Here is a 55,798-nt window from a genome sequence, read left to right as displayed (position 1 = left end):
ACACAATCTCGGCGGCATGAGGCGTCGGCACAACCCAGTTTAACAACTACATTGCAATTAATGACTCAGGACACTAGCGGCGATTGACGAACGCGACCACCGCGTCGCTGAACGCGTCGTTGTCGTCGCCGGCCGCGGTGTGCCCGGCGTTGGACAGCTCGACGAACTCGGCGCGCGGCACGGTGGCCAGGAAATGCCGAACGCCCTCTGGGCTCACCACATCGGACAGCTTGCCGCGGATCAGCAGGACGGGGATCGTCAGGCTCTTGGCGGCCTGCTCGAAGCTCTCGGTGCGCAGTTCGGGATCGTCACCGGGCTTGGTCATGAACGCGGGGTCCCAGTGCCAATACCAGCGGCCGTCGCGCAGGCGCAGGTTCTTCTTCAGCCCCTCGGGGCTGCGCGGCTTGCTTCGGTAGGGCAGGTAGGCGGCGACGGCGTCGGCGGCCTGTTCGAGCGAGTCGAAGCCGTCGAGGCCGCTGAACATGAAGTCGCGGATTCGCGCGCTGCCGCCCTTTTCGAATCGGGGGACCACGTCGACGAGCACCAACCGGGTCACCTTAGCGGGACCGGCCCGGTGCGCGGCGAGGATGCCGGTCAGCCCGCCCATGCTGGCGCCGATGATCGTCACGGGCCGGCCGATGGCTTCGAGCACCCGCAGGACGTCGCCCGTCAGCGTCTCGATCTCGTAGTCGGCGTCGGGGGAGCGTGCGCTGTCTCCGTGTCCCCGCGAATCCAGTGCCACCACATGCAGACCCTCATCGGCCAGCGTCTGACCGGTGTTCTTCCAGGAAAACCGGTTCTGGCCGCCGCCGTGCAGCATCAGGATGCTCGGGCGCCCGGCACCGTCAGAGGCGCGGTTCCACTCGTCGGCGACCAGGGTGATCCCGTCGACGCCGGCAAACTCAACCGTCTCGGGGGTGCTGCTGACGGTGCTCATGCGATCTGACGTTACATAGGCCGGTTAAGCACTGTCCCGCGGGTGGACGCAGCGGTGAGTTTTCGTCCGTCGAGGGGTCAGTCAAGGGCAGAGACCAACAAGCCACCAAGGAGGCACCGGACATGCCATCGATCACCCCGTCGTTGTGGTTCGACGACAACCTGGCGGACGCCGCGAAGTTCTACACCTCGGTGTTTCCCAACTCCCACATCGAGGGCCTGAACCAGACCACCGACGCCGGACCGGGCGAACCCGGTACGGTCCTGTCCGGCAGCTTCGTGCTCGACGGCGCCCGGTTCATCGGGATCAATGGCGGACCTCACTTCCACTTCACCGAAGCGGTGTCCTTCACGATCCACTGCAAGGACCAGGACGAGGTCGACTACTACTGGGACCGGCTGGCCGACGGCGGCGAGGAATCGCAATGCGGCTGGCTCAAAGATCGTTTCGGGTTGAGCTGGCAAATCGTCCCGGACCGGCTGTACGAACTGATCGGCGATCCCGATCGCTCGCGGGCCGCGGCGGCGACCAACGCGATGTATGGCATGCGCAAGATCATCATCGCCGATCTGGAACGAGCCGCCACGGCAGCGAAGTGAAAACCCCTGGTGCAGTGACGGTTTGACCCTATATCCACCAGGGTCGGTGCGTCGCGGGGCGCCACGGGCTAGGTTGATCACATGGCTGAACCGGGCTGGATCGATGCGACCGGCTCTGCGGGGGACCTCAAGGCCCTCACCTGGGGGCCGGACGGCGGTCCCATCGCGCTCTGCCTCCACGGTTTTCCCGACACGCCGTACGGCTGGCGCAAGATCGCTCCCCGGCTCGCCGAGGCGGGGTGGCGGGTGGTCGCGCCGTTCATGCGCGGATACGCGCCGTCGTCGATCCCGGTCGACGGCGGCTATCAGGTGGGCGCGTTGATGGACGACGCCCTGCGCGTGCGTTCGGCCGCGGGCGGCACCGAGCACGACGTGATCATCGGCCACGACTGGGGCGCGATCGCCGGCACCGGCCTGGCCGCCATGCCGGACAGTCCCTTCACCAAGGCGGTCATCATGTCGGTGCCGCCGTCGGCGGCGTTTCGGCCGCGCGGCGGCGCCGTGGCCGATCGAGGCAGGCTGGCCGCCCATCTCGCGCGACAGATGTTTCGCAGCTGGTACATCATGTACTTCCAATTGCCTTGGCTACCTGAGCGTTCCGCGTCCTGGGTATTGCCGCTGCTGTGGCGGCGGTGGTCGCCCGGCTATCGCGCCGACGAGGACTTGCGACATGTCGACGCCGCGATCGGGGCGCCGGCGAGCTGGCGCGCGGCGCTCGGACCGTACCGTGCCACCGTCCGCAACACCCGGCCGTCGCCGCGGTATGCCGAGCTGAACCAGTTCTGGACCGAAGCGCCCCTGCTGCCGTCGCTGTACCTGCACGGTCGCGACGACGGTTGCATGACACCGGCTTTCGCGCGCTGGGCCGAAAGGGTGCTGCCCGCGGGCAGCGAGGTCGGCATCGTCGAGCACGCCGGCCACTTCCTGCAACTCGAGCAGCCCGACAAGGTCGCCGACCTGGTGCTCGGATTCATCGGCTCACCCGGCTGACATGGCGGCGGGGCGGATGGCCGCCGTCGACGCGCAGTTCTACTGGATGTCGGCGAAGATCCCCAACGACGAGTTCCTGCTGTACGCGTTCGAGGGCGAGCCGGCCGATTACCCGCGTGCCGTCGAGCAACTCTGCGCGCGGGCCAACGCCGAGCCCGCACTGACGATGCGGGTGTGCGATCGCAGCCGGGTGCGCTACCCGCGCTGGGTGCCGGTGGCCGTCACCCGCGATCAGGTGGCCCGCCACGACCTCGCCGACCAGAGCTGGGACGGTGTGCTGGCGGCAGTCGCCGGCCTGGCGGACGACCAACTGGACATTCGCCGGATGGCCTGGCGGCTGCACGTCTTCACCCCGGTGCGCGGCATCCCCGGCGCCACCGCTCCCGGCGCCGTCGCCGTCCTGCAGGTCGCGCACGCACTGGCCGACGGCGCCCGCTCCGCGGCGATGGCGGCCTGGCTGTTCGGCCGGCCCGAGCCGGTGCCCGCGGTGCGCGCCCCACGGGCCGGCTTTCTGCCCTGGCAAGCCGCGCAGGCGGCCCGCGCTCATCGCCGGCTGGAGCGCGACATCCGCGGCGGCGTGCTGGCGCCCGGCGCGGGGTCGCGCCCGCTGTTGCCGACGAATGCGCGTCCCGAGGGCGCCCGCGCGGTGCGGACGCTGGTGCGGCACCGCTCCGAATTGCCGGGTCCGACGGTTACCGTGAGTGTGCTCAGCGCTGTATCCCGGGCGCTGTCCAATCTGCTCGGTGGACAATGTGATTCGCTGGGAGCCGAGGTGCCGATGGCAAAGATCGGCACTCCGCGGGCACACAACCACTTCGGCAACATCGTGGTGGGGCTATACCCCAACTTGGAGCCGCACGCGCGCGCCGCGCGCATCGCCGCCGACCTTGCCAACGGCCGGCGCCGGTTCGGCCACCCGGCGACTCGGGCCGCCGACCGCGCTTTCGCGGCGGTGCCGGCCGTGCTGTTGCGTTGGGGCATAGCACAATTCGATGCACAGGAGCGAGGGACGCAGGTATCCGGCAACACCGTGGTGTCCAGCGTCAACCGAGGGGCGGCCGATCTGAGCTTCGGCGGCGCCCGGGTGGTGCTCACGTCGGGGTACCCTGCGCTGTCACCGATGATGGGCCTGACGCATGGGGTGCACGGCATCGGAGACACCATCGCCATCAGCGTGCACGCGGCGGCCTCGGCCCTGCCCGATGTGGACGCCTACCTGGAACTGCTCGGCGCGGCCCTCTGACTACTGCCCATCGCCGGACCTGGCCGCTTCCTCGCGGGTCAGCCCGACGGCGACGATCAGCTCTTCGTGCAGCTCGAACCACACCGTGTGGTAGGAGTCGATCAACGGCCGGGTCAGCCAGGTGGTGTCGGCCGCCTTCACTTTGTCCAGTGCCGCAGCCAGTTTCGCCGCGTAGGCGCTCAGCCGTGGCAGATGCGCCGCGGCCGCCTCGATGATCGGTATCACGCGGGCGTGCACACCGTCGAGGCGCGCTAACACCGCGGCGTCGTAGTCGGCGTCGTCGTGGGCGTTCGGGACGCCGTCCGGTCCGCCCTTGAGCTGCCAATCCGTCACCAGGTGTTTGAAATCGGCGTTGACGACGCTGAAGTCGTCGTAGGCGGCGGCCATCGCGGCCGAATCGATGCCCTCGCGCTCTTCGGTGAGCATCACCGCGAGCCTGCCGGCGCCGCTGCCGGTGATCCGCAGTGTCGCGCTTCCGCTCAGCATTCCCTCCGCGGTCAACCGCTCGATGATGGGGACGACGTCGCCGAGGTCCGCACCCAGCGTCGCGGCGAGATCGGCCGGGCTCACCCGGCCTTTGAGCCGAACCGCTTGCAGCACCGCCAATTCGGTCATGGTTCGCGTTCCCCGGCCAGGCGCAGGGCGGTCAGCATCACGGCCAACGGCGTCTCCGAGACGACGTCGGCGTGCCCGCTGTCCAGCATCGTGCGCACGGCGGCCTCGGAGCCGTCGTCCAAGCGGGGGTGCTCGCCCGCAGCGTGTGCGCGCAGCGGGCTGATCCGCCGTGCGATGTCGGCGAGCTCGCGCAGTTCCGGCGTATCGTCTTCGGACCACGCGGACAGGCTCAAATCGCCCTCGCGCACTTCGCCTTCGGCACCGTCGACGGTGATGTGCCTACCGGCCAGGACCGCCGCAACCCCGGGACCGCAGCCCACCACGGCCACCCTGCCCAGTTCGCGGCTGACCACCGCCGCATGGCTGGTGGCGCCGCCGACCTCGGTGACGATGCCCTGCGCGGCCAGCATGCCCGACACGTCCTCCGGGCGGGTGTGATCGCGGACCAGGATCACCCGTTCACCCCGATCGGCGGCGCGCAGCGCCTCGTCGACATCGGTGTACGCCTTGCCCGTTGCCACGCCCGGGCACGCCGGCAGTCCCTTGGCTAAAAGCGGTGCCGTCAAACGCGTTTCGGGCTGCAGCGCGGGTTGCAGGAGGGTCTGGACGTGTGCGGGCGTCACCCGTCGTAACGTCTCCGCGTCATCGATGAGTCCTTCGTGTCGCAGCTGCAGGGCCGAGCGCACCGCCGCCTGCGCCGATCGTTCCGCCGCCCGCGTCTGCAATAGCCACAGCCGGCCGTTCTCCACGGTGAACTCGATCTCCTGGATGTCGGAGTCGAGCCGTTCCAGGCTGCGGGCGGCATCGATCAGTTGGTCGTAGACGGCCGGCTGTTCGTCACGCAGCGCGGCGATGGGTTCGACGTCGACCGATCCCGACACCACGTCGTCGCCCTGACCGCCGGGTAGCCATTCACCGAACGGCTCGTTGTCGCCGGTGATCGGATTGCGGGAAAAGAACGCCCCGGCACCGGAATTGGCGCCGTGGTTGCCGAATGCCATCGCCTGCACGATCACGGCGGTGCCGTGCTTGTCGTCCAACCCGTAGTGCGCGCGGTAGGCGATGGCGCGCGGTGAGTTCCACGAAGCGAACACCGCCTCGATGCCGGCCCGCAATTGGGCGTACGGGTCCAACGGAATCGAGTCTTGTTCGCGAACCCCGACGATGCGCCGGTACATGTCCGAGAACCGCCGCCTGGTGTCACGGGCGAACGCGTGGCCGACGGCCGCCGCCAGCGCCTCCTCGACGTCGTCGTCGATTCCGAGGTCCAGGATGGTGTCCATCATGCCGGGCATCGACTGGGTGGCCCCGGAGCGTACGCTGACCAGCAGGGGATGCGGCCCCCGCCCGAACGTGCGCGAAGTCTGTGCCTCCAGCCAGCCGATCCGGTCGAGTACGTCGTCCCAGACGGCGTCCAAGGCGGCCACGGGATCGGCCAGATACCGCACGCCCACCGCGGTGGTGATGCAGAACGCGGGCGGAACCGGCAGGTTGTGCCTGCGCATCACCTCGATGCCGTGACCCTTGTTGCCCAGCAGTTCGCGCGGGTGACTCGATGTGCCGTCCAGCAACACCACGGAGTGCTCGGAAGGCGCAGACCCAAGGCCGCTTGACGCATAGCGGTGGGCGCCGCTACCTCGTGCGGTGCCAGCCGTGGTGCACCCCCTTTGCGCTGTGATAGCTGATCGGGCCGACGTCGGAACGCCCGTAATATTCCCACACGGACCAGCGGAAAAGACGACGTAGCTGCTCGGTGGCTCTTGTGGTGCCACCCGGCCCATGATCTAGGTTTACAGTCATGACTTCATATGACACGTTCCATGACGTTGGAGTGCTGATCCTGCGGCTGGTATTGGGCGTGACGCTGGCCGCGCACGGCTACAACAAGTTCTTCGGCGGCGGCCGCATCCCGGGCACCGCGCGCTGGTTCGAGAGCATCGGCATGAAGCCCGGCAAATTTCACGCCACCGTGGCGGCGAGCACGGAACTTGCCGCCGGTCTGGGCCTGGCCGCGGGGTTGCTCACCCCGATCCCGGCGGCAGGCTTCGTCTCGCTGATGCTGGTCGCGGCGTGGACGGTGCACCGCGCCAACGGCTTCTTCATCGTCAAGGAGGGTTGGGAATACAACCTGGTGCTGGCGGTCAGCGCCGTGGCCGTGGCGACACTGGGCGCGGGCAAGTTCAGCCTCGATTACCTTGTCTTCGGGAAGAACTGGATGGACGGCTGGCACGGGCTGGTGATCTCGGTGGTGCTCGGCCTGGCCGGGGCCATCGGTCAGCTGGCGATCTTCTACCGCCCGCCGGCCAAGCAAGCCGGGTAACTACGCGACCGCCGCGGTCTCGGCTGCGGCCACCTCTGCCGCGGCGCGTTCGCCCGAGCGGATCGCGCCGTCGACCCACCCGCACATGACGGTCGAGCTTTCGGTACCGGCCCAATGGATGCGCCCACAGGGTTCGCGCAGGGTGTAGCCGAATTCGGTCAGCACGCCGGTGGGGGCGTGGCCGATCATTCCGCCGCCGGAATAGCGGTCCAGCGTCCAGTTCTGTTCGTGGAATTCCAGTGGCGCTTTGGCTTTGGCGCCGAACCGGTCGACAAGTTCGCCGATGATTACCGCCTTGCGCTCGGCCTCGTCGAGGCTCGTCAGCCGCCGCGCCGCGGGGCCCTCGGTGATGACGCACATGATGCCCGGGTTCCCGGTGTCCGTGCAGGCGTCGATGGTCAGCGTGGCCGGGGAGTTCGGCGCGGCGGACTGGCCGGACAGTCCGTCGGCGCGCCAGAACGGCTCGTCGTAAATGATCGAGGTCTTGATGACCGCACCGCTTGGCATGCGCTGGTGCAGCAAGGCTCGGTCCACGGGCAGCATCGGTTCGTAATGGATCGAGGTGGCGATCGCCAACGGGATTGCGACAATGACTCGGCGCGCCCGCACGGTCAGGTCGGCCGCGTCGATTGTCACACCGTCGGTATCCTGAGTGATCTGCCGGACCGGCTGCGAAAGGTGCAGCGCCGCACCCAATTCGGCCACAATCGGGCGGTGCAGCGCCGCCATCCCGCCGACCGGGCGGGCATCCTGAGAGCCGCCCTTGCCCGAAATCGCGAAGGTGAGTCCGCCCGCGGAGGCGGTCTGAAGCAGCCCCCAGAGCAACGAGGTTTCCGACCCCGCCGAGGTATAGAGGCCGGCGAAGGCCATCTCCAGCATCTCGGCCGCCGCTCTGGACATGGTTTTCTTGCGGATCCACTCTCCGATGCTGATTCGGTCCCACACCTGGGCTTTCTTTGCGTCCCAAGGGGCTTCGCGCGGAATCTCTTTGCACATCTTCTCGATGGCGGCCAAACCGAGCCCAAGGTTGGCGACCGCCCACGGACTCACCGTCCACGGGATGGTGCCCCCATAGCGGTGTTTTCTGCCACCGAGGATCATCATGGCGTCGCCGTCGTTGTGCTGCTTGTATTCCGGCACGCCGAACTCGTTCATCAGCGCGTGAATTCGATCCTGGCCCGGACCGATCCACGCGCCGCCGCGATCGATCCACGTCCCGTCGGCGTGGGTCTCGGTGAAGGTGCGGCCGCCGACCCGATCACGCGCCTCCAGCAAGCCGACCGAATGGCCGGCTCGTTTGAGTCGCAAAGCGGCTGTCAGGCCGGCGAATCCAGCTCCGACCACGCAATAATCAACCTCGGACACTGCTGGCTCCTCGACCTCGTCGACCCCCCAGCAGCAAAGTACACCGACGGGGGTGTCGGCGGTGGCCGGTTAACGCGGATTTCCGCCCCGCTTGTGTGCCCGGCCAGCCTGTGGTTGGTAGCGCAGGCGTGCAATACATTGGTGCACAACCTGACCCGCCAACCACCGCTATGCGGGCCCGCCGTGCTGCCACACCAGAGTATGCGGCCCAGTGGTGGTGGGATTGCACCACATCGGTCTGTCGTTGACGTCGCGCGCGATCGCATGCAACACGGTGCACTCGTCACCGGGCGTGGGTGAATCGGCGCGGCCTTCGACGGCCGATGCGATCGCGACCGCGGCGGCAGCCACCGCCAATACCAGCGACCGAGACCTACTCATGATCAGCAACGGTATCGACGTGAAAGACGCCGGCAAAGGTTTATTTGCCCACGGTTGTAGTACGCACCCCGAGAACGGGTTCTAGTCTTTTACACCATGGGATTTCTGAAGCCTGAGCTGCCGCAGCTCGACATGGCCGAATGGAACAAAGGCACCCGTAGCGACAAGATCCGGCCAATGGCCAGGCACTGGGCCGAGGTGGGCTTCGGCACGCCGGTCGTGCTCCATCTGTTCTATGTCGTCAAGATCCTGCTCTACATTCTGGGCGCGTGGCTGTTCGCGTCCGCCACCGACGGCCTCGGCGGGTTCACGCGCGTCGCATCGTGGTGGTCGGAGCCGATCGTGTTCGAGAAGGTCGTGCTCTACACGATGCTCTTCGAGGTGATCGGGCTCGGTTGTGGCTTCGGGCCGTTGAACAACCGGTTCTTCCCGCCCATGGGCTCGATCCTGTACTGGATGCGCTTCGGCACCATCCGTCTGCCACCGTGGCCGGATCGGGTCCCGCTGACCAAGGGCACCAAGCGCAAACCGGTCGACGTCGCGCTGTACGGGCTCTTCCTTCTGATGACGCTGGCGACGCTGTTCTCCGACGGCACCGGACCGATAGCCGAATTGGGCACCACGGTCGGGCTGATACCCGCCTGGAAGATCGTGTTGATCCTGGGGCTGCTGGCGGTGGTCGCGCTGCGCGACAAGGTGATCTTCCTGGCCGCGCGTGGTGAGGTGTACGCGACCATGACGGTGACGTTCCTTTTCGCCGGGCCGGACATGATCGTCGGGTCCAAGGTGGTGTTCTTGGTGATCTGGATGGGCGCCGCGACGTCAAAGCTGAACAAGCACTTCCCGTTCGTGATCTCCACGATGATGTCCAACAACCCGCTGGTGCGGCCCCGCTGGCTGAAACGGCGCTTCTTCGAGCACTTCCCGGACGACCTGCGGCCCGGACGGCCGGCGCGGTGGCTGGCGCACCTGAGCACCGCCATCGAAATGTTGGTGCCGCTACCGCTGTTCTTCTGTCACGGCGGATGGCCCGTCACGATCGCGGCCATCGCGATGGTCTGTTTCCACCTGGGGATCCTGGTCTCGATTCCGATGGGCGTCCCGCTGGAATGGAACGTCTTCATGATCTTCGGTGTGCTGTCGTTGTTCGTCGCGCACACCCACATCGGGCTGCGCGACGTCAGGCACCCCGTGGTGGTCGCGGTCCTCTTCGTCGTCGTCGCGGGAATCGTCGTGCTGGGCAACGTGTTTCCGCGCAAGATCTCGTTCCTGCCGGGAATGCGTTACTACGCCGGGAACTGGGACACCACATTGTGGTGCATCAAGCCCTCGGCCAACGACAAGATCAGCAGGGGCATCGTGGCGATCGCCAGCATGCCGCAGGCCCAGCTGGAGCGGTTCTACGGCAGCCCGGAGGCGGCCCAAATTCCGGTCTACATGGGATATGCGTTCCGCGGCTTCAACACTCACGGGCGGGCGCTGTTCACGCTGGCACACCGCGCCATGGCCGGGCAGAACGAGGACGACTACGTCATCACCGACGGCGAGCGGATCTGCAGCACCGCCATCGGCTGGAACTTCGGCGACGGCCACATGCACAACGAGCAACTGATCGCCGCCCTGCAGCAGCGCTGCCACTTCCAACCGGGCGAGGTCCGCGTGGTTCTGCTCGACGCGCAACCTATTCACAAGCAGACGCAGGCATACCGGTTGGTCGACGCGGCGACGGGCGAATTCGAACGCGGTATCGTGCGCGTCGCCGACATGGTCGTCCGCCAACCGTGGGCCGACGACGTCCCCGTTGAGGTGCTGTCGCAAGAAGGGGCCACGCCAGCGTGACGCTCGGCGCCGAGCGCCACGCTGGCGTGACGTTCGCGGCTAGACCCCGGCGCGGACCTCCTGCGCGGCGGCAACCATGTTCTGCAGCGACGCGGTCACCTCGTCGGTCTTGCGCGTCTTCAGACCGCAGTCGGGGTTGACCCACAACCGCTCGGCGGGAACCGCCCGTAGCGCGTCGCGCAGCGAGGCGGCCATCTCGTCGGCGCTGGGCACCCGCGGTGAGTGGATGTCGTAGACGCCCGGTCCGACGCTGTTGGAGAAGCCGATCGAGTTGAGGTCGTCCAGCACCTCCATGTGCGAGCGGGCCGCCTCGATCGACGTGACATCGGCGTCCAGGTCCGCGATCGCGCCGATCACCTCACCGAACTCCGAGTAGCACAGGTGAGTGTGGATCTGGGTCGAGTCCGCGACACCGGAGGTGGCCAACCGGAACGCGCCGACCGCCCACTGCAGGTACTCGTCCTGATCGGCACGGCGCAGCGGCAGCAGCTCGCGCAGCGCGGGCTCGTCGACCTGGATGATCGAGATCCCGGCATCCTGCAGGTCCACGGTCTCATCGCGAATGGCCAGCGCCACCTGGTTGGCGGTGTCGGCCAGCGGCTGATCGTCGCGGACGAACGACCATGCCAGGATCGTCACCGGGCCGGTCAGCATGCCCTTCACCGGCTTGTCGGTCAGCGACTGCGCGTACTTGGCCCACTCCACCGTCATTGGGTGCTGGCGAATCACGTCACCGTAGAGCACCGGCGGTCGCACGCAGCGGCTGCCGTAGGACTGCACCCAGCCGTTCTTGGTGGCGAAGAAGCCGTCCAGCTGCTCGGCGAAGTACTGCACCATGTCGTTGCGCTCCGGCTCGCCGTGCACCAGCACGTCGATGCCGAGGTTTTCCTGCAACGTGATGACGTCGGCGATTTCCTGTTTCATCCGACGGTCGTACTCGGCCTCGTCAATCTCGCCGGCGACCAGCGCGGCGCGGGCCTTGCGGATCTCGACGGTCTGCGGGAAAGAGCCGATCGTGGTGGTCGGCAGCGGCGGCAGGTGCAGCCGCTCGTCCTGGCTCGCGCGGCGCCGGCCCGGGTCACCGCGGCGCGAACCCGACTTGACGATCTCGGCAATCCGGGCGCGGACCTCGTCGTTGTGCAGCCGCGGATCCTTCTTGCGGGAGGCGACGGCAGCGTTGGATGCCTCGATCTCTTTGGCGACGGTTTCGCGGCCCTCGTTGAGTGCCCGGGCGAGCGTCACCACCTCGGCAACCTTCTCCTGGCCGAACGCCAGCCAACTGCGCAGCGCGTCGTCGAGGTCGGTCTCCGGTTCCAGCGAGTACGGCACGTGCAGCGTGGAGCACGAGGTCGAGACCGCGACGTTGGCGGCCGAACCCAGCAGGCTCGCCAGCTTGCTCAGCGCCGCCTGCAGGTCGGTGCGCCAGATGTTGCGTCCGTCGACGACGCCGGCGACCAGCGTCTTGCCGGCCAGCTCGGGCACTGCCGCGATGGCGGTGCCGGCGCCGTAGACCAGGTCGACGCCGATCGCCTCGACGGGCGTGCGGGCCAGCCCGGCCAGCGATGCGCCCGGGTCACCAAAATAGGTGGCGACATAGATGGCCGGCCGATTGCTGACCGAGCCCAGCTTGTTGTAGACCGCCTCGGCCAGCGCCGGCGCGTCGGGAGAGATGTCGGTGACCAACGCCGGCTCGTCGATCTGCACCCACTGCGCGCCTCCAACGGACGGGTCGGCGAGCAGCGACAGCAGCTCGGTGTAGATGGGGACCAGTTCCTCGAGCCGCCCGATCGGCGCGCCGCCCCCGTCGACACCCTTGGAGAGCAACAGGAACGTGACCGGACCGATGATCACCGGGCGGGCCGGAACACCCTGTCCAAGTGCCTCTTTCAGCTCGGATAGCACCTTGTCCGGGTTCAGCGAGAACGTGGTCGAGGGCCCGATCTCGGGGACGATGTAGTGGTAGTTGGTGTCAAACCACTTGGTCATCTCCAGCGGCGCGACGTCGGCGTTGCCGCGCGCGGCGGCGAAGTAGCGGTCCAGGTCGTCGGCGACCTGCGCCGCCCGCGCCGGAAGGGCGCCGAGCATGACCGCGGTGTCGAGCACCTGGTCGTAGTAGGAGAAGGTGTTCACCGGCACCGAGTCCAGCCCGGCGTCGGCCAGGCCCTTCCAGGTGTCCCGGCGCAACGTGGCGGCGACGTTTTCCAGATCGGCACGGCTGGTGCGCCCGGCCCAATAGCCCTCGGTGGCGCGTTTGAGTTCGCGACGCGGGCCGATCCGGGGCGAGCCGGTAACGGTTGCGGTGAATGGTTGAGCGGTCACTTGCGGTCCTTCAATCGAGTGTGTAGTCACCACCCGCGGACGCGCAGCCGATCCCGTCGCGGCGGCAACATGCGAAATGCATTAACCGCAACGGCTCCGGCCAAACGCCCATTCCACGAGGCGATGAGCCGCCGGACGCGGCGCGCCCGGCACAACTGGCAGGTCTTCGGACTCGCAGGCGCGCACCCCGAGGTGCTCCTAGTGGCCGTCGCTTCCCGGCCCCGAAAGGTCAGTGCTGTGTGACGGCGGTCGTTCCTGCATACCGCTGCGGGACAGTCCCGGATTCTCACCGGGTTCCCTCTTCGCGAGGCTGGTGGCCTCGCTCGACGCCGGCGCCACGGTTGCGGCGACGGCAGACCAGCTGCGAAGCGCAGCTTACCCCCGACCCGGACTGCCCTGGTGGTCGTGGACCGCACCGACTGCAGGATTGGCGCGCCCGGCGACCAATTCAGGGCCGCTCCGTCAATCTCTGATGAAGCGCCTTGAGAACTCGAAGGGTCGCGTCCACGTCGCAAGACGGTATGCCGGCGAAGCCTTCGGCCTGGGATCGGTCGATGAGGGTCTTGGCCTTGGCCAGCAGGTGGCTGCCCGCCGTGGTGAGGGTTAGTCGGTTCTGGCGGCGGGAGTGCGCCGACACGTCGACCTGAACCCAGCCCTTTCGGCGGGCGATGTCGACGTGTCGGCTGACCGCGCTCTTGGCGATGCCGAGCCGGTCGGCGATTGCCTGCTGAGAGGCCATCTCGTCACCCATCTCGATCAGTCGCAACAACAGGAATTGGCGCAGGCTGATGCCCAGCTCTCGTCGGAACATCGCGTCGCCGCCCTTGTCCAACAGCGCCGCGACCCGGTGGACGTAGTAGCCGAACTCGCTGTGGGGTTCGGTCGTCTGCGGCATTCCCGCAGCATAACGGAAAGTTCGCTAAAGAACTGTTCAAATGTGAACTATGCGCGTAGGCTGCGGAATGGCTTCATATACGAGAGGACATCGCCGTGATCGGTCAGACCTGCCGTACCGCCCGCAACGGTGACGTGACGTTGGCGTATGAGGTGTTCGGACCGGGTGGCGGTGCGCCGCTGCTCCTGCTGATGGGTGTCGGCATGCAGATGCTGCTGTGGCACGACGACTTCTGCCGGGAGTTGGTGGCCCGCGGATTCCAGGTGGCGCGGATGGACAACCGTGACGTCGGGCTCTCCACCCACCTGACGGACCTCGGGGAGCCGAGCCTGTTCCACATGATCGCGCGGCCGCGCGCCGCGGCCCGCTATTCACTGGGCGACATGGCCCGTGACGCGGTCGCGGTCGTCGACGATCTCGGCTGGTCGTCGGTCAATGTCGTGGGCGGGTCCCTGGGCGGCATGATCGCCCAGACCATGGCCATCGAGCATCGCGGCCGGGTCCGCTCACTCACTTCGCTGGCGTCCGCCCCGTCCGCGCGGATCGGGCGGGCCCGCATCGGGTTGAGCATCAAGGTCGCCCGGTTGCTGCAGCGCCCCGTGCACTCGGCCGCTGAGGCGGGGCAACAGCTGATCGACCTGTACGACGTGATCGGCACCGCGCCCGGGAACTACCCGACGGACACCGCATGGCTCGCCGAGGTGGGCGCGGAGAGCTTTCGACGCGCCTACGATCCCGCCGGCAAGCTTCGGCAGCAGGCAGCCATGCTCGCCGCCGACGATCGAACCGCGGCCTTGGCGACCCTGCGGCTGCCGTCGCTGATCATCCACGGCACCGCGGATCCCATGATCCGTCCCGCGGGCGGTCGGGCAACCGCGAAGGCCATTCCCGGCGCGAGGCTGCTGCTGCTCGACGGGGTAGGGCACGGGGCATTCCCACGAGCCGTGTGGCCCAACATGATCGACGGGATTCGCGCTGTCGCGCGTTGATCCAATTACCCGGTTGCCAAGGCTTCGGCGATCGGAGTGTCGCCGTTGTTGAAGTCGATGGTCCGCCGGATGGTCGAGCTGTCGGCCAGCGCGGCCGCGGCGACGAGCGCGACGTCCGCGCGCGAGACTTCACCCTTTGCCCGGCCGATCGCAATGCGCCCCGTCCCAGGCTCCAGCGTCAGCCGACCCGGCCCCAGCACCGTCCAGTCCAGGTCGCTGCCGCGCAGGTGGGCGTCCGCGGCGGACTTGGCCTGCGCGTAGGGAAAGAACGAATCATCTTGCGGCACCCCGTGATCAGGACCGGCTCCGAAATAGGACACCATCACGAAACGGTGCACGCCCGCCTGCGCGGCCGCGTCGATCACCCGGATCGCCGCGTCCCGGTCGACGGCGTACGTGCGCGCGGGGTCGCCGCCGCCCGCCCCGGCGGAGAAGACGACCGCGTCGTGCCCGGCCAGCAGAGCGGCCAGCGCGTCGGTGTCGAGCCGCTCGACGTCGGCCACCAGCGGCTTGGCCCCAGTGGCGGCGACGTCGTCGGCATGGTCGGGATTGCGGAAGACCGAACTCACCTGGTCACCGCGCTCGGTCAGAATTCGGGCCAGCTGCAGGGCGACCTTGCCGTGCCCGCCGATGACGATGACTCGTGCCATGCCCCCGACGGTAGCGCGGCGCGAGCGAATGGCGGCGACCCGCCGCGCCCGGCTACGCCCTTGGCGGCCACCCGCTGCTTGAGATCGCCACTACAACTTGATCTTGCCCATGATCAGATCGATGATCGGCTTGCCCGGCGCGTAGGCGCCGGTCATCGAGGCCATGGTGTGGCCTGAGTCCACCAGCAGAGTGATCCCGCTGACGCCGCAGGCGGCCTCGCTGTTGAGGAACGCCATCACGTCGCCCATCTGCTCCGGGGTGTGCACCTTGGAGCCGGTCTCGTCGCGGTAGTCCTGGGCGAAGCTGAGCCAGAGGTCCGCGTTGGCCTGGGCCAGCGGGGTGTCGGTCGGGCCGGGGCAGATCGCGTTGATGCGAATCCCCTTCTTCGCCAGCGGGTAGCCCTGGTTGGCCACGTAGGTGTTGATCACCTTCTTGCTGGTGCCGTAGTGGTTGATGCCTTCCGCCTCGTGCGCCTGGCACCATGCCTCGGCGGCGGCGAAGTCCGGCGTGGCCAGGAACTCGTTCATCGTTTCGAGGTCGTTCTCCCAGCCCATGCCGGCGACCGACGAGATGAAGCAGATAGCCGAACCGTTGGGCAGCTGGTTCTTCTCCAGCAGCCGGTCGATCAGGTGGCGGTGGCCGATGAAGTTGATCTTCATCAGCTCGATCGTGCCGTCGGCGACCCCGGCGGCGGAAAACACGGCGTGGATGGGGCCCTTGACCTGCTCGAGCGCGGCGTCGATGGATGCGGGGTCGCGCAGGTCGACCTGTACGGATTGAGCCGCGCCGTAGTCCACCGGCGCGTAGTCCAGCACGATGACTTCGGCGCCGAGTTCGGCCGCCGACTTGGCCGCCGCGGCGCCCATACCGGTCGCGCCACCGACAACGAGCGCGCGCTTGCCGTCGTAGCGCAGACGATCCACAATGGTCATGGAAATCCCCTTCTCGGATAATGCCAACGCGGTTCTAATTGCTCAACTGTATGGGTAACAGTTATTTGGTTCAATACCGGGGCGGGTCAGCCGGTCGATCGCGACCTACTTGGCGCGGACGGCGACGCCCCGCAGCACGGTGTCGCGGGCGTGGACCAGGGCCGCACGGGTGCCGATGTCTTGCAGGATGTTCTCCGGTATCCACTGCAGGCCGACGACACAGCGGGACAACATCGCGGTGGACGGTGCGTGCACACCGATTTCTCCCGACCGAATGCCTTTGGAGAGAAGCGTTTTCATCTGTCGCAGCCGTGTGGCGAAGAGCCAGCCGGGGTTGGGCGTGTCCGGGGGCGATTGGCGCATCCAGGCCAGCTGGATCCTGAACTCGTCGGAAAACCGGTCGAGCGCATTGACGTTGACCCAGCTCAACGCGTCCAGCTTTTCGATTGTGGTGGCATCCGAGCGCAGGACGCTCACCCAGCCCGCCTCGACCTTCCTGCCGAAGGATTCCATGATCGATGCCAGGAGTTCGTCCTTGGACCCGATGACGCGATACACCGTACCGGTGCCGAGACCGGCCGCAGCGGCGATGTCCCTGATCGTGGTCACTTCGTATCCCTTGCGGCCGAATTCGGCTCGCGCCACCGCACGAACCGCCGCAACCTTGTCGCTCGGGTCCGCGTCGCTGTCGTCGGACCATGTCGCGATGACGTCGGCGGCGGCGGCGAACGCTTTCGAACGGTCCAGCGCCGAGTCGGTCGGTGGACGAGTTGCCAAGCCTTCCAGAATGATTCGGCACAACAGTGCGGCCACCTGGTCGGTGGCGGACGTGTGGCGCATGACGTCGAGCCCGACCTGCAGCATGGTTTGGCAGATCCGGTCTGCCAACGTGGGAAGGTCGATGTCGGGTTTGATGTAACCGCTCCACCGGGCGGCGCGCAGCGTCTGCAGCATCGCCTGCTGGATCGCCACGGGCCGTTGCTGCGTCAGCTTGATCAGCTCCGGATCCGTGCTCGGTCCCTCATAGAACGACATCTGCAATGCGGCGCGGTGTTCGACGGCGCAGTTCGCGATCGCCGTCCCGAGTTCGATGATCTGTTCGGCGGGCGGGCGTGAGTCGGGCTCGTCCAATCGCGCCTGCGCGGCCCGCCCGATGCGCTCCAGGTCGTCCTGATAGCGGCGGATCAGCTCGACGAGGATGGCCTCTTTGGACTCGAAATGGTGATACAGGCTGCCGGGAAGGATGCCTGCGGCATCGGCGATCTCCTGCAGCGACGTTCGCAATCCCGACGATGCGATCAACGAGGCGGCGGTGGCCAGGATCTCAGCGCGGCGCGTCGGAGAATCAGCCGTGCCGCTTGCGCGCAGTGACTCGGCCTTCGCCATGATCAGCGCTGTGCGAATCTGGACGACTGCGCGCCGGCGAACATTCGCATTCGTCCTCTCGTGCCGAACCCAGATCCGAACCAAATCTTTGTTAGAGGTTATCAGACTGAGCGCGCTGAATGCGCTGCACAAAGCGGTGAAAACCCTATTCTAGAGCGCCGGACCGTCCCAGCGGTCGCGCGCGACCACTTCGTCGAGCGGCCGTCGGCGCGGCGGTGAGAACGCGCGGCCTGCTCGTAGCCGGCCCACCGGCAACAGGCAACCCTGGACGTAGGTGGGCGGGATCCCGAGCAGGTTGCCGATCTCCTCTTCGTGATGCAGATGCAGGGTAGTGATGCACGTGCCGTAGCCCCGGGTGTGCAGCGCCAGCTGGAAGTTCCACACCGGCGGAAAGATCGACCCGTACAACGTGGCCAGGTGGAACGACTCATCGCCCTCGATGCGAGGCAAATAGGGTTCATAGCAAGGGATTACCATCAGCGGCACCCTCGCCATATTCTCCACCAGCCACTCCGTCGACGACATGACCCGACTCTCGGGGGTCCCCGCGGGCATCAGGTCGGCGATGACCTGACCACCGACGCGCGACAGGTAGGCCTGGCGGTACAGCTCGGCGATCCTGGTGCGCAGCGCCGCGTCCGCGATCACCAGCCAGCGCCATGTCTGGGCGTTCGACCCGTTCGCGGCCTGCAGGGCGACCCGCAGGCAGTCGCGGATGCCGTCGATGTCCACCGGCGCGTCGAGGTCCAGCGATTTGCGCGCCGAGGGGGTCGCGGTGAGCAGGTATTCGATCTCCATCAGCGACGGCCGCTCTTGGCAAGGCGCGCACCGAGTTCGGTGAGGTAATGGTCCGGCCCGCCGAGGAACGCACTCCAGCTCAGCAGGCGCTTGAGGTACAGGTGCGCATCGTGCTCCCAGGTGTAACCGATCCCGCCGAACACCTGGATGGCCGTGTCGGCCACGGTGGCGAGTCGCCCGGCGAACGCCTTCGCGCGCAGCGCGGAAAGGTGGCGCTCTTCGCCGGACCGGCCACCGGCGCCCGGGGGTGCGTCGCTGGCCCACAGCGCGTGGATCACCCCGCTGCGGGCCAGCTCCACGGTCTCGAACATGTCCACACACAGATGCTGGACGGCCTGGAAGGAACCGATCGGCCGACCGAATTGTGTTCTGCTCTTCGCATATTCGACCGCGAGCTGCATGACGGCGCGCGCGGCACCGAGCGCATCGGCCGCGGTGGCGATCAGCACGTCGTCGGTCACCGCCGCCAGGTCGTCCGCCGATGCGCTGGCCAGCCGTTGCGCGGGTGCCGCGTCGAGTGTGACGCGGAACCGCTTGCGGGTTGAGTCGATCCCGGGCCCAGGCAAGACCGAGGCCCCGGACGAGCCGGTCTGCACCGCGAAAAGCGCTGTGCCCTCCCCATCTTCGGCGACCACCAGCAGGACGTCGGCGGCAGCGGCGTCGGACACCGCGGCGATCTCGCCGCGCACCACGATTGCGTCCTCACTGCCGCTCGCGATGACCGCGGGCCGCGCGCGATCGGGAAGGCAGACGGCGGCCACCGTGGTGCCGTCGGCGATGCCGCGCAACAACTTCGGCGCGATGTCGTTGTCGCCGAGACGGGTCAGTGCCCGCGGGGCGGCCACGGCGGTGGACAACCACGGCCCCGGATGCAGCGCCGCGCCCAGCTCTTCCGCGACGATCCCGGCCTCGATCATCGTCATGCCGGCGCCACCGTGCTCTTCCGGCACCAGCAGGCCGGTGACGCCGAGCCCGGCGAGGCCCCGCCACACCGCCTCATCCATCCCGGTGGGGTCGTCGAGCAGCCCTCGCACGTGTGGCGAAATCGGTGCCTTCTCGGCGAGGAAGCGCCGCGTGGTGTCGCGTAGCGCCAACTGCTCGTCGGTGAGTTCGAGGTTCATTTGCGCGGCAGCCCCAGCACTCGTTGCGCGGTGATGTTCTTGTTGATCTGCGTGGTGCCGCCCGCGATGGTCAGCGACCGCGAAGTCAGGCGGTAGTTCGCCCACGGCGCGCCGGCGCCCCGGGTGCCGAGCGCGTCGAAGGCCAGGGCTGCCAGGTCCTGCCCGATCTCGCCCCAAACCGTCTTGGCGAGGCTGGCCGACCCCAGCGCGTCCCCGCCATGCAACGTGGCCGAGATCGATCGCTGACACAGCACTTCGAGATACTTGATGCGAAGCGCGATTTCGCCGAGGCGCCGCAGCGTCACGGGATCGTCCAGCACACCGGTGTCGGCCGCGGCGAGATCGTCGACCAGTTCCTCGAGGCGCACCTGCATCTCCGCGTACAACCTGGCGGCCCCGGCGCGTTCGTGGCTGAGGGTGGTGGTGGCCACCTGCCAGCCCGCGTTGAGCGGCCCGAGTAGCGCGTCAGCCGGCACCCGCACGTCGTGGAAGAACACCTCGGCGAAGTCGGCGTCGCCGTTGAGCGTGACCAGGGGACGAACCTCGATGCCCGGCAGTGTCATGTCGATGATCAGGCAGGAGATCCCCTGGTGCTTGGGCGCGTCGGGATCGGTGCGCACGTAGAGCTGGCACCAGTCGGCGCGGTGCCCCAGCGAGGTCCAGATCTTCTGGCCATTGACGATAAAGTCGTCACAGTCGCGCACGGCGCGGGTGCGCAGTGATGCGAGATCGGACCCTGCCTCGGGTTCCGACATCCCCTGGCACCAGATGTCGTCGGCGCGCATCATGCGGGGGAGCAGGGTGAGCTTCTGGGACTCGGTGCCGTACTGCATGATGGCCGGGGCGATGTTGTTCAGCCCAATCACGTTGAGCGGCATCGGCGCCCGGGCGCGGGCGGTCTCTTCGGTGTAGACCAGCTGCTCGAGCACCGTCGCGCCGCGCCCGCCGTACTCAGGGGGCCACGACACCGCGGCCCATCCCGCGTCGGCCATCGTCGCGTTCCACGCGCGCAACATCCCGAACGCGCCGTCATCGCGGCCGGTGGACCGGCGCGCCGCCACCAGTTCATCGGTCAGGTTCTGCGCGAGCCAGTCACGCAGTTCGCCGCGGAACTGTTCCACTTCCGCCGGGTATGAAAAGTCCACGTTCCTCTGTCTTTTGCGTCTCAAAACCCTGCCCAGCCGGGACTCTACGGTTGGGCGGATATTTGGTCAACGACGTTGGCGGCCACGCGCGACGCCGCGAGCGGTCGATCGTACGAGGCGTCCGCCCTGTCGTCCACGACCAGTTCCCTTGTGGTTGGGGGAAGGCGACCTCGGCGTTGCCCGGCATCGGGCTGACACCGCGCCGCTCACACACCTCCAGCACCTCGTCGACGATGGATGCGGGCACGATGAACTTCTCCGTCGATGACATCTGCTCGAGATGCTCCAACGCGTACAGCCGGCCGAGCCCCCGGCCGGCCCCGGTCACCACCGCCACCCGGCCGGTGAGGTCAATCATCGTGTGCTCCTGGTTTGTTGACTGCCGTGCAGCCGGACTCTACGGTGGAACAGATATTTGGTCAACAAATCGGAGGGGTGCTGGTTGTGCGACGACGCCGGTGCCGACCGGTTGCAGGCCCTGGGCATGCTCGCCTCCGCTCTGGCGGGCCGGGCCGTCGCGGTCGACGGGCTGCCACCGGGTGAATCCGCGTGGACGGATGGGCAGACGATTCACATCGACGCCGGCGCGCCGCCCCGGGCGCGGCTCGAGGCGGTGGCCGTCCAGGCGTCGCTGATCGCGGCGGGCAGCCTGGATCCCGACGTGTTGGACAAGCTGATCCGGCGCCGCAAGCTCGCCAAGCGTTATCTCGCGATCGAAGGCCACCGCGCTCTGGTCGCCAATGCACCATTGTTACCAAGCATTTTGGCGTCGTTGGGAGATCGCGACATCGCGAGTCGCAGCGACTCACCCGCCGCGTCGCTCGACCTCGCCGCGTCGCGGGTCGCGCTCGACGGCCCGGCGCCGCGGTTCGGCGTGATCCGCGCGGCCAAGGTGATTGCCGCGGGCGCCCGGGTGGCCGACCACGACGAAGACGAAAAAGCCAAGCCGGCACATGTGCCGCGGCGCAACGCCCCAGCCGAACTCGAAGAGTTCGATGACGGCGTGGTGGACGACTCCGACGATCCCGACCTGTTCACCAGCCCGGTCGGCGGCGGCGGATTCATCGGCAAGTGGCTGAAGAAGATGCTCTCGTCGGCGCGCAAGACGGGCAGCGGCGGCGGCCCGCCCGGCGCCGATACCCCGACGCACCGGACGAACTCGGGGATTCGCGGCGCGCACGCCGTGACGTCGCCGGCGCCGACCTCGACCGAGGACATCGACGATGACAAGGCGGCAGCGGACGGGGTGCGATATCCGGAGTGGGATGCGGCCCGCGGGCGCTATCGGCCGGCCTGGTGCACGGTGCGCGAAGTCGAGCCGAAGATCAAGGGCTCGGCGACCCAGGCGATCGAGGACGCCCTCGGGGTGCGACGGCCGCTGTCCCGGCTGGGCATGGGTCTGCACCGTCGCCACCGTCAGTCGCAGGGCGACGACATCGATGTCGACGCCGCCGTGGAGGCCCGCGTCGAGGTACGGGCCGGCTCGGTGCCCGACGAGGCGGTCTATCTGGACAGCCTGCGGCGGCGTCGCGACCTGTCGGTCTTGCTCCTTCTCGACGTCTCGGGGTCGACGGGCGAGCCCGGCACGGCCGGGCGCACGGTGCACGAACAGCAGCGCGCGGCGGTCGCCAATCTGACCGTCGCGCTGCACGACCTCGGCGACCGGGTTGCGCTGTACGCCTACTACTCGCAGGGCCGCACTTCGGTATCCATGGTGCCCGTCAAGCGGTTCGACGATCATCTCGACGCCGTCGTCATCAGGCGGCTGAATAGCCTTGAGCCCGGTGCGTATTCGCGGCTGGGCGCGGCGATTCGCCATGGCTCGTCGGTGCTGGAAGCGCGCGGCGGGACGTCGCGGCGGCTCTTGGTGGTGCTCTCCGACGGCCTTGCCTACGACCACGGCTACGAGCGGGCCTACGGTGCCGCCGACGCGCGCCGCGCGTTGACCGAGGCGCGGCGACGGGGGACCGGCTGCGTGTGCCTGACCGTCGGCGCGGGCACCGATGTGGCCTCGCTGCGCCGAGTGTTCGGCAGCACCGCGCACGCCACGGTCGGCCGCCCGGACCAGCTCGCCGGTGTGATCGGACCGCTGTTCCGGTCGGCGTTGCGGTCGGCGGAGGTGCGTCGGCGCGTGAGCGTCTGATGGCCCGCGCGTCGCGCGGATTGCCTGTCCCCGATAGTCGTTGGTGTTCGGGCCGGGAATCCCGACGCACTCGGCGGCGACCTTGAAACAAACATCTGTTCCGGTTAGGCTCCAAGAAATCGTGAGAAGGGACGTCATGGCCAACGAGTCTGGAATCGCCTGCCGTAACGGCGCGGCTTCCGGCACCGGAGTGCGGCCCTACTACCGGGCGGTCGGCGGCGAAGAGGCCGTCTTCAAAGCCGCGTACCGTCAGGGTCTGGCGCTCGTCCTGAAGGGCCCGACGGGCTGTGGCAAGACTCGCTTCGTCGAGGCGATGGCCCACGACCTGGGCCGGCCGCTGATCACGGTTTCCTGCCACGACGACCTCACCACGGCGGACCTCGTCGGGCGCTTCCTGCTGCAGGGCGACGAGACGGTCTGGGTGGACGGGCCGCTGACCCGGGCGGTGCGCGAGGGGGCGATCTGCTACCTGGACGAGGTGGTCGAAGCCCGGCAGGACACCACCGTGGTGCTGCACCCGCTCGCCGACCACCGGCGCCAGCTGCCCATCGAGCGCCTCGGCGTCACGCTGGACGCCGCGCCCGGCTTCGGGCTGGTGGTGTCCTACAACCCCGGCTATCAAAGCGTGCTCAAAGACCTCAAGGATTCGACGCGCCAGCGCATGGTCGCCATCGAATTCGGTTTTCCCGCGGCAGATGTCGAAGAGGGCATCGTCGCGCACGAAGCCGGCGTGAACGCCGCCACCGCGGCCGAGCTGGTGCGATTCGGCCAGGCCATCCGCCGGCTGGAGACCGGGGGGCTTCGGGAGGTGGCGTCGACGCGGGTGCTGATCGCGGCGGGCCGACTTGTGGCCGAGGGCCTTTCCATGCCGGAGGCGGCGCGGGCGGCCATCGCCGGACCGCTCACCGACGACGTGGCGGTCGGCAGGGCATTGAACGAAATGGTCGAGGTCTACCTGGGCGCGGCGGATAGATGATTGACGCTGCCCACCCCTCCGCTACGGTGCGAACAAATATTAGGTCAGGTATGGATCGTTGCGAGTGAGCGCGCCACCCGGGAGGTCGGATGTCCTACGAAAGCAGTGCTGAGCCGATCAAGGTCGGCTACCTGATGGACTTCACGCTGCCGCCCGGATTCCCCGAGGACCTGTTCGCCTCCTTTACCCAGACTTTCGAGCTCGTCTTCGAAGAGGCCGTCGAGCAAGGGGTGATGGACCGTCCCGTGCAGATGATCTATCGCGAGGTGGAGGGCCTGCCCAAGGGCTCGGTCAAGGCGGTGATCGATGCCTACGGCGAACTCGTCGACGAAGGCTGCCTCGTGGTCTTCGGCCCGAACATCACCGACAATTGCGTGCCGACCCGCGAGGCGATCGAAGAACGTTTCAAGGTCCCGGCGATCAGCGTCACCGGCACCGACGACTGGCTGGGCGAGTGGACGTTCGCCTTCCCGCAGGGTTCCATGACCGACGAGCCGATCTTCATCGCGGACCTCGTCGCCAAGCGGGGGCTCACCGAGATCGGTGTTCTCGTCGAGCAGAACCTGATCGGCGAGAGCTATCTGAAGAACCTGCGAAGTGCGTGCCGCCGCAACGGTATTCGCATCGTCGCGGAAGCGGCCATCGCGCAGACGGCACAAGACATCGACGAGGCAGTGCGGACCCTGCACCATGCCAAAGCCGAAGCGATCGTCCACCTGGGGTTCGGCTTCGGCATCGTGTTCATCAACCCGGCGCTGGACGCCGTCGATTGGGACCCGCCACGATTCACCACGACGGCCTTCCAGAACGCGTGGGTCAACCCGATCATGTGGAAGGCGTTCATGGGCTGGGTCGGGGTCGACCAGTACGACGAGACAAACCCGGTGGGCCAGGCCTTCCTCGACCGCTACGCGAAGAAGTACGGCGGCAGCCGTCCCGAGTACTGCGTGTCGGTGGTCAACCACGACGTGGCGGTAACGCTGGTGCGCGCGTTTTCCGACGCCCACCCGCTCAGCCCGCGCGGCGTCAAGGAGGCGCTGGAGCGGGTGAAGATGCTGCCCGCCGCGTCCGGCGCCCCGGGCACCCGGGTGTCGTTCGGCAAGTGGACCCGTCGGGCCTGGATGGGCGCCGGCTACCTGGTGGCAAGGAAGCTCGATGCCGACGGCATCAACTCGCACTTGGTCGATCGCTTCGGAGAGTGAGGCTGAGAAGGGAATGAGTACCGAACAAGCCATACCGCCTGCCGCGCAGGAGGAGCCTGCTGCTCCGCAGCGAAAGGGCAGGCGCGGCTGGGGCGGCTGGATCGCCGGCGCGGCGCTGGCCGCCTTCGCGCTGTTCTTCATAGCGAATTGCCGTGTGGCTCTTGACCCTCGCGTCGCGAACCCCAACGTTCAGGGACGGCCGCGCCCGGTGAAGTTCACGTTCGGGCTGGACTACATCACCTTCCTCGACGCTGCCACCGCGGTCGCGCTGATCGTGCTACTGATCGTTTTCATCAGGGGCTGGCGGCGCAATCCCGGCAGCCCGGTGATGCTGATGTTCCTGTGCACCACGCTGATCGTGTGGCAGGACCCGATCATGAACTGGTCGCCGTTCGCGGTGTACAACCCCGATCTAGTTCACTGGCCGGAGTCGTGGCCGCTGGTGTCGCTGTCGCCCACCGTCGAGCCATTCGTGGTCTTCGGCTACGTGATGTTCTACTTCGGCCCGTACTTCCCTGCGGTCTGGATCCTGCGCAAACTGCAGGCCAAGCACGGGCCCGAGGCGTTCGTGTCGCGGCACCCGCTGGTGTGTCTGGGGTTGCTGGCATGCGCGATCGGTTTCGTCGTCGATGCCTTCCTGGAAAACACCCTGATCCACTGGGGTATGTACATCTATTCGCAGGTGATCCCCTGGGGTTCGGTGTTCACCGGCACGACGTTCCAGTTCCCGCTGATCTGGGAGTCGTTCTCGGTGACGTTCGTGATGGTGCCTGCGGCAATACTGTGCTATCGCGACGACACCGGAAAGTCGGTGGCGGAGAAGCTCGCCGCCAAGGCGAAGATCTTCCCGGGCAGGCCGGTGCTGGCCACCTTCCTGGTGATGTTCGCGATCATCAACGTCTCCTACTTCGCCTACGGCGCCTGGTTCTGGGTGATCAAGGTCAGCCACGCGGCAACTTCCGTCGCCTGCCCATGGCCGTATCCGGAGGCCAAAGTGTATGACCCGCAAGGGTATTACGAGAAGGCCGGCGCGCAGGGCCCCTACTCGGTAGGCATCTGGTCGACCTGGGCGAGCGGAGAGCCGAATGGGCGTCCGCACGTCGAACCTCCGCCGCCCGGTGCAGGCCCCTGCGCAACCCAGGGCAAGAATGGCTGACCCACGCGCCGTCATCATCACCGGTGCGTCCCGTGGGCTTGGGTTCGCCTCTGCGGTGCGCCTCTACCGCGAGGGCTGGCGCGTGGTCGCGGCGATGCGCACACCCGACCTCGCGATGCCGCAGTTGCGGCAGGCGACCGGAGCTCCTGACGACGACGAGCGGCTGATCGGCGTGCAACTCGACCTGACCGATCCCGTGTCGATCGCCGCGGCGGCCAAGGCGATCGTCGAGGCCGTCGGCGCACCCTACGCGCTGGTGCACAACGCGGGCATCTCGGCCGCCGGGATGGTGGAGGAGACCGATACGGCGTTGTGGCAGAAGATGTTCGCCACCAGCGTGCTGGGACCCGTCGCGCTCACGCAGGCGCTGCTGCCGTCCATGCGGGCCGCGGGTCAGGGGCGCATCGTGCTGGTCTCCAGCGCGGCCGGGGTGCGCGGTCAGCCGGGCACCGCGCCGTATTCGGCGGCCAAGGGGGCCCTGGAGCGCTGGGGAGAGTCGATGGCGTGTGAGGTCGCGCCGTTCGGTCTCGGTGTCACCGTCTTGGTGGCCGGCACGTACGACACCGAGATCATCACCGATGCGGGGACCACCGACGATCGCAACTTCGAGGGTCCGTATGCCCGGCTGCACAACACCATGAACACCCGCGGCCGCTTCGCGGTCAGCTTCGCCCGCCGACCCGAGCGGTTCAGCGACGGCCTGGTCGAGGCATTAGGGGACCGCGCGCCGTTCCGTCGCCGCGGTGTCGGCTTGGACGCGTCGATGCTGTTGGTGTTCAACAGGATTCTTCCGGCGGCGGGCATGCATCACATGTCCCGGGTCGTGCTGGGCATCCCCAGACAGGGATCGATGCGGGGCGGGGCGTGGCCGCTGACGACGGGCCAGCGCGCGATGGTATTGGTCGCGCGCGTCCTGCCGCAGCCGGTATTGCAGCGATTGGCAGCACTGGCGGTGAAGCGCCGCAAGGGAAACGAGGGGTAGACAATGGAACAGCTTTTCGACGATCTCGAGGACTTCGGCGCCTTCGACGACGCCATCTCGGGTGACGTGCGCGACCCGTACACCGAACTGGCGCGGCTGCGCCGCGACGAACCGGTGCAGCGGCTCGAGACCTCGGGAGCGCTGCCGCACGAGGAGTCGCTGCCGATGTTCATCGTGTATCGCCACGAGGACGTCCAGCAGATGCTGCGCGACAACGAGACGTTCTCGTCGTCGGCCGTCATCGCGGCGTTCGGGCCGGTGCTGGGTCAAGGCGTGATGCTGGGCATGGACGAGCCGGTCCACGGCCGGCTGCGTTCGCTGGTCTCGAAGGCGTTCTCGCAGAAGTCGTTGGCCCGCTACCAGGACGAGTTGGTCGCCCGGGTGGCCAACGGTCTGATCGACGAGTTCGCCGCGAACGGCAAGGCGGATCTGGTCAAGGAATTCACCTTCGACTACCCGAGCCAGATCATCGCGGGCCTGCTGGGTCTGCCGGAAAAGGATTACCCGCAGTTTCAGCGGTGGTCGATCTCGCTGCTGAGCTGGTTGATGAACCCCGAACGGGGACTGGCGGCCTCGGCGGCGCTGTGCGAGTACTTCGCGCCGATCCTGCAGGCCCGCCGTGCCGAGCCGAAGGACGACTTGATCAGCGCGCTGGGTGCGGCCGAGATCGACGGGGAGAAGCTGGCGGACGAGGAGATCTACTCGTTCCTTCGGCTGCTGCTGCCGGCCGGGGTGGAGACGACCTACCGGTCGCTGGGCAGCCTGCTCCTCGCGCTGCTGAAGGACCCGCAGCAACTCGATGCGATCCGCGCCGACCGGTCGCTGCTTCCGCAGGCCATCGAGGAGGGCGTGCGGTGGGAACCGCCGCTGTTGACCATCACCCGGGTGGCGACGCGCGACACCGAACTCGGCGGTGTGGCGATTCCGGCCGGTGCGACGGTGATGCCGATGCTCGGTTCGGCGAACCGGCAGGAGGATCGCTATCCCTATCCGGACACATTCGACATCCATCGTCAGGCCAAAGCGAATCTGGGCTGGGGCCACGGCGTGCACGTCTGCCTGGGCATGCACCTGGCGCGGCTGGAGATGCGCACCGCCATCAACCTTTTGTTGGACCGGCTGCCGAATCTGCGGCTGGACCCGGACGGCGACGATCCGCACATCCGCGGGCAGGTGTTCCGGTCGCCCACGTCGGTGCCGGTGCTATTCGATCCCCAGTGACAACCCCGGCTTGCCAATCGGCTAGTTTCCAGTAAGGCTCACCATAGGGTGACCCCTGAAGGGGATGCCAATCCACGTCCCGGCGCTCTGAGCAGCGCCTCGTCTGAAGAGAGCTGAACAGATATGACTGAGGCTGTAAAGGTCCGCTTCGAGCCGAAGATGATGATCGATGGCAAGCTCGTCGAGGGTCAGGCCGGCACCTTCACCAACATCAACCCCGCGACCGAGGAATCGCTCGGCGAGGTGTCCGACGCGTCCAAGGAGGACATGCACCGGGCCATCGACGCGGCCCGGCGGGCGTTCGACGAGACGGACTGGTCGACCAACAAGGAGCTGCGCAAGCGCTGCCTACTGCAGCTGCACGAGGCGATCGAGTCGGAGATCGACGAGCTGCGCGAGGAGCTCATCCTCGAGGTCGGCTCGCCCCGGGCCATCACCTTCGGCCCCCAGCTGGACGCCCCGCTGGCAGACGGGCTGAAGTATCCGGCCCGGCTCATCGACTCGTACGCCTGGGAGACCGATCTGGGCGACCGCGTCATCAGCTTCACGGGCGCGAATAACTCCGTCAAGGTCTGGCGGGAGCCGGTCGGCGTGGTCGGCGCGATCGTGCCGTGGAACTTCCCGTTCGAGGTCACCCTCAACAAGCTCGGCCAGGCGCTGGGCACCGGCAACACGGTGGTGCTCAAGCCCGCGCCTAACACCCCGTTCAACGCGACCCGGCTGGGCCGGCTGATCGCCGAGAAGACCGACATCCCGGCCGGCGTCGTCAACGTCGTCACCGCGTCGGATCACTTTGTGGGCGAGGAACTCACGTTGTCGCCGAAGGTCGACCTGATCTCGTTCACCGGCTCGACGGTGGTGGGCAAGCGGATCATGGAAAAGGGCGCGGCGACCATGAAGCGCCTGTTCCTAGAGCTCGGCGGCAAGTCGGCCACCATCGTCCTGGAGGACGCCGACTTCGGCGCGGCCTGCATGGTCGGCATCGCGCCGTGCATGCACGCCGGCCAGGGCTGCGCCAACCCGACCCGGCTGCTGCTGCCGCGATCCCGCTACGAGGAGGGCGTCGAGATCCTCAAGAACATCTACGAGGGCGTCACGTGCGGCGACCCGCAGGACCCCGGAACGCTGTGCGGGCCGGTGATCTCGCAGCGGCAGTACGAGCGGGTGACGGGCTACATCCAGAAGGGCGTCGACGAGGGTGCCACCGCGCTGGTCGGCGGACCGGGTGCGGAGACCGGCTTCGACAAGGGATATTACGTCCGGCCAACGCTTTTCACCAATGTCGACAACAAGATGACCATCGCGCAGGAGGAGATCTTCGGCCCCGTGCTCTCGGTGATTCCTTTCGAGGACGAGGAGGACGCGATCCGGATCGCGAACGACAGCGTGTACGGCTTGGCCGGCAACGTGTTTGCGGGTTCCCTCGAGCGGGCGCTGTCGGTGACCCGCCGGATCAAGGCGGGCTTCATGGGCGTCAACGGTGGCACTCCCTACGGTGCAGACACGCCGTTCGGCGGCTACAAGGAAAGCGGCGTCGGGCGGCAGAACGGCATCGCCGGATTCGACCAGTACACCGAGATCAAGTCGGTGGCGTATCCCGCGGGCTGACGCCCGCGACGAAGGCTCGGCCGCCGGAGTCATCCGGCGGGCCGAGCCTTCGTATTTGCTGTTAATCAACGGCTTTCACCCGCGGGACTCCCGGTACCACCTACTCAGGTGACGTGGATCACGCGGCCTTTCGACACCTGTATGGCGACGCACGCACGCGATGGACGAACAAATCTCTGGTTCGTTCTTACCCGCCCGTCCTCCGCGGTCGGGGTCCGGGGACCTGCACGGCACCCCGGCCTTCGCCCGCCCAACCCCTTGGTTGACAATCGACACAAGACTTCCCTCTTTTTCGAAGTCCACATGTCAAAGGAGACAAGACCATGGCTGAAGCCGTCATCGTCGAGGCAGTGCGTTCACCGATCGGCAAGCGCAACGGCGGATTGTCCGGGGTGCACCCGGCGGACCTGTCAGCGCAGGTGCTCAACGGCCTGGTCGACAAGGCCGGCGTCGACCCGGGCCTGGTCGACGACGTCATCTGGGGCTGCGTCATGCAGGCCGGCGAACAGGCCCTCGACATCGGCCGCACCGCACTGCTGACGGCAGGCTGGCCGGAGACCGTCCCGGGCGTGACCGTCGACCGCCAGTGCGGCTCGAGCCAGCAGTCCATCCACTTCGCCGCCGCCGGTGTCATCGCCGGGCACTACGACATCGTCGTCGCCGGCGGTGTCGAGTCGATGTCGCGGACCCCGATGGGCGCATCGCTGGCCAACGGCGGACGCCCGTATTCGCAGGCTTTCCTGGACCGCTACCACGGCCAGATCCCCAACCAGGGCATCGGCGCGGAGATGATCGCCGAGCAGTGGGGGCTCTCCCGCACCGATCTCGACCAGTTCTCCCTGGATTCGCACGAAAAGGCCGCTACTGCACAGGATTCCGGTGCGTTTGACGACCAGATCGTGGGCATCAGCGTGGGCGACGGCCACGAAAGAACAACAGTGCTCAAGGACGAAGGCATCCGCCGCGGCACGCCGATGGAGAAGATGGCCTCGCTGAAGCCGGCGTTCAAGGAGGACGGCGTGATTCACGCAGGCAACTCCTCGCAGATTTCCGACGGCTCGGCTGCCCTCCTGTTCATGTCGGCCGAGAAGGCCAAGGAGCTGGGACTCAAGCCGCTGGCCAAGGTGCACACCGCTTCGCTGGCCGGCGCGGACCCGGTGATCATGCTGACCGCGCCCATCCCGGCGACCCAGAAGGTGCTCAAGCGTTCCGGGCTGTCCATCGGTGACATCGGCGCCTACGAGGTCAACGAGGCGTTCGCGCCGGTTCCGCTGGCCTGGCTCAAGGACATCGGCGCCGACGAGACGAAGCTGAACCCCAACGGCGGCGCCATCGCGCTGGGCCACCCGCTCGGCGGATCCGGTGCGCGCATCATGACCACCCTGCTGTACCACATGCGGGACAAGGGAATTCAGTACGGACTGCAGACCATGTGCGAGGGTGGTGGCCAGGCCAACGCCACCATCGTGGAACTGCTGTGAGCGAAGCGCCGGGGGCCCTGGCCGAGCGCCGGGGCAACGTGATGGTGGTGACCATCAACCGGCCGGAAGCCCGCAACGCGGTGAACGCCGCCGTCAGCATCGGCCTCGGGGATGCGCTCGAAGAGGCGCAGCACGACCCCGGGGTGCGGGCGGTGGTGGTCACCGGCGCGGGCGACAAGTCGTTCTGCGCCGGGGCCGACCTCAAGGCGCTCGCCCGGCGCGAGAATATCTATCACCCCGACCATCCGGAGTGGGGCTTTGCCGGATACGTCCACCACTTCATCGACAAGCCCACCATCGCGGCGGTGAACGGAACCGCCCTCGGCGGTGGCACCGAGCTGGCGCTGGCCAGCGACCTGGTGGTGGCCGACGAGCGGGCGCAGTTCGGCTTGCCCGAGGTCAAGCGCGGGCTGATCGCCGCCGCCGGCGGCGTGTTCCGCATCGCCGAGCAGCTGCCGCGCAAGGTGGCGATGCAGCTGCTGCTGACCGGCGAACCGCTCACCGCGGCCGCCGCCTGCGAATGGGGCCTGATCAACGAGGTCGTCGCGCCGGGATCGGTGCTGGACGCCGCGCTGGCGCTGGCCGAGCGGGTCACCGTCAACGCTCCGCTGTCGGTGCAGGCCAGCAAGCGCGTCGCCTACGGTGTCGACGACGGCGTCGTGGTGGGTGACGAACCGGGTTGGGAGCGCACCATGCGCGAGATGAAGTCCCTGTTCAGGTCCGAGGACGCCAAGGAGGGGCCATTGGCGTTCGCCGAGAAGCGCGAGCCGATCTGGAAGGCGCGCTAACCCGGCGCTAACCCGGCGCTAACCCGCCAGGATGTTGACGCCGCGGGCGAACACCGGGGATAGCAGCGTGCACGTGGGTACGACAGCGCGCCGCACCGCCCGCGGCGTGCTGGCCAGCACGAGCGCGCGCGTGAGCAGCCGGTAGTCGCGGGTGATCCGGTGCCACGCCCGCTCGTAGGACCCCGGCGTCTCGTTGACGATCGCGTCGACGGCCGCGGCGGACTGCTTCAGTGCCAGGCTGATGCCCTCGCCTGTGAGCGCGTCCTCGTAGCCGGCCGCGTCGCCGACCAGCAGCACCCGGCCCGCGACGCGGCGGGAGACCACCTGCCGCAACGGGCCGCAGCCGCGGGGGTGCCCCGTGGTGCCGCCGCGCAGCCGGCGGGCGAGCTGCGGGAACCAGGCCATGTCGGGCCGGCCCCGCGACAGGATCGCCACGCCGACCAGGTCGGGCTCGACCGGCGTCACGTACGCCTCGCCCCAGCGCGACCAATACACCTCGACGAATTCCGACCACGCCGGCACCCGATAGTGCCAGCGCACCCCGTAGCGCCGCGGCGTCCCTGCCGTCGCAGCGATTCCGACCGCGCGCCGCACCTGAGAGTGCAGTCCGTCGGCCCCCACCAACCATTTCGCGCGCACACCGGCCGCCGAGACGCCGTGGGCGTCTTGCGCAACACTCGTCACCCGCTTGCGAATCCAGTCCGTGTCTTGCTCTTTGGCGCGCGCGGCCAGCGCCGCATGCAAGGTGGTACGACGCACGCCGCGGCCCGGCCCGCCGCGAAAGTGGGCCTGGGCCCGCCGTCGTTCACTCAGGTAGGCGATCCCCTGGAAGGGCATGCCGACGGGATCCACGCCCAGCGCGGTCAGTTCGGCCAGTCCGCCGGGCATCAACCCCTCGCCGCAGGCCTTATCGATGGGCTCGCCCCGCGGCTCGGCCACGATCACCGAAAGTCCTTGCCGCCGTGCGTGTAACGCCGTGGCCAGCCCGCCCGGGCCGCCGCCGACGATCAACAGGTCCGCATCGTAGTCGCTCACGCGTAGCCCAACGCCGAGTTCTCCACCCGCAGACGCACCCGGAGCAGCGCGGCGTTGGCCAATGTGAAAAGGACCGCGGTGAGCCACGCCGTGTGCACCAACGGCAACGCCAACCCCTCAGCCACCACTGCAACATAATTCGGGTGGTGCAGCCAGCGGTAGGGGCCCGCACTCACCAGCGGCGCCCGCGGCACCACGATCACCCGGGTGTTCCACCGCCGCCCCAGCGTCGTGATGCACCACCAGCGCAACGCCTGGCTGGCCACCACCACTGCCAGCATCGGCCAGCCCAGCCAACCGATGAACGGGCGGTGCAGTGCCCACGGCTCGACCAGGCAGCCGACCAGCAGCCCGGTGTGGATGACCACCATCACCGGGTAGTGCGGTCGGCCAAACTCTTTGCCGCCCTGCGCGAACGACCAGCGCGCGTTGCGGGTGGACACCACCAGTTCCACCACGCGCTCCAGCCCGACCGCCAGCACCAGCAGGTAATACATGGCTACAGTCTCTAACAGCCCTACCAGGCCAGCAGTACCAGCTCGGAGCAGAACGCCGGGCCCATCGCGATCATCAGCCCAATCGAGCCCCGGGGCGGCGGGTCGGCCAGGTTGGCGGCGAGCACGTCGAGCACCGAGACCGAAGACAGATTTCCGTTCTCGCGCAACGAGTTTCGCGTGTGGTCTAGGGCATCCGCGGGGAGATCCAAGACGCTCTCGACGGCCTCGATCACCCGGGGCCCACCCGGGTGGCATATCCACGTCGCCACATCGCGCGGGCCCAGGCCGTGGTCGCCCAGGAATTCGCGGACGTCGTCGCCCAGGTACTTTTCGGCGATGGTGGCGACGTCGGCGGACAGCACGATCCGGAAGCCGTCGCCGCCGATCTTCCATCCCATGGCGTCCTCAGTGTCGGGGTAGAGGCGACTGCGCGTGGCCAGCACCCGGGGGCCGGGATGTTCCCGGCCGGCCCGGTGGGCCCCCTCGGTGATCACCGCGGCCGCCCCGTCGCCGAAAAGGCTGGTGGCGACCAGGTTGGCCACCGACTTGTCTTGCCGTTGAATGGTCAGCGAGCACAGTTCGACCGCGAGCAGCGCGGCCGTGTGGTCGGGGAACGCGCGCAGGTAGTCATGCATCCGGGCCACGCCGGCCGCGCCGGCCACGCAGCCCAGTCCGAACAGCGGAACGCGTTTGACGTCCGGCCGCAGTCCGACCCGCGTCGCCAGCCGCGCCTCCAGCGTCGGCACGGCCAGCCCGGTGACCGTCGTCGAAAACACGATGTCGAGCTCCGACGGCTTGACCTTGGCCTTGTCCAGGGCGGCCAACAGCGCGCGCTCGCCCAGATCGAGCGCGACCTCGACATAGGCGTCGTTGGCCTCGGTGAATCCGTCCAGCTCGCGGTAGCGCGGGAGCCGCAGTGCGGTGTTGCGGAACTCGACCCCGCTGCTGTGCGCGAAGCGTCGGAAGTCCGGACCCGCGATGTCGGTCAGCGCGCGGATGGCTTCACTTTGGGTATAGCGATTGGGTGGAAACGTCACCGCAACGCCGGCAACGGACGGATTTTTCGGCGCAGTGCCCGTCGAGCCTGCTCTTGCGCCGACGACATCACAGCTTCTCTCATGCTCCATGTTGGGGTGACGGTGCCACCTGGCGCCTGGTTCAAATGCGTTCGGGTGCCGCGTTACGTGCGGGCGTGGCGGCACGCCGCCAGCGGCCTGCGTCGTCGTCGGGCTCAGCCCGATTGCCCGACTCCTCCGCACGCCGCCAGCGGCCTGCGTCGTCGTCGGGCTAGGGTCGGGGTATGCGGGCTCTGGTCACCGGTGCCACCGGTTATGTCGGATCACGCCTGGTCACCGCGCTTCTGGACGCCGAGCACCAGGTGGCCGCGGCGACACGAAACCCGGCGCGCCTCAATCGTTTCGGCTGGTTCGGCGACGTCACACCGGTAAAACTGGATGCCGCCGACACCGAGTCGCTGGCCGCCGCATTCGCCGAATGCGGACCCGTCGACGTGGCGTACTACCTCGTGCACGCGATCGGGCAGCCCGGATTTCGCGACGCCGACCGGGCCGCAGCCGCGAACTTCGCGGAGGCGGCCCGCGACGCGGGCGTGCAACGCATCGTCTACCTGGGCGGCTTCGTGCCCGCCGACGAAGATCTGTCCGAGCACCTGACCAGCCGGGCCGAGGTGGCCCAGGCGCTCACCATCCCGGGCGGCCCGGAACTGGTGTGGCTGGGCGCGGCGATCATCATCGGCGCCGGGTCGACGTCGTTCGAGATGATGCGTTACGTGGGAGACCGCTTCCCGCTGATCCCGATCCCGAGCTGGATGGACAACCCGATCGACCCGATCTCCATCCGCGACGTACTGCACTATCTCGTCGCCGCGGCCGACCGCGACCGGGTGCCCGCCGGTGCGTACGACATAGCCGGCCCGGACACCACGTCCTACCGGGACCTGCTCAAGACGTATGCGCGCGTCTCCGGGCGCTGGCACGCCGGATTGCCGGTCGGCAGGATCGATACCACGCTGGCCTCGCTGATCACCGGCGTCGCCCTGCCGGTGCCGCCCGGCCTGGCGGGTGATCTGGTCGAGTCCCTGGACCACCCGATGGTGGCGTCCGCCAATGGGCTACGCGATCGGGTGCCCGACCCTCCCGGCGGCCTGCTCGGCATCGAGGAGTCCATCGCTCTGGCGTTGGCCGGCCAGGCCACGCGCCCGCCGCGGCCCGTCAACGCGCTGGCCGATCCGCACCACCTCGCCAACACCGATCCGGCCTGGGCCGGCGGCGACGCGCTGCGCATCCGCCGACTCGCCCGGAGGGTCACCCCGCCGGTGGTGCGCCCGACCCTGAAGCTGGTGAACATGGTCCCCGGCCCGGTGGCCGGGGCGGTGCGGACCGGCCTGGACATCCTCCTCGCCCTGACCCCGAAGGTGCTGCCCGCATGACCCAGTCGATGAGTCCGTACCACACCGGCGTCTTCTCGGAGCTCCGCCGTGCGGTCACCAATGTTGCTGTGCCGCACAATGAATCGCCCACGGTGGTGCGGCGCAGGCGGATCGTCGTCGCCATCGCGCTGGTGATCGGCGCCAGCGTGCTGGGGTATTCGCTGCGGCGCCATCCGGGGGAGTTCAGCTTCTACTGGTTGACCTTGGCGCTGGCGGGCGTGTGGACCGCCGGGGCGCTGATCTCCGGCCCGCTGCACCTGGGCGGCATCTGCTGGCGGGGCCGAAACCAGCGTCCGGTCATCACCGGCACCAGCGTCGGCCTGCTGGTCGGTGGCGCGTTCGTAGCCGGTGCACTGGTCGCCCGCGAAATCCCCGCAGTCGCCACGCTGATCACCCGGGTGCTGCTGTACGCCCACCAAGGATCTTTTCTGCTGGTCGTCATGATCACCGTTATCAACGGCGTCGCCGAGGAGCTGTTCTTCCGCGGCGCGCTCTACACGGCGCTGGGCCGCCACCACCCCGTGCTGATCTCGACCGTGCTCTACACCGCGGCGACCATGGCCAGCGGCAACGCCATGCTGGGCTTCGCCGCGGTCATCCTCGGGACGGTGTGCGCGCTGGAGCGCCGCGCCAGCGGCGGCGTACTGGCCCCGGTGCTGACGCACTTCGTCTGGGGACTGATCATGGTGCTGGTGTTGCCCCCGATATTCGGGGTCTGACCTCACTGCTCCGCCGACGCGACGACCTCGCGGGCCAGGGCGCCGAGCATGGCGGCCCGCAGCGGCCACACCGCGATCCGGTACAGCAGGCCCAGAACCCCGCTCGGCGCGAAGACCGCCCGCTGCGTGTAGCGGCTGCCGCCGCCGGTTTGGGGACGCACCGTGATTTCCAGCCACGCACGCCCGGGCGGACGTGGCTTCGAGCGCAGCCGCAATGTGCTGCCCGGATCGCTCTCGTCGACGCTCCAGCCCCTCAGCGGGAGGCGGCGGCGCCACCGGCCGCCGCTCGTCGCGGTATGCGCTGCCGACCAGACCTCACCCGGATCGGCCGCACTCATGGCCGTCCGCACTTTGGTGTAGACGATCGGGCCCGCCCAATCGGGGTCGCTGGGCAGCGGCTCGGCCGGCGCCGACCGCAGCGAGGACCAGGAGGCGTCGGCCAAGCCGCGAGAGGCTCGGTCCAGCGCCAACTCGACCGCGCGCCGGTAGTCGGTCAGACCGCCCGGCGGCGGCGCGATCACGGCGTCGATGTCCGAATTACGTACCACCGCATCGCATTCCAGCGATTCGACCAGCGGCCGCGCCAGCGCGGCCGGGATCGGGGTCACGGTCCCGACCCAGAGGCTGGCGATCGTCGGGGTCAGGAACGGCAACACGAGTAGGTAGCGCCTGCCCAGCCCCGCGACCTCGGCGTAGACCCGCATCATGTCGCCGTACTCCAACACGTCGGGCCCGCCGATGTCCCAGGTGCGCGACTCCGGGATCGGCGTCCTTGACAGCGACGCCGCCGCGGCCAGGTAGTACAGCACGTCGCGCACCGCGATCGGCTGGATCTTGTTGTGCACCCATTTCGGCGTGGTCATCACCGGCAACCGGTCGGTGAGGTGCCGGATCATCTCGAACGACGCCGACCCCGAGCCGATGACCACCCCGGCCTGCAGCACCACCGTCTCGATGCCGGAAGCGATCAGCGCGTCCCCGACGGCCTTGCGCGACGCGAGATGCGCTGAGAGATCAGCGTTTTCGGGATGCAGTCCACTCAGATACACCATCCGCCGCACCCCGGCACGTCGCGCCGCGGTCACCACGTTGCGGGAGGCGCGGGTCTCCGCGGCGGCGAAGTCCTTCGAGGTGCCCATCGAGTGGACCAGGTAGTAGACCACGTCGACGCCGTCGAACGCGGCGATCAGGGAATCGACGTCGTCGAGGTCCCCGCGCGCCACCTCGGCCTGTTGTCGCCACGGCACCTGCGCCAGCTTGTCGGGGTTGCGCGCCAACGCCCGAACCTGATGTCCCTCGTCGAGCAGTCGGGGCACCAAGCGGCCGCCGATGTAGCCGGTCGCTCCGGTCACCAGGCAGCGCACCCGTTCGGGCATGGAGCCTCCGTCGTTCGTCAGACATCGGGGTCTAACGAGGAGGGTTACCGCATCCAGGGATGCTTAAGCGCCGCGGCCGATCACCGCGACAGTCAGCGGTCGGTGAAGTTGGCGGCGCGCCGCTGCTGGAAGGCCGTTGCGCCCTCGACGAAGTCGGGGGATTTCAGCAACACGGATTGTCCGTCGAATTCGCGCTGCAGGGCCGGGTCCAACTCGGTAAGTGTGGCCGCGTTGATCGCCAGCTTGGTCTTGGCGAACGCCACGGCAGGGCCCGCCAGCAACCGCTCGATCACCTTGTCCACCTCGGCCTCGAAATCGCCGGCCGGGTAGACCCCGGTGACCAGGCCCCACGACAACGCCTCGGCGGCCGTCAATCGTTCGGGCAGCAGCGCCATCCGCATCGCCCGGATCCGGCCCACCGCGGCCGCGACCAACGCCGACGCACCACCGTCGGGCATCAGGCCGATTTTGGTGAAGGCGAGCATGAAAAACGCGCTCTCCGAAGCTAATACGACGTCACAGGCCAGGGCGATGGAAACGCCGACCCCGGCCGCGGGCCCCTGAACCGCGGCGACCACCGGGTGGGGCACTGCGGCGATCGCGCGCACCAGCCGGTTGATCTCGAGGACGATCTCGTCCGGCGGGACACCGCCGTCGTCGGAGACGTCGTCGGCGCTGATGCCCGCCCCGGAGCTGAAGCCGCGCCCGGCGCCGCCCAGCCGCACCATTTTGACCTCGGGGTCGGTGGCCGCGTACTCCATCGCGTCCGCGATGCCGGTGATTACCGGAAGGGTCAGCGAATTCAGGCTGTCGGGCCGGTTGATGGTCACCGACAACACGCCGTCGGACCGCGTGACGTCAAGGCCTGCGACGGGGACGAGGGTGGCTATCGCGGATGAAGGCATGGCCTCACCATAAGTGACCGGGATGCGCGGCCTGTCGGCACGGCTGCGAAGATGTCGAACGACCGCTGGTTCGGGTGTGCACGGTCAAGGGCGTCAGAGCGGACGAAAGGTCGGTGGATTGTGGCTGGACCGTTGAAAGGACTGCGCGTCGTCGAGCTGGCGGGCATCGGCCCCGGCCCGCACGCCGCGATGATCCTGGGGGATCTGGGCGCCGACGTGGTGCGCATCGATCGCCCGTCGGCCGGTCCCGGCGGCGTCGCGAAGGACGCGATGACGCGCAACCGGCGAGTGGTCACCGCCGACCTGAAGTCCGACGAGGGACGCGCAACCGTCCTCCAGCTGATCGCCAAGGCCGATGTGCTGATCGAGGGCTATCGCCCCGGTGTCACGGAGCGGCTCGGCCTGGGACCGCAGGACTGCGCCAAGGTCAACGAGCGGCTGGTCTACGCGCGGATGACCGGCTGGGGCCAGACAGGCCCACGCAGCCAGCAGGCCGGTCACGACATCAACTACATCTCGCTGAACGGCATCCTGCACTCCATCGGGCGGGCGGGCGAACGGCCGGTGCCGCCGCTGAACCTGGTCGGCGACTTCGGCGGCGGCTCGATGTTTCTGCTGCTCGGCATCCTGTCCGCGCTGTGGGAGCGGCAGACCTCCGGCAAGGGTCAGGTCGTCGACGCCGCGATGGTGGACGGCTCCAGCGTGCTCGTCCACATGATGTGGCAGATGCGCGCCTCCGGGATGTGGACCGACGCGCGCGGCACCAACCTGCTCGACGGCGGCGCCCCCTACTACGACACCTACGAATGCGCCGACGGCCGCTACGTCGCCGTCGGCGCCATCGAGCCGCAGTTCTACGCGGCCATGCTGACCGGACTCGGGCTGGACGGCGCGGACCTGCCCGGCCAGAACGACGTCGGCCGGTGGCCCGAGCTGCGGGCGATACTCACCGAGAAATTCGCCAGGCAGGATCGCGACCACTGGGCCAAGGTGTTCGCCGACTCCGACGCGTGCGTGACGCCGATTCTGGCCTTCGGTGAGGTGCAGACCGAGCCGCACATCACCGAACGCAACACCTTCTACGAAGTCAACGGCGGTCTGCAACCGCTGCCGGCGCCGCGGTTCTCCCGGACCCCGTCGGAGACACCGCGCCCCGCGGCGCCGGTGACCGACGCCGGGGACGTCCTGCGCGACTGGGTATAGTCCCCAACCAACAAGTTGGTCGGCAGCATCAGGAAAGGACTCGCATGGAGATCAAGGACGCCGTCGCCGTCGTCACCGGGGGAGCGTCGGGCCTGGGCCTGGCCACCACCAAGCGACTGCTCGACCGCGGTGCCCAGGTGGTGGTGATCGACCTGCGCGGCGAGGAAGCGGTCCGCGAGCTGGGCGATCGCGCCCGCTACGTGGAGGCCGACGTCACCGACGAGGCCGCCGTCGGAAAGGCGCTGGACGCCGCGGAGTCGATGGGCACGTTGCGGATCAACGTCAACTGCGCCGGCATCGGCAACGCCATCAAGACGCTGTCCAAGGACGGCCCGTTCCCGCTGGATGGCTTCAAGAAGGTGGTCGGGGTCAACCTGATCGGCACCTTCAACGTGCTGCGGCTGGCCGCCGAGCGCATCGCCAAGACGGAAGCGGTCGGTCCCGAAACAAGCCCCGAGCGTGGCGTCATCATCAACACCGCCTCCGTCGCCGCGTTCGAAGGTCAGATCGGCCAGGCCGCGTACTCGGCGTCCAAGGGTGGCGTCGTCGGCATGACCCTGCCGATCGCGCGCGACCTGTCGCGTGAGCTCATCCGCGTGGTGACCATCGCGCCGGGATTGTTCAAGACGCCGCTGCTGGGATCGCTGCCCGAGGAGGCGCAGGCCTCGCTGGGCAAGCAGGTGCCGCACCCGGCCCGGCTGGGTGATCCCGACGAGTACGGCGCCCTGGCCGTGCACATCGTCGAGAACCCGATGCTCAACGGCGAGGTCATCCGCCTCGACGGCGCCATTCGCATGGCGCCTCGCTGAGCCGCGGCCCCGTCGGGCACAACGTTCGCGCAAAACGAAAGCCCCCCGCGTCGGCGGGGGGCTTTCGTTTCACCAGGTCCAACGATTACTTGCGGAACCATCGACTGACGTTGGGTTCGGCCATCAACAGCCGTGCGAGCATACTCATGGCTGCCTCAGCTCGCCGCTTGGAGTTCGTCGAACTGCTCCGAGGTCTCGCCTTCCACCAGCACGTCGCCGTGGTAGAGGGCTTCGAAGTCAACTTTCATGACGTCGGCACTTGTGTCGTCGATCCACATGACACTGAGCGTATGGGCGCCCATTAAGGAATCTTTGAGTCACGATTCGGAAAATATTGGCAATTTACCGGCGAGTAGGTTCTCGGTCGGCGTGCCCGCGGATTTGGGCCGTGAGCTGCCTACTTGCTATACATTTTCTGGCCGGATTCTTATGGTCCCTGTGGTTTGAAAAGTGACGTTGAACGGTTCGGGCGGCCCCTGCGTATTACCGGACAGTGTTGGACGTGTGCCGATTAGCGTCGCCGGGGTCAAGCGGGCGGCCGGCACCTGATGTCATCGGCAGCGGAAGGGCTCGGAATGCTGCAGAAAACCGCGCGCCTCGCGATCAGGGCACCCCGCCTCGTCATCGCGATCGGCGCACTGGTTTTCGTCGTTGCCGCCGTCTTCGGCGTCCCCGTCGCCAAGAGCCTGTCGACGGGCGGTTTCCAAGACCCGAACTCCGAGTCCGCGCACGCAATCACCGTGTTGAGCGACAAATTCGGCCAGAGCGGCCAGCAGCTGCTGATCGTGGTGACGGCGCCAGGCGGCAGCAACAGCGAACAGGCCCGCCGAGTGGGCACCGAGCTCGTCGACCGGTTGCAGAATTCCCCGCTGGTCTATAACGTCGCCTCGCCCTGGACCAGGCCCACCGCCGGCGTGCCGGGCCTGCCGGACGACATGGTCAGCCGCGACGGCAAATCCGGACTCATCGTGGTCAACCTCAAGGGCGGTGAGAACCGCGCCCAGAGCAACGCCGAGACGTTGGCCGACCAGTTCATCCACGACCGTGACGGCGTCACCGTGCGGGCCGGCGGCGGGGCGATGGAGTACGCGCAGATCAACACGCAGAACCAGGCCGACCTGCTGGTGATGGAGATGATCGCGCTGCCGCTGAGCTTCCTGGTGCTGATCTGGGTGTTCGGCGGGCTCCTGGCGGCGGCGTTGCCCATGGCACTGGGCGCGCTGGCTCTCGTCGGTTCGATGTCGGTGCTGCGCCTGATCACCTTCACCACCGAGGTGTCGATCTTCGCCCTCAATCTGAGCACCGCGCTGGGCCTGGCGCTGGCCATCGACTACACCCTGTTGATCGTCAGCCGCTATCGCGACGAATTGGCCGAGGGCCACGATCGCGACGAAGCGCTCATCCGGACCATGGCCACCTCCGGGCGCACCGTGCTGTTCTCCGCGGTCACCGTGGCTTTGTCGATGTCGGCGACGGTGGCGTTCCCGATGTACTTCCTCAAGTCGTTCGCGTACGCCGGCGTGGCGACCGTCGCCTTCGTCGCGACCGCCTCGATCGTGCTGACCCCGGCCGCGATCGTGCTGCTGGGCCCCCGTCTTGACGCGCTGGATGTGCGCCGGCTGGCGCGTCGGCTGCTGGGGCGCGCACCCGCTGAGCCGGCCACACCTCCCGTCGAGGGAATGTTCTGGTACCGCTGCGCCAAGTTTGTGATGCGCCGGTGGGCGCCCGTCGGCTTGACCGTCGTTGCGCTGCTGTTGCTGCTCGGATCTCCGTTCTTGCGCGTGACGTGGGGCTTCCCGGACGATCGGGTGCTCCCGCGCTCGGCGTCGGCGCATCAGGTCGGCGACCGGCTGCGCAACGACTTCGCGCACGACTTGGCGACGTCGGTGCCCGTCGTCATCCCCGACGCCGCCGGCCTGAGCCCGTCGGACGTGGACAGCTACGCGGCCGACCTGTCGCGGGTCGCCGACGTGTCGTCGGTGTCAAGCCCCGGCGGCACCTTCGTGGCCGGCAGCCGGGTGGGACCGCCGACCGGGCCCACCGGGCTGGCCGGCGGGAGCGCGTTTGTCACCGTCGACAGCTCGGCGCCGCTGTTTTCCCGCGCGAGCGACACCCAGCTCACACGCCTGCGCGAGGTGTCCGCGCCGGCGGGCCGGACCGTCGAGATGGGCGGGGTGGCGCAGATCAACCGCGACAGCGTCGATGCCGTGACGGATCGGCTGCCGCTGGTCCTCGGGATGATGGCCGCGATCACCTTCCTGTTGCTGTTCCTGCTCACCGGCAGCTTGCTGCTCCCGGCCAAGGCGCTGGCCTGCAACTTCTTGTCGCTGACGGCGGCGTTCGGCGCGCTGGTGTGGATCTTCCAGGACGGCCACCTGGGCGCGCTCGGAACCACGCCGAGCGGGACGCTTGTCGCCAACATGCCGGTGCTGCTGTTCTGCATCGCCTTCGGGTTGTCCATGGACTACGAGGTGTTCCTGCTCTCCCGGATCCGCGAGTACTGGCTGGCGTCCGGCGCCGCCCGACCGGCGAAGCCGACTCCGAAAGAGGCCCACGCCGCCAATGACGAAAGCGTGGCGCTGGGCGTCGCCCGCACCGGTCGCGTGATCACCGCGGCCGCGTTGGTGATGTCGATGTCGTTCGCCGCGCTGATCGCGGCCCACGTCTCGTTCATGAGGATGTTCGGCCTCGGCCTGACGCTGGCCGTGTTGGCCGACGCCACCCTGGTCCGAATGGTGGTCGTCCCGGCTTTCATGCACGTGATGGGCCGATGGAACTGGTGGGCGCCCAAGCCGCTGGCATGGCTGCACGACCGGTTCGGCATCAGCGAGGCAGCGGCCGAAGAGGCCCCACCGGGGGCCTCATCCGAATCGGAAGGTGCAACGGCGTATGACGACAGCAGTCGACAACCCCTTCTTCGCGCGGGTCTGGAACCTGGTGGCCACCCATGAAGCCGAGCCGATCCGGGCGCTGCGCCGGGAGAATCTGACCGGTCTGTCCGGCCGGGTGCTGGAAGTCGGGGCGGGCATCGGCTCGAACTTCGCTCACTACCCGGACTCGGTCGACGAGGTGATCGCGATGGAGCCGGAACGGCGGCTGGCGGCCCGGGCCCGTGTCGCTGCCGAAGCTGTGCCCACCCGCGTCGTGGTAACCGGCGAGACCGCCGAAGCATTCAGCGGCGCGGAGCCGTTCGACGCGGTGGTGTGCTCGCTGGTGCTGTGTTCGGTGCGCGACCCGGGCCAGGTGCTGCGGCGCCTGTACTCGTTGCTGCGGCCGGGTGGGCAGCTGCGCTATCTCGAGCACATCGCCAGCACCGGCGGGCGGGGCCGCCTTCAGCGCGTTGCCGACGCGACGTTGTGGCCGCGGCTCTTCGGCAACTGCCACACCCACCGGGATACCGAGCGCTCGATCGTCGAAGCCGGATTCACGGTCGAAACGTCGCGGTCCGAGTTCACGTTGCCGGCGTGGGCGCCGCTGCCGGTGTCGGAGCTGCTGCTCGGGCGCGCGAGCCGGCCCTGAGCGACCGGGGGCTCTAGGTCAGCAGAGCTGGCAGCCGCTGCAGCAGCCCGGGCAGAGCCTGGCTGGCCGTCTCGCGCATGCTGATCGTCACGCTGCCCGACAACGGAGTGACCTCGGGATTGACCTCGATGACGACTGTGCCACGCGACAGCGCCAGCTCGGCCAGCCCCGCCGCCGGGTACACGATCGCCGAGGTCCCCACCACCACCATCACGTCCGCGGACTCGGTCGCCTCGACGGCGCGCCGCCACGGCTCGTCGGGCAGCTGTTCACCGAACCACACGATGTCGGGCCGGATCAGGCCGCCGCAGTGACATACCGGGGGCTCCGCTTCCAGCGCCGGTTCGGGCATCTGGGGCAGCGCACCGGAATAGCGTGTACCGCAACGCGCACAACGGAATTCGAACAGGCTGCCGTGCAGGTGGTACACCGATCGGCTGCCCGCGCGCTCGTGCAGGTCGTCGACGTTCTGGGTGATGACGCTGACATGGGCGTCGTCCTGCCACGCGGCGATGGCGCGATGCCCCGCGTTCGGTTGGACGTCGGCGACCAGATAGTGGCGCCACAGATACCAGCCCCAGACCCGCTGCGGGTTGTCACGCCAGCCCTGGGTGCTGGACAGCTCGTAAGGGTCGAAGCGCGCCCACAATCCGTTCTTGTCGTCGCGGAAGGTCGGCACACCGCTTTCGGCGGAGATCCCCGCGCCGCTGAGCACCGCTACTCGCATCCCACAAAGATAGCCGGGGGTAGGTGATACTGGACGGGTGGAACTGGGTGACTGGCTGAAGGTCGACATGAAGGCGGGAAAGCCGCTGTTCGACCAGCTCAGGACGCAGGTTATCGACGGAGTCCGGGACGGCGCGCTACCGCCCGGCACCCGCCTGCCCACCGTGCGCGATCTGGCCGGCCAGCTCGGCGTCGCCGTCAACACCGTGGCGCGGGCCTACCGCGAGCTGGAGACCTCCGCGATCATCGAAACCCGAGGGCGCTTCGGCACTTTCATCGCCCGCTACGATCCGACCGACGCCGCGATGGCGGCCGCGGCGCGCGAGTACGTCCGCGTTGCGCGCGGACTCGGGATGGACAAGGCGGACGCGGTGCGCTACATCGAAGCTGTGCCCGACGAGTGACGGGCGGGCGGAGGGCATCGAAACCCTCTGGCGCACCGGCCGTCTGGTAGCCGCGGGCTCAGCGCAACACCTTGTCCAGGGTGCGCAGGTTGCGCGTCGTGGTTGACGACTTGTACCGGGGCTTGCCCATCGTCTTGCCGATGCGGCTGTCCAGCGTGGCGCCCTTGGGGACCTGCCAGTAGACGACGCCGTCACCGCGGCGGATCTTCTCGTCGGGACCCGCGTCTTTGCCCAGCGCGGCGAGCTCGTCGAGTAAGGCCTCGTCGGCGACGAACGTGACGTAGGAGTGATAGCCGTCGACCTCGCGCTCGAACGGGTAGGCGTCGACCAGGGTGCGCACCGTGTCGATGTCGTACGCCAGCACCCACGCGTCGTAGCCGAACCGGTCGCGCAACGCCGCCTCGGCCTTTTTGCGCACCGACGCCACGCCGGCTTTTGACTCCAGCAGCACGTTGCCGGTCGCCAGGATGGTCCGGACCTCGGTGAACCCCGCCTCGGTGAGGGCGGCCGTCACCTCGGCCATCTTGAGGTTGACGCCCCCGACGTTGATGCCACGCAGGAAGGCCGCGTATTTGCTCATGCCCCGATTGCATCAGTTCGGCCGCCCGTCGAATAAGCCGGGCCTTCGCGACGTAGGCTTTCGTCATGCGACGTCAAGTCTTCGACGACAAGTTGCTGGCCTTGATCAGCGGGCACTCCCTCGGGGTCCTGGCCACCATCAAGCGGGACGGGCGGCCGCAGCTCTCGAACGTGAGCTACCACTTCGACCCGCGCAGCCTGGTGATCCAGGTGTCGATCACCGAGCCGCGCGCCAAGACCCGCAACCTGCGCCGCGACCCGCGGGCCTCGATCCTGGTCGACGCCGACGACGGATGGTCGTACGCCGTCGCCGAGGGCACCGCCGAGCTGACGCCCCCGGCGGCCGCGCCCGACGACGACACCGTGGAGGCGCTGATTGCGTTGTATCGCAACATCGCCGGTGAACACCCGGACTGGGATGAGTACCGGCAGGCCATGGTCACCGACCGTCGGGTGTTGCTGACGCTGCCGATCTCGCACCTGTACGGCATGCCGCCGGGGATGCGGTAGCCACACCGCGCTGTTTCGGCAGACCCACTAGGCTGCCCTCTATGGCTGAATCCAACGCCCGGCAGGGTGCGAAGTCGTCGCCGGAGTCCGCGGCGGCCGCGGGCACACCCGCGTCCGACGACGACACCAAGCGGAAATTCCGCGAAGCCCTGGACCGCAAGAGGGCGACGTCGTCGAGCGGGTCCGATCACAAAGACGGCGCCGGCAAGCAGTCGCGGGCGCACGGCGCGGCGGGAAACCGCCGGGAATTTCGCCGCAAGAGCGGCTGACGATCGTCAGCCATCCTCGGGCAATCATGGTGTCCGACAAGGTTTTCGCACGGTGAAGCGGCGGCCTCAGCCTTCCGGCGCGGTGAACACACCGATCGACGGGTCCGCTTGGCCGGGTTGGCCGCGTAGGCTGCCCCGGGTGCTGGGGTGGTCGAAGTTCACCCGGGACGGGTCGTTTTGGTATGCCCAGTCCGCCACGATGCTGCGGTGCGCGAATTTCCAGCTGCCGTCGTGTTTGGCGTAGGAGTCCAGGTATCGCCCACCGATGATGACGTCGATGTCGCGTTCGGGGCCGGCGAAGGTGTGAAACACCAGGCAGTAGATCTCGCCGCGAGCGGTGTCGCCTTCGACGTCGAAGTTCGTCGTGGTGATGTTGTGTTGGGAGACAAGCACATACGGCTCGGCGGCGCGCAGTTGGGCGATGAACTGCTCGACGCCGCCGGTCGAAAATTCGCCGTGCGAATCCGTCGCCTCGGGGTGGTACAGGCTACGCAGTGTGTCGTAGTCGGCGCGGTCGACGGCGCGGCAGTAGGCGTTGACGAGCTGGTGCAGTTCGTCACGGGCCAGCATCAGCGCCAGCCTGCCCTCGTCGACCACCACGCCACGATAACGCGGTCCGGTGAGTAGTCTTGCGACCTATGGGTCCCCGGGCCGAGGGTGCCGCGCGGAAGGAAGATCGTTGACGGTGAAACTTTGCCTCGCTCAAGATCCCCAGGCCGACAAGCTGCTGGACGAGAGTCCGTTGGCCTTGCTCGTCGGGATGGTGCTGGATCAGCAGGTCCCCTTCGAGACGGCGTTCGCCGGACCGAAGAAGATCGCGGACCGGATGGGCAGCTTCGATGTCACCGAAATCGCGGACTACGACCCGGACAAGTTCGCCGCGCTGTGCGCGCAAAGACCTGCGATACACCGCTTTCCGGGGTCGATGGCCAAGCGCATCCAGACGCTGGCGCAGATCATCGTGGACCGCTACGACGGCGACGCGGCCGGACTGTGGACTGCCGGCGACCCCGATGGACACGAGCTGCTGCGGCGGATCAAAGCATTGCCGGGTTTCGGCGACGTGAAGGCGCGGATCTTCTTGGCCCTGCTGGGCAAGCAGTACGACGTAACGCCGAAAGGCTGGCGCGCGGCGGCGGGGGAGTTCGGTCAGGCCGGTGCGCACATATCCGTCGCGGACATCGTCGACGCCCAATCGATGGGGAAAGTGCGCGCGTACAAGAAGCAGATGAAAGCGGCTGCGAAAGCGTCGAAATAGCGAGTCCACAGAAGGGAAGGGCGACGAAGTGAAGACACACATAACGTGTCCGTGCGGCGAAGCCATCGTCGGCAAGGACGAGGACGAACTGGTCGAACTGACTCAAGCTCACCTCGCCAGCGATCATCCTGGCCTCGAGTACGACCGCGACGCCATCCTGTTCATGGCGTACTAGCCGCAACACCCGCCGACGCGGACACGGGCGCCCCCGATCGGGGACACCCGTGGTCGCAGGTGACGAGACGGTGTCGGCGCCGGTTCGTTACGGCACCACCGTCGAGCCGATGGTAGGCATGAACTGGCACTGCTTTTCCTTGGTGGTGACCTGCCCGAAGATCGTCGACATGATGCTGCCCGAGCCGGTGTCGGCGATCGCGCTCAGCGTCGTCGGCCCGTCCGGGTTGATGTCCGGACGCGGCTTGAGCGCGACGGTCCCGGACTTGCCGGTGGTCAGGTTCACCCAGGTGACGTTCAGCGGCAGCTTCTGCACCTCGGCGGGTCCGGGCGTGCCGACCGCGGTGAAGACGTAAGCGGTCTGTCCGGCCCCCGGGCCGGGGAGCGGAATCTTGGCCGGGCCCGCCACCGACAGCGCGGTGGCGATGGCGCTGGTGCCGTCCGCCAGGCAATTGGTGCCGATCGACGGGTACATGAAGTCCTGGGTGGGCGGCGTGTCAGCGCCGAACCCGGGAGCCGCCGCCGCGGGGGCCGCGTCCGGCGCGGGAGCCGGAACCGGTGCGGGCGCCGGTGCGGCCTGTGGTGCCGGAGCGGGCGAGGGCGCCGGGGCGGCTTGAGGTGCCGGAGCCGGTACTGGCGCGGGGGCGGCTTGCGGTGCGGGTGCCGGGACCGGTGCGGCGACGGGCACGTTGGCCGGTTGGGCGGGAGCCGGCGCGGCGGGCGCGGCCGCCGGCGCGGGGCCGGCCGCGTGAGCCGGGTCGACACCCACCGGCAGGTGCGCCTCGGGTGCCGGGGCCGCGGGCGTCACTGCAGCGGGTGCCGGGCCGGCCGCGTGAACGGGGTCGATTCCGGTCGGCAGGTGGGCCTGCAAACCGGGTTCCGCGCCCGCAGCGGGTACGTGTTGCACCGGCGCGCCGGGATCGGCGACGAACTGATTCACTGCCGCCGCAACGTTTTTCGACTCCGGGGGTGTGCTCGGGTTGTGGGCGAAGGCTTGCGCCGCAGCCATCAGCAGCTGCGTCGCTTGCTGCGGGTCGGTCGCCGCCTGCTGGATGAGCGGGCTCAGCTGCGACAAGGCAGGCAGCCCCGGCAGCCCTGGGGCCGCATTCGGTAGCGGTATCGGCTGCGGCGCCGCCGGGTCGGCTGCCGCGCTCGGGCACAGCCCGAACGCGACAGCCGATGCCGTGACGACAGCGGCCAAACCTTTGGACAGATTCCAAGTGGTTGCCACGGTGTCCTCCGGTTCTAGAAGTGGTTTAGCCGTTTAGGGGGCTGATCAGGGCAGGGCGGCCAGCAGCGGCGCCGCCGGTCCCGCGGGGCTGACCGCCGGCGCGGGTGCCGCCGGTGCCGCGGGTGCCGCCGGTGCCGCGGGCGCGGCCGGAGCCTGACCCGATGCGAGCGCCGGCAGATCTTGCGGGAGCGTCACCTTCGGCGGCACGCTGACCGGCAGGCCGGCCGGCATGGCCGGCATGTTGACCTGCGCCTGTGGGATCTGCGGAGCGGGCGGAGTGGCCGGCGCCGCCGGAGACGACAGCCCCGGGATGGTCGGCAGGCCCGGGATGGTCGGAGCGGCCGGAGCGGCGGGACTCGCAGCCGCCGGCTGCGCACCCGTCAGGCCCTGGATCATCCCAGGAATGCCACCGGTCGCCGTCGACGGCGCGGCGGGGGTCGCCGACTGCGCCAACCCCGGAAGCAGGGAGTTGGTTGCCGACGACGGCACTTGGGTGGCAGGGCTGGTCGGCGCGGTCAGCCCGGGAATCGAGGGAAGGCCCGCCGCCGGAGCCGCCGCGGTCGCCGGCGAGGTGGCCGCCGGAACACCCGGGAAGCTGATGCCCGGGGTGGCCGGCGCCGCGGGCGGCGTGGCGCCGAGTGCGGTCGCGAGGTTCTGCAGGATTTGCGGTGCGTTGGCCGCCGAACTGATCAGCTGCTGCGGAATGTTCGGCACGGCCGGGGCCGGCACGGGGTCGGCGTGGGCGATTCCGCCCGTCAGTAGCGCTGCGGACGAACCGACCACGACGGCGGCTGCACGCATGTAAGTCCAGATGGTTGGCATGACTCTCCCTGATTGATCGATTACAGGTTCGGCGCTGAAGTTACTTTGATGCAGATGGGACTCAAGTGACACGTGTGGCATTTATAAACTCGTTACTGATACGAGCGAGACCGGTTACCGAACGGGCGAAATAACTGCTCGCAAGCCCCTCGATGGGCCGAGCGCGCTGCGGCGCGTGCCCCCCTCGCTAAAGTCGGGCGAATAGACACCACCTCGGCCGCCCCGGCGGCACCCATGCCCCAGCGGTTGGCGAGTCTGTGTAGGGCGGCCGCGCCGATGCTGCTCGTCGCGAGCATCGCCGCGCGGCTGGCCTGGACGTATCTGGCTCCCAACGGCGCGAACTTCGTCGACCTGCACGTGTACCTCGGCGGTTCCGCGGCGATCGACCACCCCGGCACCTTGTACCGCTACGTCTATGCCGACCAGACGCCGGACTTTCCGCTGCCGTTCACCTACCCGCCGTTCGCGGCCGTCGTCTTCTACCCGCTGCACCTGCTGCCGTTCGGCCTGGTGGCCTTCCTCTGGCAGATCGCCACCATGGCCGCGCTCTACGCCGCGGTCCGGCTCAGCCAGCGCCTGATGGGCGTGGCGGACGGCCCCACCGGCCGGCGCGTCGCGATGGGGTGGACGGCGGTCGCCATCTGGATCGAGCCGCTGCGCAGCACATTCGACTACGGCCAGATCAATGTGCTGCTGATGACCGCGGTGTTGTGGGCGGCCTACACCACGCGGTGGTGGCTGTCGGGGCTGCTGGTGGGCGCGGCGGCCGGCATCAAGTTGACCCCCGCGATCGCCGGTGTCTACCTGGTCGGCGCACGGCGGTGGGGCGCGGCGGTGTTCTCGGCGGTCGTTTTCGTTGCCACCATTGGGATTTCGGTGCTGGTCGTCGGCGACCAGACGCGCTACTACTTCACTGACCTGTTGGGCGACGCCCACCGAGTGGGCCCGATCGCCACCTCGTTCAATCAGTCGTGGCGCGGAGGCATTTCCCGGATCCTGGGCCACGACGTCGGATTCGGCGCGCCGCTGGTGGCCGCCGTCGTCGTCACCGCGGTGCTGGCGGTGCTGGCCTGGAGGGCCCTGGACGCCTCCGATCGGCTGGGCAGGCTGGTGGTGGTGGAGCTGTTCGGGCTGCTGCTCTCACCGATCTCCTGGACGCATCACTGGGTGTGGCTGGTCCCGCTGATGATCTGGGCGATCCACGGCCCGGTGCACGAGCGGCGCGGAGCGCGGATCGTCGGCTGGGGCTGGCTGGCCCTCACCCTGATCGGCGTGCCGTGGCTGCTGAGCTTCGCCCAGCCGACAATCTGGCAGATAAGCCGGCCGTGGTATTTGGCCTGGGCGGGGCTGATCTACATCGTGGCGGCCGTGGCGACGCTGATCTGGATCGCTGCGAGCGGCAGCCGAGAACAAGTTGCGGGTACCGCGCCGAATGTCACACCAGCGTGACCACCGACGCCGAGCGTCGAGCTGGCGTGACGCTCGGCGGAGGCGAAAGACGCCGACTAGTTGTCGACGATGCCGTTGATGTCGCGGGCCATATCGATGTCGTTCTGGGTGATACCGCCCTCTGAGTGCGTGACAAGAGCGAAAGTCACTGTCCGCCAACGAATATCGATGTCCGGGTGGTGATCCTTGCTCTCCGCGTGCTCGCCCACCCGCCGCACCGCGTCGATGCCGGCGAGAAAACTCGGAAACTTGATCGAGCGGCGCAGGGCGCCCTCGGCGCGCTCCCATCCGCCCAGATCGGGCAGTGCGGCGTCCACTTGCTCATCCGTTAACACAGCCATGCACCCGACGGTATACCGTCACTGCCCATGCCGACCCAGATCGTCGTCGCCGGCGCCGTGATCTGCGACTGCAAGGTCTTGGTGGCACAGCGCGCCACCCCGCCGGAGCTGGCCGGCCGCTGGGAATTGCCCGGCGGCAAGGTCGCCCCCGGTGAAACGGAACGCGACGCGCTGGCTCGCGAGCTGGCCGAGGAACTGGGCCTGGCAGTCGGTGACGTCGTGGTGGGCGACCGGCTCGGCGACGACGTCGCGGTGGACAGCCGATTCACGCTGCGGGCCTACCGCGTGCGGCTGATCCGGGGCGAGCCCGACCCCCGCGAGCACCGGGCATTGCGCTGGATCACGGCGGCCGACCTGCACGACCTGGACTGGGTGCCGGCCGATCGGGGCTGGCTGGCGGACCTGACGGAAATCCTGCGGCGAGCTACCTCGTAACGAGCCCACAGACTTCTGGCAGCTTAGGTACAGCCGCGTCGCAGTTGCCCACAGTGGACTTAATAGCACAATATGACTTGTAATAACGACGCCACACGAAGCGAAGCTGCCCTAGATGTGCGTGCCGATAGCGAGCCGAATGGTTGTTCAGACGTTCCCGTCGCGGCCACCGTGCCGGGCCGCTGGCGGGCGCACAAAAGCCGGTGCTCATGACGTGTTTTCGGGCAAATTCTGCACCCCCGGCGGACCTGATTTCGGCCTCCGCGGCGACCTATGCAGGGTGCCGTATCGCCCCGCGGCCCGCGGGCCTGAAATACCGAGCGCTGAGCCGATTCGAGCCGGCGCGGGCGGGTGGATCGCTGGGCTAGTTGCCGAACACAACGGTTGCCGGACATAACGGAGACGGGGCCGAACGAACGGCCTTACCCAAGGCCTGACGCTACCGAATCGGAGGAGAACTTCTTGACCGTCACACCTCATGTTGGTGGAGTGCTCGAGGAGCTCTTGGAGCGCAGCGGGCGATTTTTCACGCCCGGCGAATTCTCGGCGGACCTGCGCACGGTCACTCGTGAGGGCGGCCGCGAGGCCGACGTGTTCTACCGCGACCGCTGGAGCCATGACAAGGTCGTTCGCTCCACGCACGGGGTGAACTGCACCGGGTCCTGTTCGTGGAAGATCTACGTCAAGGACGGGATCATCACCTGGGAGACCCAGCAGACCGACTACCCGTCGGTGGGTCCCGACCGGCCCGAGTACGAGCCGCGCGGCTGTCCTCGCGGCGCGTCGTTCTCCTGGTACAGCTACTCGCCGACCCGCGTCCGCTACCCATACGCCCGCGGCGTCCTCATCGGGATGTACCGGGAGGCCAAGGCCCGACTCGGCGACCCGGTGCTGGCGTGGGCCGACATCCAGGCCGATCCCGAACGCCGTCGCCGCTATCAACAGGCCCGTGGCAAGGGTGGGCTGGTGCGGGTCACCTGGGCCGAGGCCACCGAGCTGATCGCCGCCGCCCACGTGCACACCATCAAGACCTATGGGCCGGATCGCGTCGCCGGATTCTCCCCGATCCCGGCGATGTCGATGGTGTCCTACACCGCAGGCTCGCGGTTCTTCGAGCTGATCGGCGCCCCCATGACGTCGTTCTACGACTGGTACGCCGACCTGCCGGTGGCCTCACCACAGGTGTTCGGCGATCAGACCGATGTCCCCGAATCCGGGGACTGGTGGGACGCGGCGTATTTGATGATGTGGGGTTCCAACGTTCCGATCACCCGCACGCCCGACGCACACTGGATGGCCGAGGCGCGCTACCGCGGCACCAAGGTGGTGACCGTCAGCCCGGACTACGCCGACAACACCAAGTTCGCCGACGAGTGGATGCCCTGTGCGGCCGGCACCGACGGGGCGCTGGCCATGGCGATGGGCCACGTCATCCTCTCGGAATGCTATGTGCAGAAACAGGTTCCGTTCTTCACCGACTATGCACGCCGCTACACCGACCTACCGTTCCTGATCAAGCTGGAAGAGCGCGGCGACATGCTGGTGCCGGGAAAGAACCTCACCGCAGCGGATCTGGGGGAGGCCTTCAAACGAGCCGAGAACGCCGCGCTCAAGCCCGCGGTGCTGGACCAGACCACCGGTTCGGTGGCGGTGCCGCACGGCTCGCTCGGGTTCCGGTACGGCGAGTCGGGCGTCGGAAAGTGGAACCTCGATCTGCACGACCTGATGCCGGCGCTCAGCGTGCGAGACTGCCTCGGCCACAACGGGGATGACGACAGCGTAATGGTCCACCTGCCCAGCTTCGACACGATCGACGGCGAGGGCACCACGGTGGCGCGCGGGATCCCGGTGCGCCGCATCGGTAAGCACCTGGTGTGCACCGTCTTCGACCTGATGCTCGCCCAATACGGGGTCTCCCGGCCCGGCCTGCCCGGCGATTGGCCCACCGGTTATGACGACGCCGGCCGGCAGAACACCCCGGCCTGGCAGGAGGCGATCACCGGAGTGTCGGCCGCCCAGGCCATTCGGGTGGCAAGGGAATTCGCGCACAGCGCCGAGGAATCCGGCGGCCGGTCGATGATCATCATGGGTGGCGGTATCTGCCACTGGTTCCACGGCGACGTGATCTACCGTGCGGTGCTGGCGCTGCTGATGCTGACCGGGTCGATGGGCCGCAATGGCGGGGGCTGGGCTCACTACGTCGGCCAGGAAAAGGTGCGCCCGCTCACCGGATTTCAGACGATGTCGATGGCTACCGACTGGGTGCGTCCGCCGCGGCAGGTGCCCGGCGCCTCGTACTGGTACGCGCACACCGACCAGTGGCGCTACGACGGCTACGGGGCGGACAAGCTGGCCAGCCCGGTGGGCCGGGGCAGGTTCGCGGGCAAGCACACCATGGACCTGCTGGCGTCCTCGGTGGCGATGGGGTGGAGCCCGTATTATCCCCAGTTCGACCGGTCCAGCCTGGACGTGGCCGACGAGGCGCGCGCCGCCCACCGCGACATCGCCGACCACGTCGCCGAGCAGCTCGGTCAACGTAAGCTCAAGCTCGCCGTGACCGATCCCGACAACCCCGTGAATTGGCCACGGGTGCTTACGGTCTGGCGCTCCAACCTGATCGGGTCGTCAGGCAAGGGCGGCGAGTACTTCCTACGCCACCTGCTGGGGACCGACTCCAACGCAACGGCGGTGCCGCCGCAGGACGGGATACGGCCGACTCAAGTGGCCTGTGCGGGGGACATCCCGGAGGGCAAGCTCGATTTGATGATGTCGATCGACTTCCGGATGACCTCGACGACGCTGGTGTCCGACATCGTGCTGCCGGCGGCGACCTGGTATGAGAAGGCCGACATCGCCAGCACCGACATGCACCCCTACGTGCACGCGTTCAGCGCCGCGACCGATCCGCCGTGGGAAACCCGTTCGGACTTCGATGCTTTCGGCGCCATCGCGCGTGCGTTCAGCGCCATGGCAAAGGATCACCTGGGCACCCGCACCGACGTGGTG

Annotated in this window: 54 protein-coding genes, 1 pseudogene and 1 riboswitch (1 of these 56 cut by a window edge); of the genes and pseudogenes, 29 read left to right on the top strand and 26 right to left on the bottom strand. The window is 68.2% G+C overall.

From position 1 onward, the window contains the following. Positions 1–73 precede the first annotated feature (73 nt). Positions 74–937: an alpha/beta hydrolase gene (locus tag OQ789_RS15050; protein ID WP_324686743.1), complete on the bottom strand. Its 864-nt coding sequence runs from the start codon at positions 935–937 to the stop codon at positions 74–76. A gap of 122 nt (positions 938–1,059) precedes the next feature. Between OQ789_RS15050 and OQ789_RS15045 the strand changes: the two genes are divergently transcribed. From OQ789_RS15045 to OQ789_RS15035, 3 genes are all read left to right on the top strand, one after another. After that, a complete protein-coding gene (locus tag OQ789_RS15045) occupies positions 1,060–1,536 on the top strand; it encodes a VOC family protein (RefSeq protein ID WP_324686742.1) in 477 nt (158 codons plus the stop codon). An 81-nt stretch (positions 1,537–1,617) separates the two neighbouring features. After that, on the top strand, positions 1,618–2,526 hold the full coding sequence (locus OQ789_RS15040; protein ID WP_324686741.1) for an alpha/beta fold hydrolase: 909 nt from the start codon (positions 1,618–1,620) through the stop codon (positions 2,524–2,526). A 1-nt stretch (position 2,527) separates the two neighbouring features. Beyond that, a complete protein-coding gene (locus tag OQ789_RS15035) occupies positions 2,528–3,769 on the top strand; it encodes a WS/DGAT domain-containing protein (protein WP_324686740.1) in 1,242 nt (413 codons plus the stop codon). Here the strand turns inward: OQ789_RS15035 and OQ789_RS15030 are convergent, their stop codons facing one another. Together OQ789_RS15030 and OQ789_RS15025 are read right to left on the bottom strand one after the other, a co-directional pair. Further along, the gene (locus tag OQ789_RS15030; protein WP_324686739.1) at positions 3,770–4,384 is read right to left on the bottom strand and encodes a MarR family transcriptional regulator; all 615 of its coding nucleotides are present in this window, start codon (positions 4,382–4,384) and stop codon (positions 3,770–3,772) included. Further along, positions 4,381–5,961, bottom strand: coding sequence for a pyruvate, phosphate dikinase (locus OQ789_RS15025; protein WP_324686738.1), 1,581 nt, complete (start codon positions 5,959–5,961; stop codon positions 4,381–4,383). The genes OQ789_RS15030 and OQ789_RS15025 overlap by 4 nt, the downstream gene beginning before the upstream one ends. Before the next feature lie 221 nt (positions 5,962–6,182). Between OQ789_RS15025 and OQ789_RS15020 the strand changes: the two genes are divergently transcribed. Continuing rightward, positions 6,183–6,704: a DoxX family protein gene (locus tag OQ789_RS15020; RefSeq protein WP_324686737.1), complete on the top strand. Its 522-nt coding sequence runs from the start codon at positions 6,183–6,185 to the stop codon at positions 6,702–6,704. On the opposite strand, the gene OQ789_RS15015 is transcribed toward OQ789_RS15020, so the two are convergent. Continuing rightward, positions 6,705–8,069, bottom strand: coding sequence for a flavin monoamine oxidase family protein (locus OQ789_RS15015; RefSeq protein WP_324686736.1), 1,365 nt, complete (start codon positions 8,067–8,069; stop codon positions 6,705–6,707). 168 nt (positions 8,070–8,237) lie between these two features. Further along, a complete protein-coding gene (locus OQ789_RS15010; RefSeq protein ID WP_324686734.1) occupies positions 8,238–8,450 on the bottom strand; it encodes a hypothetical protein in 213 nt (70 codons plus the stop codon). Between the two features lie 96 nt (positions 8,451–8,546). Between OQ789_RS15010 and OQ789_RS15005 the strand changes: the two genes are divergently transcribed. Continuing rightward, entirely contained in the window at positions 8,547–10,289 is a 1,743-nt protein-coding gene (locus OQ789_RS15005; RefSeq protein WP_324686732.1) for a DUF3556 domain-containing protein, read from the top strand. Positions 10,290–10,328: 39 nt separating this feature from the next. Here OQ789_RS15005 and metE read toward each other — a convergent pair whose 3' ends face one another. Then, positions 10,329–12,608 (bottom strand): 5-methyltetrahydropteroyltriglutamate--homocysteine S-methyltransferase, encoded by a 2,280-nt coding sequence (gene metE / locus OQ789_RS15000; RefSeq protein WP_324686731.1) that lies wholly within the window; start codon positions 12,606–12,608, stop codon positions 10,329–10,331. A gap of 160 nt (positions 12,609–12,768) precedes the next feature. Next, positions 12,769–12,912: riboswitch (cobalamin riboswitch) on the bottom strand. A 144-nt stretch (positions 12,913–13,056) separates the two neighbouring features. Next, a complete protein-coding gene (locus OQ789_RS14995; protein ID WP_324686730.1) occupies positions 13,057–13,503 on the bottom strand; it encodes a MarR family winged helix-turn-helix transcriptional regulator in 447 nt (148 codons plus the stop codon). 95 nt (positions 13,504–13,598) lie between these two features. Here OQ789_RS14995 and OQ789_RS14990 point away from each other — a divergent pair, with 95 nt between their 5' ends. Then, complete coding sequence (locus OQ789_RS14990) at positions 13,599–14,492, top strand: alpha/beta hydrolase (RefSeq protein WP_324686728.1); 894 nt, start codon at positions 13,599–13,601, stop codon at positions 14,490–14,492. Between the two features lie 5 nt (positions 14,493–14,497). On the opposite strand, the gene OQ789_RS14985 is transcribed toward OQ789_RS14990, so the two are convergent. The 7 genes and pseudogenes from OQ789_RS14985 to OQ789_RS14955 form a co-directional block, all read right to left on the bottom strand. Further along, on the bottom strand, positions 14,498–15,142 hold the full coding sequence (locus OQ789_RS14985; RefSeq protein ID WP_324686726.1) for an SDR family oxidoreductase: 645 nt from the start codon (positions 15,140–15,142) through the stop codon (positions 14,498–14,500). 90 nt (positions 15,143–15,232) lie between these two features. Beyond that, on the bottom strand, positions 15,233–16,075 hold the full coding sequence (locus OQ789_RS14980; protein ID WP_324686725.1) for an SDR family oxidoreductase: 843 nt from the start codon (positions 16,073–16,075) through the stop codon (positions 15,233–15,235). Positions 16,076–16,180: 105 nt separating this feature from the next. Then, positions 16,181–17,461: a TetR/AcrR family transcriptional regulator gene (locus OQ789_RS14975; RefSeq protein WP_324686724.1), complete on the bottom strand. Its 1,281-nt coding sequence runs from the start codon at positions 17,459–17,461 to the stop codon at positions 16,181–16,183. Positions 17,462–17,611: 150 nt separating this feature from the next. Further along, positions 17,612–18,259, bottom strand: a complete 648-nt coding sequence (locus tag OQ789_RS14970; protein WP_324686723.1) for a nitroreductase family protein — start codon at positions 18,257–18,259, stop codon at positions 17,612–17,614. Next, on the bottom strand, positions 18,259–19,380 hold the full coding sequence (locus OQ789_RS14965; RefSeq protein ID WP_324686722.1) for an acyl-CoA dehydrogenase family protein: 1,122 nt from the start codon (positions 19,378–19,380) through the stop codon (positions 18,259–18,261). Before OQ789_RS14965 ends, OQ789_RS14970 begins: the two co-directional genes overlap by 1 nt. After that, the gene (locus OQ789_RS14960) at positions 19,377–20,525 is read right to left on the bottom strand and encodes an acyl-CoA dehydrogenase family protein (RefSeq protein ID WP_324686721.1); all 1,149 of its coding nucleotides are present in this window, start codon (positions 20,523–20,525) and stop codon (positions 19,377–19,379) included. Before OQ789_RS14960 ends, OQ789_RS14965 begins: the two co-directional genes overlap by 4 nt. Before the next feature lie 142 nt (positions 20,526–20,667). Next, positions 20,668–20,808: pseudogene (locus OQ789_RS14955) on the bottom strand (short-chain dehydrogenase); the annotation flags it as partial. A 159-nt stretch (positions 20,809–20,967) separates the two neighbouring features. Here OQ789_RS14955 and OQ789_RS14950 point away from each other — a divergent pair. From OQ789_RS14950 to OQ789_RS14910, 9 genes are all read left to right on the top strand, one after another. Beyond that, entirely contained in the window at positions 20,968–22,668 is a 1,701-nt protein-coding gene (locus tag OQ789_RS14950) for a nitric oxide reductase activation protein NorD (protein WP_324686720.1), read from the top strand. Between the two features lie 136 nt (positions 22,669–22,804). Beyond that, positions 22,805–23,644, top strand: coding sequence for a CbbQ/NirQ/NorQ/GpvN family protein (locus OQ789_RS14945; RefSeq protein WP_324686719.1), 840 nt, complete (start codon positions 22,805–22,807; stop codon positions 23,642–23,644). 89 nt (positions 23,645–23,733) lie between these two features. Next, positions 23,734–24,846, top strand: coding sequence for an ABC transporter substrate-binding protein (locus OQ789_RS14940; RefSeq protein WP_324686717.1), 1,113 nt, complete (start codon positions 23,734–23,736; stop codon positions 24,844–24,846). A gap of 13 nt (positions 24,847–24,859) precedes the next feature. Then, the gene (locus OQ789_RS14935) at positions 24,860–26,002 is read left to right on the top strand and encodes a spirocyclase AveC family protein (protein WP_324686716.1); all 1,143 of its coding nucleotides are present in this window, start codon (positions 24,860–24,862) and stop codon (positions 26,000–26,002) included. Continuing rightward, positions 25,995–26,984, top strand: coding sequence for an SDR family oxidoreductase (locus tag OQ789_RS14930; protein ID WP_324686715.1), 990 nt, complete (start codon positions 25,995–25,997; stop codon positions 26,982–26,984). The genes OQ789_RS14935 and OQ789_RS14930 overlap by 8 nt, the downstream gene beginning before the upstream one ends. A gap of 3 nt (positions 26,985–26,987) precedes the next feature. Beyond that, entirely contained in the window at positions 26,988–28,205 is a 1,218-nt protein-coding gene (locus OQ789_RS14925) for a cytochrome P450 (protein WP_324686713.1), read from the top strand. A gap of 123 nt (positions 28,206–28,328) precedes the next feature. After that, positions 28,329–29,813 (top strand): aldehyde dehydrogenase family protein, encoded by a 1,485-nt coding sequence (locus OQ789_RS14920; RefSeq protein WP_324686712.1) that lies wholly within the window; start codon positions 28,329–28,331, stop codon positions 29,811–29,813. A 323-nt stretch (positions 29,814–30,136) separates the two neighbouring features. Then, positions 30,137–31,294: a thiolase family protein gene (locus tag OQ789_RS14915; RefSeq protein WP_324686711.1), complete on the top strand. Its 1,158-nt coding sequence runs from the start codon at positions 30,137–30,139 to the stop codon at positions 31,292–31,294. Next, a complete protein-coding gene (locus OQ789_RS14910) occupies positions 31,291–32,082 on the top strand; it encodes a crotonase/enoyl-CoA hydratase family protein (protein WP_324686710.1) in 792 nt (263 codons plus the stop codon). Before OQ789_RS14915 ends, OQ789_RS14910 begins: the two co-directional genes overlap by 4 nt. Before the next feature lie 18 nt (positions 32,083–32,100). Here the strand turns inward: OQ789_RS14910 and OQ789_RS14905 are convergent, their stop codons facing one another. Genes OQ789_RS14905 through OQ789_RS14895 form a run of 3 tightly spaced genes read right to left on the bottom strand, consistent with a single transcriptional unit; the run spans position 32,101 to position 34,741 of the window. Next, a complete protein-coding gene (locus OQ789_RS14905; RefSeq protein WP_324686709.1) occupies positions 32,101–33,117 on the bottom strand; it encodes an NAD(P)/FAD-dependent oxidoreductase in 1,017 nt (338 codons plus the stop codon). Next, positions 33,114–33,614, bottom strand: coding sequence for an isoprenylcysteine carboxyl methyltransferase family protein (locus tag OQ789_RS14900; RefSeq protein ID WP_324686708.1), 501 nt, complete (start codon positions 33,612–33,614; stop codon positions 33,114–33,116). The genes OQ789_RS14905 and OQ789_RS14900 overlap by 4 nt, the downstream gene beginning before the upstream one ends. Positions 33,615–33,634: 20 nt before the next feature. Beyond that, on the bottom strand, positions 33,635–34,741 hold the full coding sequence (locus tag OQ789_RS14895; protein WP_324686707.1) for a type III polyketide synthase: 1,107 nt from the start codon (positions 34,739–34,741) through the stop codon (positions 33,635–33,637). Between the two features lie 173 nt (positions 34,742–34,914). Between OQ789_RS14895 and OQ789_RS14890 the strand changes: the two genes are divergently transcribed. Continuing rightward, complete coding sequence (locus OQ789_RS14890) at positions 34,915–36,063, top strand: NAD(P)H-binding protein (RefSeq protein WP_324686706.1); 1,149 nt, start codon at positions 34,915–34,917, stop codon at positions 36,061–36,063. Beyond that, on the top strand, positions 36,060–36,782 hold the full coding sequence (locus OQ789_RS14885; RefSeq protein ID WP_324686705.1) for a type II CAAX endopeptidase family protein: 723 nt from the start codon (positions 36,060–36,062) through the stop codon (positions 36,780–36,782). Before OQ789_RS14890 ends, OQ789_RS14885 begins: the two co-directional genes overlap by 4 nt. Positions 36,783–36,784: 2 nt before the next feature. Here the strand turns inward: OQ789_RS14885 and OQ789_RS14880 are convergent, their stop codons facing one another. Together OQ789_RS14880 and OQ789_RS14875 are read right to left on the bottom strand one after the other, a co-directional pair. Continuing rightward, entirely contained in the window at positions 36,785–38,158 is a 1,374-nt protein-coding gene (locus OQ789_RS14880; protein ID WP_324686704.1) for a DUF2867 domain-containing protein, read from the bottom strand. Between the two features lie 92 nt (positions 38,159–38,250). Further along, positions 38,251–39,063 (bottom strand): enoyl-CoA hydratase, encoded by an 813-nt coding sequence (locus OQ789_RS14875; RefSeq protein WP_324686702.1) that lies wholly within the window; start codon positions 39,061–39,063, stop codon positions 38,251–38,253. Between the two features lie 120 nt (positions 39,064–39,183). Between OQ789_RS14875 and OQ789_RS14870 the strand changes: the two genes are divergently transcribed. Continuing rightward, positions 39,184–40,266 (top strand): CaiB/BaiF CoA-transferase family protein, encoded by a 1,083-nt coding sequence (locus tag OQ789_RS14870; protein ID WP_324686701.1) that lies wholly within the window; start codon positions 39,184–39,186, stop codon positions 40,264–40,266. A gap of 44 nt (positions 40,267–40,310) precedes the next feature. Next, positions 40,311–41,075: a 3-hydroxyacyl-CoA dehydrogenase gene (locus OQ789_RS14865; RefSeq protein WP_324686700.1), complete on the top strand. Its 765-nt coding sequence runs from the start codon at positions 40,311–40,313 to the stop codon at positions 41,073–41,075. 155 nt (positions 41,076–41,230) lie between these two features. On the opposite strand, the gene OQ789_RS14860 is transcribed toward OQ789_RS14865, so the two are convergent. Beyond that, positions 41,231–41,353: a hypothetical protein gene (locus tag OQ789_RS14860; RefSeq protein ID WP_324686753.1), complete on the bottom strand. Its 123-nt coding sequence runs from the start codon at positions 41,351–41,353 to the stop codon at positions 41,231–41,233. Between the two features lie 297 nt (positions 41,354–41,650). Between OQ789_RS14860 and OQ789_RS14855 the strand changes: the two genes are divergently transcribed. Together OQ789_RS14855 and OQ789_RS14850 are read left to right on the top strand one after the other, a co-directional pair. Then, positions 41,651–44,026 (top strand): MMPL family transporter, encoded by a 2,376-nt coding sequence (locus OQ789_RS14855; protein ID WP_324686698.1) that lies wholly within the window; start codon positions 41,651–41,653, stop codon positions 44,024–44,026. Then, positions 43,965–44,594, top strand: coding sequence for a class I SAM-dependent methyltransferase (locus tag OQ789_RS14850; protein WP_324686697.1), 630 nt, complete (start codon positions 43,965–43,967; stop codon positions 44,592–44,594). Before OQ789_RS14855 ends, OQ789_RS14850 begins: the two co-directional genes overlap by 62 nt. A 13-nt stretch (positions 44,595–44,607) precedes the next feature. Here OQ789_RS14850 and OQ789_RS14845 read toward each other — a convergent pair whose 3' ends face one another. Then, positions 44,608–45,321: an NAD-dependent deacylase gene (locus OQ789_RS14845; RefSeq protein WP_324686696.1), complete on the bottom strand. Its 714-nt coding sequence runs from the start codon at positions 45,319–45,321 to the stop codon at positions 44,608–44,610. 37 nt (positions 45,322–45,358) lie between these two features. On the opposite strand from OQ789_RS14845, the gene OQ789_RS14840 reads away from it, so the two are divergent. Continuing rightward, positions 45,359–45,724 (top strand): GntR family transcriptional regulator, encoded by a 366-nt coding sequence (locus OQ789_RS14840; protein ID WP_324686695.1) that lies wholly within the window; start codon positions 45,359–45,361, stop codon positions 45,722–45,724. 58 nt (positions 45,725–45,782) lie between these two features. Here OQ789_RS14840 and OQ789_RS14835 read toward each other — a convergent pair whose 3' ends face one another. Continuing rightward, entirely contained in the window at positions 45,783–46,304 is a 522-nt protein-coding gene (locus tag OQ789_RS14835; protein ID WP_324686694.1) for a DUF1697 domain-containing protein, read from the bottom strand. Between the two features lie 65 nt (positions 46,305–46,369). On the opposite strand from OQ789_RS14835, the gene OQ789_RS14830 reads away from it, so the two are divergent. Next, positions 46,370–46,813, top strand: coding sequence for a PPOX class F420-dependent oxidoreductase (locus tag OQ789_RS14830; protein ID WP_324686693.1), 444 nt, complete (start codon positions 46,370–46,372; stop codon positions 46,811–46,813). 41 nt (positions 46,814–46,854) lie between these two features. Further along, complete coding sequence (locus OQ789_RS14825; protein ID WP_324686692.1) at positions 46,855–47,082, top strand: DUF5302 domain-containing protein; 228 nt, start codon at positions 46,855–46,857, stop codon at positions 47,080–47,082. 66 nt (positions 47,083–47,148) lie between these two features. Here OQ789_RS14825 and OQ789_RS14820 read toward each other — a convergent pair whose 3' ends face one another. Further along, positions 47,149–47,682 (bottom strand): nuclear transport factor 2 family protein, encoded by a 534-nt coding sequence (locus OQ789_RS14820; protein ID WP_420716118.1) that lies wholly within the window; start codon positions 47,680–47,682, stop codon positions 47,149–47,151. Between the two features lie 85 nt (positions 47,683–47,767). Here OQ789_RS14820 and OQ789_RS14815 point away from each other — a divergent pair, with 85 nt between their 5' ends. Both OQ789_RS14815 and OQ789_RS14810 read left to right on the top strand, forming a co-directional pair. Further along, the gene (locus tag OQ789_RS14815) at positions 47,768–48,340 is read left to right on the top strand and encodes an HhH-GPD-type base excision DNA repair protein (RefSeq protein WP_324686752.1); all 573 of its coding nucleotides are present in this window, start codon (positions 47,768–47,770) and stop codon (positions 48,338–48,340) included. Between the two features lie 28 nt (positions 48,341–48,368). Next, on the top strand, positions 48,369–48,515 hold the full coding sequence (locus OQ789_RS14810) for a DUF1059 domain-containing protein (RefSeq protein ID WP_066951537.1): 147 nt from the start codon (positions 48,369–48,371) through the stop codon (positions 48,513–48,515). Between the two features lie 87 nt (positions 48,516–48,602). Here the strand turns inward: OQ789_RS14810 and OQ789_RS14805 are convergent, their stop codons facing one another. Together OQ789_RS14805 and OQ789_RS14800 are read right to left on the bottom strand one after the other, a co-directional pair. Then, positions 48,603–49,745 carry a hypothetical protein gene (locus OQ789_RS14805; protein WP_324686689.1) on the bottom strand — a complete coding sequence of 381 codons (1,143 nt, stop codon included), beginning with the start codon at positions 49,743–49,745 and terminating at the stop codon, positions 48,603–48,605. Positions 49,746–49,790: 45 nt separating this feature from the next. Beyond that, entirely contained in the window at positions 49,791–50,567 is a 777-nt protein-coding gene (locus tag OQ789_RS14800) for a hypothetical protein (RefSeq protein ID WP_324686688.1), read from the bottom strand. 234 nt (positions 50,568–50,801) lie between these two features. Between OQ789_RS14800 and OQ789_RS14795 the strand changes: the two genes are divergently transcribed. Further along, on the top strand, positions 50,802–52,016 hold the full coding sequence (locus OQ789_RS14795) for a mannosyltransferase (protein ID WP_420716117.1): 1,215 nt from the start codon (positions 50,802–50,804) through the stop codon (positions 52,014–52,016). Positions 52,017–52,072: 56 nt separating this feature from the next. On the opposite strand, the gene OQ789_RS14790 is transcribed toward OQ789_RS14795, so the two are convergent. Next, positions 52,073–52,357 carry a 4a-hydroxytetrahydrobiopterin dehydratase gene (locus OQ789_RS14790; RefSeq protein ID WP_324686687.1) on the bottom strand — a complete coding sequence of 95 codons (285 nt, stop codon included), beginning with the start codon at positions 52,355–52,357 and terminating at the stop codon, positions 52,073–52,075. A gap of 27 nt (positions 52,358–52,384) precedes the next feature. Here OQ789_RS14790 and OQ789_RS14785 point away from each other — a divergent pair, with 27 nt between their 5' ends. Beyond that, the gene (locus OQ789_RS14785; protein WP_324686686.1) at positions 52,385–52,792 is read left to right on the top strand and encodes a (deoxy)nucleoside triphosphate pyrophosphohydrolase; all 408 of its coding nucleotides are present in this window, start codon (positions 52,385–52,387) and stop codon (positions 52,790–52,792) included. A gap of 462 nt (positions 52,793–53,254) precedes the next feature. Then, positions 53,255–55,798, top strand: partial view of a nitrate reductase subunit alpha gene (locus OQ789_RS14780; RefSeq protein ID WP_324686685.1) — the 5' portion only. The gene runs 1,173 nt beyond the window's last position; the window shows 2,544 of its 3,717 coding nt (coding positions 1–2,544); the start codon lies at positions 53,255–53,257; its stop codon lies off the right edge, out of view.

This window comes from Mycobacterium sp. 94-17 (assembly GCF_035617725.1).
In the GTDB taxonomy this organism is placed as follows: domain Bacteria; phylum Actinomycetota; class Actinomycetes; order Mycobacteriales; family Mycobacteriaceae; genus Mycobacterium.
Note: the sequence above shows the minus strand (reverse complement) of the source record. Positions and strands in the feature narration are given on the sequence as shown.

Bases quoted from the DNA above. Each gene is read 5' to 3' on its own strand.
- OQ789_RS15050 (WP_324686743.1), bottom strand. From the start codon at position 937: ATGAGCACCGTCAGCAGCACCCCCGAGACGGTTGAGTTTGCCGGCGTC.
- OQ789_RS15045 (WP_324686742.1), top strand. From the start codon at position 1,060: ATGCCATCGATCACCCCGTCGTTGTGGTTCGACGACAACCTGGCGGAC.
- OQ789_RS15040 (WP_324686741.1), top strand. From the start codon at position 1,618: ATGGCTGAACCGGGCTGGATCGATGCGACCGGCTCTGCGGGGGACCTC.
- OQ789_RS15035 (WP_324686740.1), top strand. From the start codon at position 2,528: ATGGCGGCGGGGCGGATGGCCGCCGTCGACGCGCAGTTCTACTGGATG.
- OQ789_RS15030 (WP_324686739.1), bottom strand. From the start codon at position 4,384: ATGACCGAATTGGCGGTGCTGCAAGCGGTTCGGCTCAAAGGCCGGGTG.
- OQ789_RS15020 (WP_324686737.1), top strand. From the start codon at position 6,183: ATGACTTCATATGACACGTTCCATGACGTTGGAGTGCTGATCCTGCGG.
- OQ789_RS15010 (WP_324686734.1), bottom strand. From the start codon at position 8,450: ATGAGTAGGTCTCGGTCGCTGGTATTGGCGGTGGCTGCCGCCGCGGTC.
- OQ789_RS15005 (WP_324686732.1), top strand. From the start codon at position 8,547: ATGGGATTTCTGAAGCCTGAGCTGCCGCAGCTCGACATGGCCGAATGG.
- OQ789_RS14995 (WP_324686730.1), bottom strand. From the start codon at position 13,503: ATGCCGCAGACGACCGAACCCCACAGCGAGTTCGGCTACTACGTCCAC.
- OQ789_RS14985 (WP_324686726.1), bottom strand. From the start codon at position 15,142: ATGGCACGAGTCATCGTCATCGGCGGGCACGGCAAGGTCGCCCTGCAG.
- OQ789_RS14980 (WP_324686725.1), bottom strand. From the start codon at position 16,075: ATGACCATTGTGGATCGTCTGCGCTACGACGGCAAGCGCGCGCTCGTT.
- OQ789_RS14975 (WP_324686724.1), bottom strand. From the start codon at position 17,461: ATGGCGAAGGCCGAGTCACTGCGCGCAAGCGGCACGGCTGATTCTCCG.
- OQ789_RS14970 (WP_324686723.1), bottom strand. From the start codon at position 18,259: ATGGAGATCGAATACCTGCTCACCGCGACCCCCTCGGCGCGCAAATCG.
- OQ789_RS14965 (WP_324686722.1), bottom strand. From the start codon at position 19,380: ATGAACCTCGAACTCACCGACGAGCAGTTGGCGCTACGCGACACCACG.
- OQ789_RS14945 (WP_324686719.1), top strand. From the start codon at position 22,805: ATGGCCAACGAGTCTGGAATCGCCTGCCGTAACGGCGCGGCTTCCGGC.
- OQ789_RS14940 (WP_324686717.1), top strand. From the start codon at position 23,734: ATGTCCTACGAAAGCAGTGCTGAGCCGATCAAGGTCGGCTACCTGATG.
- OQ789_RS14935 (WP_324686716.1), top strand. From the start codon at position 24,860: ATGAGTACCGAACAAGCCATACCGCCTGCCGCGCAGGAGGAGCCTGCT.
- OQ789_RS14930 (WP_324686715.1), top strand. From the start codon at position 25,995: ATGGCTGACCCACGCGCCGTCATCATCACCGGTGCGTCCCGTGGGCTT.
- OQ789_RS14925 (WP_324686713.1), top strand. From the start codon at position 26,988: ATGGAACAGCTTTTCGACGATCTCGAGGACTTCGGCGCCTTCGACGAC.
- OQ789_RS14920 (WP_324686712.1), top strand. From the start codon at position 28,329: ATGACTGAGGCTGTAAAGGTCCGCTTCGAGCCGAAGATGATGATCGAT.
- OQ789_RS14915 (WP_324686711.1), top strand. From the start codon at position 30,137: ATGGCTGAAGCCGTCATCGTCGAGGCAGTGCGTTCACCGATCGGCAAG.
- OQ789_RS14900 (WP_324686708.1), bottom strand. From the start codon at position 33,614: ATGTATTACCTGCTGGTGCTGGCGGTCGGGCTGGAGCGCGTGGTGGAA.
- OQ789_RS14895 (WP_324686707.1), bottom strand. From the start codon at position 34,741: ATGGAGCATGAGAGAAGCTGTGATGTCGTCGGCGCAAGAGCAGGCTCG.
- OQ789_RS14890 (WP_324686706.1), top strand. From the start codon at position 34,915: ATGCGGGCTCTGGTCACCGGTGCCACCGGTTATGTCGGATCACGCCTG.
- OQ789_RS14885 (WP_324686705.1), top strand. From the start codon at position 36,060: ATGACCCAGTCGATGAGTCCGTACCACACCGGCGTCTTCTCGGAGCTC.
- OQ789_RS14880 (WP_324686704.1), bottom strand. From the start codon at position 38,158: ATGCCCGAACGGGTGCGCTGCCTGGTGACCGGAGCGACCGGCTACATC.
- OQ789_RS14875 (WP_324686702.1), bottom strand. From the start codon at position 39,063: ATGCCTTCATCCGCGATAGCCACCCTCGTCCCCGTCGCAGGCCTTGAC.
- OQ789_RS14865 (WP_324686700.1), top strand. From the start codon at position 40,311: ATGGAGATCAAGGACGCCGTCGCCGTCGTCACCGGGGGAGCGTCGGGC.
- OQ789_RS14860 (WP_324686753.1), bottom strand. From the start codon at position 41,353: ATGTGGATCGACGACACAAGTGCCGACGTCATGAAAGTTGACTTCGAA.
- OQ789_RS14855 (WP_324686698.1), top strand. From the start codon at position 41,651: ATGCTGCAGAAAACCGCGCGCCTCGCGATCAGGGCACCCCGCCTCGTC.
- OQ789_RS14850 (WP_324686697.1), top strand. From the start codon at position 43,965: ATGACGACAGCAGTCGACAACCCCTTCTTCGCGCGGGTCTGGAACCTG.
- OQ789_RS14845 (WP_324686696.1), bottom strand. From the start codon at position 45,321: ATGCGAGTAGCGGTGCTCAGCGGCGCGGGGATCTCCGCCGAAAGCGGT.
- OQ789_RS14835 (WP_324686694.1), bottom strand. From the start codon at position 46,304: ATGAGCAAATACGCGGCCTTCCTGCGTGGCATCAACGTCGGGGGCGTC.
- OQ789_RS14830 (WP_324686693.1), top strand. From the start codon at position 46,370: ATGCGACGTCAAGTCTTCGACGACAAGTTGCTGGCCTTGATCAGCGGG.
- OQ789_RS14825 (WP_324686692.1), top strand. From the start codon at position 46,855: ATGGCTGAATCCAACGCCCGGCAGGGTGCGAAGTCGTCGCCGGAGTCC.
- OQ789_RS14800 (WP_324686688.1), bottom strand. From the start codon at position 50,567: ATGCCAACCATCTGGACTTACATGCGTGCAGCCGCCGTCGTGGTCGGT.
- OQ789_RS14795 (WP_420716117.1), top strand. From the start codon at position 50,802: ATGCCCCAGCGGTTGGCGAGTCTGTGTAGGGCGGCCGCGCCGATGCTG.
- OQ789_RS14790 (WP_324686687.1), bottom strand. From the start codon at position 52,357: ATGGCTGTGTTAACGGATGAGCAAGTGGACGCCGCACTGCCCGATCTG.
- OQ789_RS14785 (WP_324686686.1), top strand. From the start codon at position 52,385: ATGCCGACCCAGATCGTCGTCGCCGGCGCCGTGATCTGCGACTGCAAG.